Source organism: Streptomyces sp. NPDC043726, assembly GCF_056436565.1.
On record NZ_JBWKCI010000009.1, the window covers coordinates 1 to 56530 of the forward strand.

The window sequence follows — 56530 nt, forward strand, 5'->3', positions numbered from 1 at the left end:
CGGGAGGCGTGCTCGACGGCCTCCAGCTGGTCGGCGAGGACCGACTTGGAGTCGTGCAGCAGCCGTCCGACGAGCGTGGACTTGCCGTCGTCGACGGAGCCCGCGGTGGCGAACCGCAGCAGGGTCGTCTCCGAGAGCGCCTCGGAAGTGGTCGTGCTCATGCTTAGAAGTACCCCTCGCGCTTACGGTCTTCCATCGCGGCCTCGGACAGCTTGTCGTCGGCGCGGGTCGCGCCGCGCTCGGTGAGGCGGGAGGCGGCGATCTCGGCGATGACGGCGTCCAGCGTGGTCGCGTCCGAGTCGACGGCGCCGGTGCAGGACATGTCGCCGACCGTCCGGTAGCGAATCATCCGCTTCTCGACGGTCTCGCCGTCCTTCGGGCCGCCCCACTCGCCCGCCGTCAGCCACATGCCGCCCCGGGCGAACACCTCACGCTCGTGCGCGAAGTAGATCTCCGGCAGTTCGATGCCCTCGCGGGCGATGTACTGCCAGACGTCCAGCTCGGTCCAGTTGGACAGCGGGAACACGCGGACGTGCTCACCGGGGGCGTGCCGTCCGTTGTAGAGGTTCCACAGCTCGGGCCGCTGGCGGCGCGGGTCCCACTGGGAGAACTCGTCGCGCAGCGAGAAGACCCGCTCCTTGGCGCGCGCCTTCTCCTCGTCCCGGCGTCCGCCGCCGAAGACCGCGTCGAACCGCTCCTCCTGGATCTTCTCCGTCAGCGGCAGCGTCTGCAGCGGGTTACGGGTGCCGTCCGGGCGCTCCTTGAGCACCCCGCGGTCGATGTACTCCTGCACGGACGCCACATGCAGCCGCAGGCCGTGCTTGGCCACCGCGCGGTCGCGGTAGTCGAGCACCTCGGGGAAGTTGTGCCCGGTGTCGACGTGCAGCAGCGAGAACGGCACCGGCGCGGGCGCGAACGCCTTCAGCGCCAGGTGCAGCATGACGATGGAGTCCTTGCCGCCGGAGAACAGGATCACCGGCCGCTCGAACTCGCCCGCCACCTCACGGAAGATGTGGACGGCCTCGGACTCCAGCGCGTCCAGATGGGAGAGGGCGTACGGCGTCTGCGTGCCCTCCTCGACCGAGGAGACGGTCGTCGTCATGCCAGGCCCCTTTCGCTGAGCAGGGCGTACACGGCCGCCGCGGACTCACTCACGGTCTGGTTCTGGGACTCGATGCGCAGATCGGGCGACTCGGGCTCCTCGTAGGGGTCATCGACCCCGGTGAGCCCGGACAGCTCGCCCGCGGCCTGCTTGGCGTACAGGCCCTTCACATCGCGTACGGAGCACACCTCGACCGGCGTGGCCACGTGGATCTCCAGGTACGCCGCCCCGCTCTCCTGGTGGCGCTTGCGCACCGCCTCTCGGCTGTCGGCGTACGGCGCGATCACCGGCACCAGCGCCTTGACGCCGTTGCGGGCGAGCAGGTCGGCGAGGAAGCCGATGCGCTGGACGTTGGTGTGCCGGTCCTCGCGGGTGAAGCCGAGGCCCGCGGAGATGAACTCGCGGATCTCGTCGCCGTCGAGCACCTCGACACGGTGGCCCTCCTCGCGCAGCCGGCCGGCCAGCTCGTACGCGATGGTGGTCTTGCCGGCGGACGGCAGACCCGTGAGCCAGACGGTGGCTCCGGTCGTCACGTGGTTCTCCTTGTTCTCCGGCGGGGGGTCCGGAAACGGGGTCGTGGTCACAGGTGCAGCCCGCACTCGGTCTTGGCACGGCCCGCCCAGCGGCCGGCGCGCGCGTCCTCGCCCTCCAGGACGCGGCGGGTGCAGGGGGCGCAGCCGACGGAGGGGTAACCGTCCATCAGCAGCGGGTTGGTGAGGACACCGTGTTCCGCCACGTAGGCGTCCACGTCCTCCTGGGTCCACTTGGCGATGGGGGAGATCTTGATCTTCCGCCGCTTCTCGTCCCAGCCGACGACCGGGGTGTTCGCCCGGGTCGGGGACTCGTCGCGGCGCAGACCCGTCGCCCATGCCAGATAGCCCGTGAGGCCCTCCTCCAACGGCTGGACCTTGCGCAGCTTGCAGCACAGGTCCGGGTCGCGGTCGTGCAGCTTCGGGCCGTACTCCGCGTCCTGCTCGGCGACCGTCTGACGCGGGGTGAGGGTGATGACGTTGACGTCCATCACCGCCTCCACCGCATCACGTGTACCAATGGTCTCGGGAAAGTGGTAGCCGGTGTCCAGAAACACCACATCAACACCAGGCAACGCGCGGGAGGCGAGATGGGCGACGACCGCGTCCTCCATCGACGAGGTGACACAGAAGCGCCGGCCGAACGTGTCCGCCGCCCACTGGAGGATCTCCAGCGCGTCGGCGTCCTCCAGCTCGCGGCCCGCCTGCTCGGCGAGCGCCTTGAGATCCTCGGTGGTGCGGTCTTCCTTCGTGGTCGTCATATCTCGTCTCCCCCTGCGTCGGTCTGCTGAAGGCCCCGGGACAGCAGCCCGAGGAACTTCAACTGGAAAGCCCGGTTGCACGCGGCGCATTCCCAGGCACCGTGGCCCTGCTCGCTGGGGCGCAGGTCCTCGTCGCCGCAGTAGGGGCAGTAGAAGGGGGCGGCCCGCTCGCTCATGACAGGGCCTCCTCGGAAGCACGCGCGGCCCAGGTGGCGAAGCGCTCGCCGTCCTCGCGCTCCTCCTGGAACCGCTTGAGGACCCGCTCGACGTAGTCGGGCAGTTCCTCCGACGTCACCTTCAGACCGCGCACCTTGCGGCCGAAGCCGGCCTCCAGGCCGAGCGCGCCGCCCAGGTGCACCTGGAAGCCCTCCACCTGCTCACCCCGGTCGTTGAGGACCAGCTGGCCCTTGAGACCGATGTCCGCGACCTGGATACGGGCGCAGGCGTTGGGGCAGCCGTTGATGTTGATGGTGATCGGCTCGTCGAACCCGGGGATCCGGCGCTCCAGTTCGTCGATCAGCGAGGCGCCGCGCGCCTTGGTCTCGACGATGGCGAGCTTGCAGTACTCGATGCCGGTGCAGGCCATCGTGCCGCGCCGGAAGGGGGAGGGGTGGACGGTGAGGTCCAGTGCCTCCAGGCCCTCGACGAGCGAGTCGACCTGCTCCTGCTCGACGTCCAGCACGAGCATCTTCTGCTCGGCGGTGGTCCGGACCCGGCCGGAGCCGTGCGCCTCGGCCAGCTCGGCGATCTTCGTCAGGGTGGCGCCGTCCACGCGGCCCACGCGCGGGGCGAACCCGACGTAGAAACGGCCGTCCTTCTGCCGGTGCACGCCGACGTGGTCGCGCCAGCGCTCGACAGGCTGGGCCGGGGCCGGGCCGTCGACGAGCTTGCGCTGGAGGTACTCGTCCTCCAGCACCTGGCGGAACTTCTCCGGACCCCAGTCGGCGACCAGGAACTTCAGCCGGGCGCGAGTGCGCAGGCGACGGTAGCCGTAGTCGCGGAAGATCGAGATGACGCCCTCGTAGACGTCCGGGACCTCGTCCAGCGGGACCCAGGCGCCGAGGCGGACACCGATCTTGGGGTTGGTGGACAGCCCGCCGCCGACCCACAGGTCGAAGCCGGGGCCGTGCGTGGGGTGGTTCACCCCGACGAACGCGATGTCGTTGATCTCGTGCGCCACGTCCAGCAGCGGCGAGCCGGAGATCGCGGACTTGAACTTGCGCGGCAGGTTCGAGAACGCGGGGTTGCCGATGATCCGGCGCTGGATCTCGTCGATCGCCGGGGTGCCGTCGATGATCTCGTCGGCGGCGATTCCGGCGACCGGGGAGCCGAGGATCACACGCGGGGTGTCACCGCAGGCCTCGGTGGTGGACAGGCCGACCGCCTCCAGGCGGTTCCAGATCTCGGGCACGTCCTCGATCCGGATCCAGTGGTACTGGACGTTCTGCCGGTCGGTGATGTCGGCGGTGCCGCGGGCGAACTCCTGCGAGATCTCACCGACGACCCGCAGCTGCTCGGTGGTGAGCCGGCCGCCGTCGATGCGGACGCGGAGCATGAAGTACTCGTCGTCCAGCTCCTCCGGCTCCAGGATCGCGGTCTTGCCGCCGTCGATGCCCTGGCGGCGCTGGGTGTACAGGCCCCACCAGCGCATCCGGCCGCGCAGGTCGTTGGGGTCGATGGAGTCGAAGCCGCGCTTGGAGTAGATCGTCTCAATGCGTGTCCGCACATTGAGACCGTCGTCGTCCTTCTTGAACTGCTCGTTGCCGTTCAGCGGGGTGAAGTGTCCCGCGGCCCACTGGCCCTCGCCGCGGTGACGGCTCGCCTTGCGGCGGGGGGTCGCGGCGGCGGGGTTCTGCGGGGTGGCGGCCATGGTTGTTACGTCCTTCGGGACAGGCGGGAAAGCGGCTCTGACCTGCGCGTGCGCGCACGGCATACGTGCGCGTCCTTGCGCAGGAAAGCAGGCAAAGGGGATGTGCCGGGCGGTGCTGAACCAGGTGGCCGGAGGCCACTGATGGATACGCTCAGCGCGCCGGACAGATGGCGCTGGACATGCGGCCGAGGTCGACGTGCCGCCGACTCACCAAGGCAATTCCAGTTCCAGGCATGACGGAAGCCTGGCACGGCGATCTGGACACAGTCCAGCTTCGTCCAAAATGCGGACACCCTTGTCCCGTAGAGCGAGACGAGGGTGTCCTTGGTCACATGGCGGAAAAGAGCCGCCTCATGCAGGTCAGGCGGGGTACGCCCCCGGCCAGGGGCCCGGGGTGGTCACCTGCGTCTGCTCCTCGACCTTGGTGTCGAACAGCTTGAAGCCCCGGCGCTGGTAATTGTCCATGGCGTGTTCGCCGTCCAGGCTGCAGGTGTGCAGCCACACCCGCTTCGTGCGCGCCCGCCCCGGCCAGCGGTCCGCGAGGTCCCAGGCGCGGGCGGCGCCGTACGACAGCAGGTGGCCGCCGATGCGGCGGCCGCGGAAGGCGGGGATCAGCCCGAAGTACTCGATCTCCACGACCCCGTCGTCCTGCGGGCTCAGCTCCACGTATCCGGCGGGCGTGCCCCGGTCGTAGGCGACCCAGGTCTCCACGCCGGGGCGCTGAAGGTGCTCCCGCCACTGGGCGTACGTCCAGCCGAGCCGGTCGATCCAGCGGATGTCACCGCCGACGGAGGCGTAGAGGAAGCGGCTGAACTCGGGGGAGGGGACCTCGGAGCGGACGATCCGCACGTCCCCCTCGGGGGCGGCGGCCGGCAGCAGGTCGGACGGGTCCGTCTGCTCCAGGGACCAGGTGGTCACGGGAATGTTGGGCATGCCGCCCAGAGAATCACTTATCCCAGCGATCTGTCGATCGTGTTCAGCGGCAGCGAAAAGAGCGTCCGCCCCGACTGCGACCACACCTCGCCGGTCTCCTCCCAGTAGGACAGGGAGGCCGTCGCCCGGCTCCAGCAGCGGTGGCTGTCGTAGGCCCCGCACCGCGTGGTCTCGGCGCCGTCGGTGCTCTGCCGCCACAGCGAGCCGTGCTCGTCCTCGGCGGGCCGTGTCACGTACCAGCGGGAGCGGTACGACAGCACCCCGCCGAGCCCGTCCGCCTTCGTGGCGTAGGCCTCCGTCGCCGTCCCGGTGGCGAGCAGCCCCGTCCGGCCGGGGTCCGTGCTGAACGCGTACCGCCACAGCCGGTCCCCGCCGCTCGCCACCAGGCTGTCGGGCGAGGTGCTGCGGTCCAGCGAGAGGCCAACCGGGCGCTGTCCCGAGGACCGGTAGACGGCGACGGGCGCCATGAGGAATCCGGTGCCCTCGGCGCGCTGGACGCGGTGCATGTCGTAGACGTACAGCCCCTCCCCGGCGGCGACCAGCAGTTTGTCCTGGTACCAGACCATGCCGGTCACGGCCGCGCGCAGCGCCCGCTGGTCCCGGCCGTCGTCCGTGGGGACGGCGAGCCGCACCCAGGTGTAGCGCAGCAGGCCGGGGTCGTCCGCGTCGACGAACGCGACCCGGGCGGCCCGGTCGCCGGACCAGGCCGACAGCACCACGCGGTGCTCGCCCCAGCGGCCGTCGTCGTCGGCGTCCCCGGAGGTGGTCACCGGGCCGGAGCGCAGGCCGCGGGTGTCGGCGGCGTCCCAGCAGTACGCGCGCGTGGCCGCGGGCGCCACCGGCAGCGCCGCGCGCTCGGCCGGCGTGCAGTGCGCCGGGTCGCGCAGCGTGCGGTCGGCGGAGGAGAGCACGGCGGCGACGCCGACCGGGCGGCTCGGGGTCTGCTCGGGCAGCGTCTCCTCGCGCAGGCTCAGGGTGTCGATCTCCGCGCGGGAGGTGAGCGGCTTCAGGGCCCCGGGATCCTCGTCGACCGTGGCCTGCGAGGCGCTGATCATGGTGGCGGCCGCGGTGAGCGCGAGGGCGGTCCCGGCCAGCACTCCGCGCAGCGCACGGCCCCGCTTGCGCCGGCGGTGCCTGCCGCGATGCTTCGTCATGACGTCCTCCCGAGGGCGGGCCAACTGCGCCTATTGGTCCGTGCGTTGACCGAGGAGCAGGTGGGGTGGCCCGTAGGGGATGCTACGGCAGCGGGGTGGGGTCGCGGACGAAGACCCGGCAAATACGCGGAAGACGACACCGGGCGGACTTCAGCGGACACGGGTTTCGGCCACCGCGGGGGCCGTCGAGTGCGGCAACAGGTCGCGGGGATCCTCGGGGAGCAGCACTTCGACCTCCGCGCCCTCGCAGAAACGATACGGCCGATGTTCCAGCAACCCGCCCAAGTACCGCCGTACCCGCGACATCTCCGCCCGGACCGTCACCGTACGGCCCGCGTCGCCGAACATCTCCTCGGCCAGACCCGCCGCACTGCGCCCGCCCCGGTGCAGGGCCAGCAGGTACAGCAACTCCGCGTGCCGGGGACTCAGTTCATGGCTCCATGAGCCCGCCCCTCCGCTCACCGTCAGTGACCAGCGGCGCGGCTGGGACAGGTCCAGCACGATCCGGGTCCCGCCGCGCGGCATCGGCTCGTCCGCCGGACGCAGCAGCCAGCCCCCCGCCAGCGGCTCCACCGCGCACAGCCCGAGCGGGGGCAGCCACCGACGGCCCGCCGCAAGCGACTTGGGCACGGTGATCCGGCTCGTGTACGGCATCCCCGTCACCGCCGCGCACCAGCCGTCCCGGTCCACCACCAGCGCCCGCCCGGCCAGCCGGGACAGCACCGGTGCCGCGACCGCGCGCAGCCGCTCCAGCGAGGTCAGATGCGCCTCCCGCAACCGGGCCTCGGCGAGCTTGGCGACCGCGTCCACCCAGGCCAGCGTCGCCGGGTGCATGGTCTCGAGCGGCCCGCTGACATCGACCACACCGATCAGCCGGCCGTCCCGCGGATCCGTGATGGGCGCCCCCGCGCAGGTCCAGCTGGCGTGGGTGCGCACGAAGTGCTCGGCGGCGAAGACCTGCACCGGCCTGCGGACGACGGCCGGCGTGCCCACGCCGTTGGTGCCGACGACGTCCTCCCGCCAGTCCGCGCCGAGTTCGAACCCGAGCCCGTCGGCCTTGCGCAGTACCGGCGCGCTGCCCTCCCGCCACAGCACCCGGCCGTCCTCGTCGGCGACCACCATGATGTGGTGCGCGACGTCGGCGACCGACAGCAGCCCCTCCCGCAGCACGGGCAGCACATGCCGCAGCGCCGACGTCTCCCGGCGCCGCTGCACCTCCTCGCGGGAGAGCAGCCCCGAGCGGAAGTCGTGGTCGGGGTCGACCCCGCTGCGCAGCATCCGGTCCCAGGACTGCTCGATCACCGGGCGCGGCGCGACCGGCCCGCGCTGTCCGGCGAGGGTGGCGCTGCGCACGTCCTTCAGCACCCGCGCCGCGCGCGCCGTGTCGACAGCGGCGAGATGCGTCACGTCCATCGGTGACAGCGCCACGAGTCCCTCCCCCTGGGGTGTGCCGGTTCCTGAACGGCAGGTCGTCCCATAGTGCTGCCATCCTCGGCGGACGGGCACGGTCCGTCCACAGGAGTTGGCAAGTTGCAACCCCCTGCAACCCTGGTGGTACGGCTTGGCCTGATTGAAACTTGAGCGACGCCGTCCCGAGCGGCGTTCGCGGCCTCGAACGGGCCAGCGAGGGGGTGGTGCCGTGTCGGCGCAGCACCACCCCCTCCATGCGCGCCCCGCGTTCAGGCCACTGGCCTCGCCCTTGTCACGATCGACGCCAGGTCCAGGCTCGGCGGCAGCGTGCCGAACGCCGCGCCCGCGTCGCCGCCCAGGCGGGACGCGCAGAACGCGTCGGCCACCTCCGGTGGCGCGAAACGTACGAGGAGCGAGCCCTGCAGCACCAGGGCGAGACGTTCCGCCAGGCGCCGCGCCCGGCCCTCCACGGCCTCCAAGTCGGCCAGTTCCGTCAGCAGATCCTTGATCGCGCCGTCCAGGCGGTGATCGGCGCCGCGGGCCAGGCCGATCTCCTGGAGGTAGGCGTTCAGCGCGTCCGGCTCCCGGCGCAGCGCCCTCACCACGTCCAGGGCCTGGACGTTGCCCGCCCCCTCCCACACCGAGTTCAGCGGCGACTCCCGCACCAGCCGGGGCATTCCGGACTCCTCGACATAGCCGTTGCCGCCCAGGCACTCGGCCGCCTCGACCGTCAACGGCGTACAGCGCTTGGTGACCCAGTACTTGGCGGCCGGCACCGCGATCCGCAGCAGCGCCCGCTCCCGCTCTCCCCCGTTGTCGTAGGCCGCCGCCAGGCGCAGGCCCAGGGCGGTCGCGGCCTCGGACTCCAGGGCCAGGTCGGCCAGGACGTTGCGCATCAGCGGCTTGTCGGTGAGCCGGCCGCCGAAGGCCTCGCGGTGGTCGCAGTGGTGGATGGCCTGGGCGACGGCCTGCCGCATCAGGCCCGCCGAGCCCAGCACACAGTCGAGTCGGGTCGCCGCCACCATCTCGATGATGGTCCGCACCCCGCGCCCCTCGTCGCCGACCCGGCGCGCCCAGGTCCCGTCGAACTCGACCTCCGCGGAGGCGTTGGACCGGTTGCCCAGCTTGTCCTTGAGCCGCTGCAGCCGGAAGACGTTGCGGGTGCCGTCCTCCAGGACCCGGGGGACCAGCAGGCAGGTGAGGCCGCCCGGAGCCTGCGCGAGGACCAGGAAACCGTCCGACATCGGCGCCGAACAGAACCACTTGTGCCCGGTGAGCTCGTAGGACTCCCCGTCGGGCCGCGGCCGGGCGGCGGTCGTGTTCGCCCGTACGTCGCTGCCGCCCTGCTTCTCCGTCATGGCCATCCCGAACAGCGCCCCCGCCTTCTCCCGGGCGGGCCGCAGGCCACGGTCGTAGATCATGGACGTCAGCCGCGGCTCCCACTCGGCGGCCAGGTCCGGATCGGTGCGCAGCGCGGGCACGGCGGCGTGCGTCATCGACAGCGGACAGCCGTTCCCGGCCTCCACCTGGGACCACACCAGGAACCCGGCGGCCCGCCGCACATGCCCGCCCGGGCGGCTCCAGGCCGCCGTGAGACCCGCGGCGACGCCCTTGCCGAGCAGCCGGTGCCAGGACGGGTGGAAGTCGACCTCGTCGACGCGATGGCCGTAGCGGTCGTGGGTGCGCAGCCGTGGCGGGTTCTCGTTGGCCAGCGTCCCCCACTCCTGAAGCTGCTCCGACCCGGCCGAGCGCCCGAGAGCCGACAGGTCACCGCGCGCCTCGTCGAGCAGACCGGGGTCGAGGTGCCGTTCGACCGCCTCCGTCAGCGCCCGGTCGGCGGTGTAGACGTCGTACCCGGTCAGGGGCGGGGGCTGGTTCGTCACGGTGTGGGTAGTGCCGTCCATGGGGTGAACCTACCGTTCCTCTTCAGTGATCAGGAGTCGGTCTTGAACCCGTGCCTGGTCACCGCGGACATCCGAACGGTGTTGGGTGTCCTGGTCGCCCGTTTTCACGCCGCGTCCGGCGGCACGGATCGTGTCCGTGGTCCGGGGACGCGGGGGCGGGGTTCCTCGCGTCCCGGGCATACCGTGGGCCGTCGCGCGACGGCGGTTCACCGCCCCTGCGTATCGACCCGGTCACCACACCGACGTGGCCGCCCCCGGGGCGGGACGGAGGCGGGCCCGGCGGCGGATACCGTTAGGTCGTGCAGCCAGCAAGTGAACCCCCCCAGAGGCCGTCCGGCCGTCTTCATCGGGCGCGTGCCCTCTACCGGGACGTCTCCAAGCGCAGGACCGCCTGGCTGTTGCTCAAGGACACGGTCAACTCGTGCATCGAATACCGGATCCTGGGGCTCGCGGCCGAGGCGGCGTTCTTCACGCTGCTGTCCGTGCCGCCGCTGCTGCTGAGCATGATCGGACTGCTCGGCTACGTCGACGACTGGACCGGCACCGACACGATCAGCAGCCTGGAGGCCAATCTGCTGGAGGCCTCCCGTACGGTCCTGTCGGACAAGGGCGTACGGCAGATCGCCCAGCCGATCCTGGACGACGTGATGAAGGGCGGCCGTCCCGACGTCATCTCCATCGGCTTCCTGTTCGCCCTGTGGTCGGGCTCCCGCGCGGTGAACGTCTTCATCGACACCATCACCGTCATGTACGGCCTCGACGGCGTCCGGGGCATCGTCAAGACCCGGCTGGTCGCCTTCGTGCTGTTCCTGGTGGCCCTGGTGATCGGCTCGATCGCGCTGCCGCTGATGGTGGCGGGCCCGGACGCCGTGCTGAACGTGCTGCCGTGGTCGGAGACCCTCGTCCAGATGCTGTACTGGCCGGTCGTCATCCTGCTGTCCGTCGCCTTCCTCACGACGCTGTACCACGTCTCCGTGCCCGTGCGCTCGCCCTGGATCGAGGACGTCCCCGGGGCCCTGGTCGCGCTCGGCATGTGGGTCCTCGGCAGCTTCCTGCTGCGGATCTACCTCACCAACACGGTCGAGGGAGCCACGATCTACGGCTCCCTCGCGGCCGCCGTCGCCGTCCTGCTGTGGATCGGCGTCTCCGCGTTCGCGGTGCTCGTCGGCGCCGCCGTCAACGCCGCGATCGACCGGGTCTGGCCGGCCGCCGCCACGGCCGCGGCCCGCGCCGCGAACGAACGCCTGCGCGAGGCCCAGGTCGCCGAGTACGTCGCCCGCGCCGCCGCCCAGCGCGAGGCCGCCCAGGACCCGGACGACCCCGACATGCCCTCGGAGTTCCCCGAGCGCTGGTCCCGCTTCCTGCCCCCGGAGGACGTGACGTCCAGGCTCCGGACACATGTGAAGAGCACGCACCCGCCCCACAAGGACGACCCCTCCTGACCGGAGCGTGCCGTGCGAGGCTGTGCGGATGACCGAGCCGACCCCCTACGACGCGGCCCGCGCGCGGTACTCCCGCCAGGCCCTCGCCCGCCTCACCCTCAGCGACCATGCCGTGGAGGCCGCCGACAGCGCCCGCGACCTGGTGCCCACCGAGCACGACCAGTACAGCGGGCCCGGAGGCCGGGCGAGCCAGGCGCTCCGGCTCGTCGAACTCGCCGAGCGGACACTGGTCTCGGCCGTGCTCTACGAGCGTGAGCGGGGCAGCTCCTGGGCCGACATAGCCCAGTACCTCGGCATCGGCCCCGAGGCGGCGGAGGAGCGCTTCGCCCCCGCCGTGGCCGCCTGGCACACCGCCTTCGAGGTGCCGTACCGGCTCGACGAGACGGGCCTGAAGCGCGTACCGCAACTGCCCACGGCGGCCTACGACCCCGACTGCGCCTGCCGCCATCTCGACCTGTGGGCCTCTCTCCAGCGGCTCGGCGACCGGGCGGTCAGCTCCGGTCTGGCCGGGGTCGCCGAGGACTGAGCCGGTCACGTCTTCCAGGCGCCTGCCGCCGCGGCCTCCCGGGTGAAGTCCGCGAAGTCGCGGGGGCCGCGCCCGAGGACCTGCTCGACGCCGTCCGTGAGACGGGCGTTGCGGCCGTCCAGGAGGGTCTCGAAGACCTCCACCAGGAAGGCCGCCTCCTCCTCGGGGATGCCGAAGCCGACCAGGTTCCGCCCGTACGCCCGCGCCGGCACCGGCGTGTACGTCAGCTCCGCGCCCGAGGCCGCCGACACCTCCGCGACCGCCTGCCGGAAGGACAGCAGCCGCGGCCCGGTCAGTTCGAGGGTCTGCCCCGCGTACCGGTCCCCGGACGCCAGCACGGCCGCCACCACGTCCCCGATGTCCCGTGCGTCGATGAACGGCTCCTCGACCTCGCCCGCCGGGAAGACCAGCTCCCCGCCCTCGCGCAGCCCGTCCGCCAGCGGGCCCTCGCTGAAGTTCTGGGCGAACCACGCGGCCCGCAGCACCGTCCAGTCCGCGCCCGACTCCTTCAGCGCCTCCTCGGCGGGCAGCGCCTGGTCCTCGCCGCGTGCCGACAGCAGCACCAGCCGTCGTACGCCGAGGCCCACCGCCTCCCGGGCCAGCGCCGCGATCCCCTCGGCCGCCGCCGGTGAGCCGATGTCGGAGGGGTACATCAGGTACGCGGCATCCGTGCCGCGCAGCGTCTCCGCCCAGCTCGTCGGGTCCTCCCAGTCGAAGCCCCGGGACCGCGTCGCCTCCCGTACGTCCATACCGGCCGCGCGTACGGACTGAGCCACCCGGCTGCCGGTACGGCCCGAGGCGCCGGTCACCGTCACTGTCGTGTTCCGCGTGTTCGTCGTCATGCCCTCAAGTCAACGGCCGCGCGCCCCAACAACCCATCGCTGAACGGCTCATTCCCATGCGCGCGCGTCTACGCTGGCGCCATGGACGCCCTTGCAGGTCTGCTGGAGGGCCCACGCGCGCGTGGCGCCTTCATGATCCGCGCGTGCTTCGACCCGCCCTGGGCGGTGCGCGTCGAGGACCGTGCCCCGCTGACCGTCATGCTCATGGTCCGCGGCGAGGCGTGGATCATGCCGGAGCAGGGGGAGCGGGTGCGGCTGCGGCCCGGCGATCTCGCCATCGCCCGCGGCCCGGACCCCTACACCTGCGCGGACGATCCCGGGACGCCGCCGCAGGCCGTGATCCTGCCGGGCGGCGAGTGCTCCTATCCCGACGGCCGCCCCCTCAACGGCTCCATGGACCTCGGGGTGCGCGCCTGGGGCGACCGGCTCGACGGCTCGGCGGTGATGCTGATCGGCACGTATCTGTGGCAGGGCGAGGTCAGCGGGCGGCTGCTGGACGCGCTGCCGCCGCTGGTGTCGCTGCCGGCGGACGTCTGGGACTGTCCGCTCACGCCGTATCTGATGGAGGAGATCGTCCGCGAGGAGCCCGGCCAGGAGGTGGTCCTGGACCGGCTGCTGGACCTGCTGGTCATCGCGGCGCTGCGGGCCTGGTTCTCCCGCCCCGAGGCGGAGGCGCCCGGCTGGTACCGGGCGATGGCGGATCCGGTGGTGGGGCGGGTGCTGCGGCTGGTGCAGGACGATCCGGCCCACCCCTGGACGGTGGCGGCGCTGGCGGCCAAGGCCGGGGTGTCCCGGGCGGCCCTGGCCCGGCGCTTCACGGAGCTGGTCGGGGAGCCGCCGATGACGTACCTGACGGGCTGGCGGCTGACCCTGGCGGCGGACGCGCTGCGGGAGACCGAGGACACGCTGGACGCGATCGCGCGGAGGGTGGGCTACGGCAGCGCCTTCGCGCTGTCCAGCGCGTTCAAGAGGGTGTACGGGGTGAGTCCGCAGGAGCACCGGGCGAGGGGGGTCTAGAGCCGTGTACCGGGAACGGCCGTCCAGGCTCCCGGGTGCCGTCGTGTGGGCCCATACGGCGTCCGGTGGCGGACGCGTGCTGCCCGACGGGTGCATGGATCTGCTCTGGCACGAGGGGCGGCTGATCGTCGCGGGCGCCGACACCCGGGCGTACGTCACCGAACGCGAGGGAGGCGACTGGCTCGGGGTGCGGTTCTTCCCCGGCTCGGCGCCCGCCTTCCTGGGCGTGCCCGCGCACGAACTGCGGGACCGGCGCGTCGACCTCGCCGATCTGTGGCCGGCCTCGGAGGTACGGCGGCTGCGCGGCCGTGTCGGAAGCGCCACCGACGGCCTGACCGCTCTGGAGGACGTCGTACTGGAACGCGCCGAGCCGCCCGAACCCGTCCTGCGACGGCTCGTGGCCGCCCTCGACGCGGGACGGTCCGTCGGTGCCGTCGCCGACGAACTCGAACTCGGCGCCCGTCAGTTGCACCGGCGCTCGCTCGCCGCCTTCGGCTACGGACCCAAGACGCTGGCCCGCGTCCTGCGGCTGCGCAGGGCGCTCGGCCTGGCCCGCGCCGGCGTCCCGTTCGCCGACACCGCGACCCTGGCCGGCTATGCCGACCAGGCCCATCTGGCGCGGGACGTGAAGGAGTTGGCGGGAGTGCCGCTCGGGGTGCTGCTGGGCGGGTCCTAGAGGGGTGCTACCGGGCCGGTCCCAGCGGGGCGAACAGGTCGACGCCGTTTCCGTCGGGGTCCTGCACGACCGCGTACCGCTGGCCCCAGAAGGCGTCCCAGGGCTTGAGCTCGCCGTGGTACCCGGCGCCGACCAGCTCCTCGTACACCGAGTCCACCTCGGCCGGGTCGTCGCACCGCAGGGCCAGGGAGTGCCGGGCGCCGGACGGGGGCCGCCAGTCGGGGTGGAAGGAGCGGACCGTCTCCTCGGTGTCCAGCATCAGGCGCAGCCCGCCGGGAAGCCGGGCCTCCGCGTGCGGCTCGTTCCCGGCTCCCTCGGGGAAGTCGAAACCGAGGCGGCGGTAGAAGGTGACGGCGGCGGCCATGTCGGAGACCACCAGCCCGAACGCGTCGAATCGTGGAGTCATGCCACCACCGTAGGCAGGACGCGAGAAGGGGGTCTTGAAGGAAACGGACACGCTCCGGGGCCGCCTCAGTCGAAGGTCACCGGCCCGTTCGGGGTGTCCAGCGTGAAGGAGATCCCCACCGGGCCCTCGGTGAGCTCCAGATCGGTGCCCAGAACCGCCAGCAGGGGCCGGATCTCCTCCGGGTCGGGGGCGCTCGCCGACACCGACAGCAGCGGCACGGTCGGCAGACCCGACGCCGTGGGGTGCACCGACTCCCCCCAGTCGATGAGGAACGGCACGAGACCGGACGGGTGCGCGGCGGCGCCGTCGGTCAGCCGCCACCGCAGCAGGGTCCCGTCGGGCGTGCGGCGGCTCATCGGGCGCACGGGGCCCGGGTCGTAGCCGTGGGCGCGGGCCTTGGCGACGGCCGCCTCCAGGTCCGGCGGGCCGATCGCCCAGGTGACCGTGCGCGGCCCGGTCAGCCCGTCGACGCCGAAGGGGCGCGCGGCGCCGGGCGCGGACTGCTCCGGGTCCGGGCCGATGATCTCCAGATAGCCGCCGCCGCCCAGACCCACCAGGTGGTTCCGCGTCCCCAGCCCCACATGGGCGCCGCCGGGGGCGGGCCGCACACCGGTACGCCGGGTGAAGTCGGCGACCGTCGCGGCCAGATCGGGGGTGGCGAGGACCAGATGGTCCAGCAGGGCGGGAATCGTGTCCATCGGGGACGAGGCTATGCGGACCCCCGCCCCCAATGGAACAGCTGTGCGGCGGCCGTCACTCGTGGGCGATCACGCCATGCTCGTCCAGCCGCGGATGGATCGGCACGGGGCCGTACTCGTCGTGGTCCGACGGACGCGGCGGCTCGGGGCCGTCGGGGCCCGTACGGAGCATGCGGTCGACCCGGCAGAGCCGGAACCGGCGGCCCGCCACCGAGAACTCGTCCGCGCGGCCGAGCGCCCGGAACCTCTCGGCCGCCTCGGCGTACACGGCCCGCGTCGCGTCGTCGTACTGGTGCAGCACCGCCCACACCCGGGCCATCCCGTCGTACAGCTGACGCCGGGCGTCGTGCGGGTTCGCCGCGAGGGCGCCGGACGGCTCCCAGCCCGCGGCGCGCCGCTCGACCACGCCGAAGCAGGTCGGCAGCAGCACCACGTCCGGATGGGAGCGGACCGCCCGCTCGGAGTCGGCGCACACCTCGGCGGGCACGCGGGTGCCGCGGTACGCGAAGTCCCGCAGCCCCAGCCGGATCGCCCCGGCCATCGGACCGTCGTCGTGCCCGGGGTCGAGGACGAAGCCCGCGTCCGCCACCGGCCAGTGCTCGCGGGGCCGTTCCCAGGACGGTTCGGCCGGTTCCGGATCCGTGGGCCGGGGCGGCTCCAGGTGCTCGCCGTCCCCGCGCGCGAACTCGTCGGCGCGGACCACCCGGTAGCGGACCCCGCACACCGCCACCTCGTTCACCGGCTCCTCGTTCAGCAACGCCACCGCGGCCAGCAGTTCCCGCCGTACCGCCGGATCATCGGTGCCGTCCTTCGCGGTGAACCACAGATGGGAGTTGAGCCCGTCCCTCGCCACCTGCGGCATCGGGTCCACGACCGGCTTCAGCAACCGCCACAGCGGTCCCTGGGCGGGGTCCAGCACGGCGACCCCGAACGCCGGGCCGCGCAGGACGAGATGGGGAAACCGCAGCGAGGCGTCCACCGCGTCGGCCTCCCGCACCCAGGCGCCCGGGTCGTCCCGGCGCACCAACTCCTCCTGGAGCGCGTCGATCCGTTGCCGCCAGTCATCGGTCATGCACGCATTGTCGGCGCCGCCGGAAGGAGGGGAAGCGGCCGCGACACAACCACCGGCCCGGTTGAGCGCGGGCCCCTGGCTCGCCCGGCGATTCCCGGCCACCTGGGCTCTGTCCGGTGGGGTGGCGGGCTGTGCGGCGGGTTGGTCCGGTCGGCGCGGTTTCGGAACGCGCGGGACCCCAGGCCCATCCCCGCAACTCCCGGCCACCCGCAACCCGCCCCGCAACCCCCGGCCACCCGCAACCCGCCCCGCAACTCCCGGCCGCCCGCAACCCGCCCGCAACCCCCAACCACCCGGCGGCAGCCCGGCGCGCAGGGCCTAGGCTCGTCCGGCATGAGGCCGCGACTGCTCGTCTACACCCGGACCGCCGACTATCGGCACGACTCCATACCGGCCGCCGTCGCCTCCCTGTGCTCGCTCGGGGACTTCCTGGTCGACCACAGTGAGGACCCGGCCGCCCTCACCCGGCCCCTGGAGTCGTACGCCGCCGTCGTCTTCCTCTCCACCAGCGGTGAGGTGCTGACCCCGGTCGGCCGGGAGCGGCTGGCCGGGTACGTCGAGGCAGGCGGCGGTTTCGTCGGCGTGCACGCGGCGGCCTGCACCGAGTACTCATGGCCGTACTACGGAAAGCTGTTGGGCGCCCGCTTCACCCGGCACCCCGCCCTCCAGCCGGGCCGGGCCCTGGTCGAGGACCACGACCACCCGGCCACCCGTCATCTGCCGCCCGCCTGGCAGTTCACGGACGAGTGGTACGACTTCGACATCAACCCCCGCCGCACGGCACGGGTGTTGCTCTGCGCCGACGAGTCGTCGTACGAGGGCGGCGGCATGGGCGCCGACCATCCGCTCGCCTGGTGCCGCGAACAAGGCGCGGGACGGGTCTTCTACACGGCCCTCGGCCATACGGCGGAGGCCTACGACGACCCCGGCTTCCGCGCGCATCTGCGGGGCGGGATCCAATGGGCGGCGAGCGGCGCCCTACACCGGACCCACGGGGCATGACAATCGCGGTGCCGCCGTGCTCGCCCGCTCCACCAGCCGCGTCGACAGTTCCGTGCGGGTGCTCTCCGGACGGTCCCCGTCCATCATCCGCACCAGCAGCCGCAGCGCCGTCGCCGCCATCTCCGACAGCGGCTGGCGGACCGTGGTGAGCGCCGGAGTGATCCAGCGGGACTCCGGCAGATCGTCGAAGCCGACCACGCTCATGTCCTGCGGAATGCTCAACTCCCGCTCCGCCAGGGCCTCGTAGACCCCCCGGGCCAGCCGGTCCGAGCAGACGAAGACGGCCGTCGGCGGCTCCGGCAGGTCCAGCAGCTCCAGCGTGCGGCGCCGGGCGAGACCGTCGTCCGAGCCCGCGTGCCGGACGTACTCCGGCCGGTGCCGCACGCCCGCCGAGGCGAGCGCCGAGCGGTAGCCGGCCACCCTGGCGTCGCCCGCCACCGTGTGCTGATGCCCGGCCACGACGGCGATCCGCTCATGCCCGAGCGCCAGCAGATGCTCGGTCGCGGTGACCCCGCCCCGCCAGTTCGCCGCGCCCACCGACACCACCCCCGGCGGCGGTTCGAGCACCGGGTCGATCAGCACGAACGGGATGCGGTGCTGCTCCAGCCGGCCGTACTGGGCGGAGGTCAGGTCGGACAGGTTGAACAGCACCCCCGAGGACCCGCGCGCGGTGAGCCTGTCCAGCCAGTCCCGCCCCGGACGGCCGCCGCCGCCCCGGGGCAGCCCGGTCGAGACGACCACCTCCAGACCCGCGTCGTGCGCCGCCGCCTCCACCCCGTGCAGGACCGCGCCGGACGAGGAGGTGTCCAGCGAGTGCACCACGAGATCGATCAGACCCGGCGCCCGGACCGCGTCGAAGCGGGGTCTGCGGACATAGCCGAGCCGGTCCAGCGCCTCGCTGACCCGTCGCCGGGTCTCGGGGGCGACGTCCTCGCGGCCGTTGACGACCTTGGAGGCGGTGGGTACGGACACCCCCGCCTCACGGGCGACCACCGCCAGGGTCGGCCCGGTCGCCACGTTCGCACTCCCCGTACGGACCATCGGGAACCGCCTCTCCGGCCCGCCCGAGGGCCATCGAAAGTTTCCGGGATAGTAAGCGCTTCCTACCCTAGGTTCGCGGCAGGGCGGCGGGAAGGGGCGGGCGTTCGCGGGGGAGCGGGCCCGAGCTGTCCGTCACGCCACCCGTCACGCCATCCGTCAGGCCACCCGGGTCAGGTCCGTCCGCCGTACCTCGTGGGCGAGGGGGAGGCCCGTGGTGAGGCGCTCCAGTTCCTCCACGACCGTTCGGCCCAGACGTTGCAGTTCGTTGCCCAGGGACCCGGCGATGTGCGGGGTGAGGAAGACGTTGGGGAGGTGGAACAGGGGGGAGCCGGGCGGGAGGGGTTCGGGCTCCGTCACGTCCAGGATCGCGGACAGGCGGCCGGAGACGAGTTCGGCCGTGAGGGCGTCCGGGTCGATCAGGGCTCCTCTGGACGTGTTGATCAGGACCGCGCCGTCCCGCATGAGGGCCAGGCGGCGGCCGTCGAGCATGCGGTAGGTGTCGGGGAGGTCGGGGGCGTGCAGCGTGACGATGTCGCTGCGGCGGAGGAGGTCTTCCAGGGGGAGCGGTTCGGCGCCGAGCGCGGCGGCTTCCGCCCGGCCGACGTACGGGTCGTGGAGGTACGTCGTGAAGTCGAACGGGGTCAGCAGGTCCAGCAGGCGTCTGCCCACCCGGGAGGCCCCGATCACGCCGATGCGGCGGCCCACGTTGCCCGTGTTCGCCGTTTCCGCGTGGGTGGGGGCCGTGTGGGTGGAGCGGTAGCGGTCGCGGTGGGCGAAGGCGTCCTTGCCCGCCAGGAGGATCATCGCGAGGGTGTACTCGGCCACGGGCACGGCGTTCGCCGCCACCGCGCTGGAGACCGCGATCTTCCGCTGCCACACGTCCTCGCCGACGAGGTCGCGCACCGAGCCTGCCGCGTGGAGCACGATCTGGAGCTCGGGGGCCGCCCTCAGGAGCGTGGCGTCCAGCCGCGGGCAGCCCCAGCCGGTGATCAGGATCCCGGTCCCGGCGAGGGCCGCCGTGGTGGCGGGGCTGGTGAAGTCCGTCGCCACCAAGGTGGGTTCGATGTCGCACGCCTGCCGCAGCCTGGCCATCAGCGGGGGCGGGAAGAGCCGGGGGACGTGGATCGGGTCCATCGCGAACACGGCCCTCGGTGGCTGCTCGGAGCGGCTGGGCATGGCTCTCCCGATCGGCTGACGGAAACAGTGTCAGAAAGCGCCTTCTACCGTAGGTCGGCCGAGAAACCATGGTCAATGAGGCAGCCGGTCGCGGGCTGCAGGGGAGTAGGGGTGCAGGGGTGCATAGGTGTAGGGGTCCAGGGCTGCCGGGGCGTCGGGGTGCATCGGGCGTGCCGCCGTCCCACCTCGGCCGGGACACACCGACGTACGCCAAGTGGCCGAGTCCTTCCACCCGCACCGGAATACATCCGGGCGATGTGGTGCTCTGATGTGAACGGTGCAGGAGCCTGGCGAAGGGCTGGTGGGCGCATGGCGGCGGACCGGACGAACCCCGTGGTCAGCACCCCTTACGGGGCTGTACGTGGCCGGTACGAGCAGGGTGTCGCGGTGTTCCGTGGCATCCCGTACGCGGCACCCCCCTTCGGCCCCCGCCGGTTCCGGCCGCCGCTGCCGCCGGAGCCCTGGGACGGCGAGCGGGACGCCGGCGCCTTCGGGCCCACGGCGCCGAAACCGCCGTACTCCGAGGCCTTCGCGCAGTATCTGTCCGACCCGGTGGTGGCGGGCGAGGACTGTCTCAACCTGAACGTCTGGACGCCCGAGCCCGGTCCCGGGGCGCGGCTGCCCGTGCTGGTGTGGCTGCACGGGGGCGCTCTGACCCGCGGCTCCTCCGGGGTGCCGGTCTACGACGGGCGGCACTTCGCGCGGGACGGGGTCGTGCTCGTCTCCGTCAACTACCGGCTCGGCGTCGAGGGGTACGGGCTGTTCCCGGACGCCCCCGCCAACCCCGGTCTGCGCGACCAGCTCGCCGCCCTCCAGTGGGTGCACGCCTCGATCGGGGCCTTCGGCGGCGACCCCGGGCGGATCACCCTGGCCGGGCAGTCCGCCGGAGCCATGAGCACGGGCGCGCTCCTGGCCGCCCCGCAGGCCCAGGGCCTGGTCAGGCGCGCGATTCTGCAGAGCGGGTCGCCCGAGGCCGCCGAGCGGGACAAGGTACGCCGGATGGTGCGCCGTATGGCCACCCGGCTGAGGATCCCCGCCACGGCCGCCGCCTTCGCCGAGGTCGACCGGGAGCTGCTGCTGCGCACCCAGGCGGAGGCCGGCAGGCTCAGCAGCCCGGTGCTCGGCGGGCCCGCCTTCGGGATCGTCGTCGACGGCGACCTCGTACCGCGTGACCCCCAGGAGGCCCTGGTCGACGGCTCGGCGGCGCGGGGCGTTCAGCTGATGACGGGCTGGACGCGGGACGAGTACCGGCTGTGGCTGGTGCCCGGCGGACTGCTGGAGCGCGTCGACCGGCTCGGGCCGGTCGCGCTGGCCGGCGCCATGGCCCGCTGCCGGTGCGGGCACGAGGTGCCGCGCGGCTATCGCATCCTGCACCCCGAGGCCGGCACCGCCGAGATCGTCGGCCAGATGGTCACCGACCACCTGCTGCGGATCCCGCTGCACCGGCTGGCCGACGCCCGCCCGGACAGCTCGTACGTCTACGAGTTCGCCTGGCCGTCCAACCGGCCGGGACTCGGCTCCTGCCACGCCCTCGAGCTGGGCTTCGTCTTCGGTACCGGCGACACCCCCGAGTCCGCGAAACTCGCCGGTGCGGGCGCCCCGCCCGAACTGTCCGACGTGATGCACCGGGCCTGGGTGCGGTTCGCCGAGGACGGCGACCCCGGCTGGCGGCACTGGGACAACACCCACCCCGTGCGCGTCTTCGGCGAGGGCGAGCCGCACACCGCGTACGGCCCACGGGACCGCGAGCTGGCCCTGTGGGCCGCCGACGTCACGCCAGAGGAACCCACACCCGCATCGGCCCCGGCCGACGGTTCGCCCATGCGTGGTACGGAACTGCACTCAGTCGTACGGCGGCTCCGGCTCCCCGGCGCCGTCCGACGGCACTGACCACGCTCACTCCGCCCAGCAGTCCGGGCTCGTGCCGCACGGACAGCTCGGCGTCCCCGGGCAGCGTCAGCTCGTCGAAGGGCACGCCCGGCTCCTGGTCCACGCCCTCCAGACAGTGGACCAGCGGGCCGCGCTCGATCGCCACGCAACCCCGTGCGGCGTCCACGCGCGGGTCGGGGCGGGTCAGGCGGGGGCTCAGGTCCAGGCCAAGGGTGAGGGTGTCTCCGGGCGTCCAGCGGCGGCGCAGCCGCAGCCAGCCCTCGTCGGACGCGGTGGGCGCCTCGCCGTCGGGCGCCGTGGCCGTGAAGTCCTCGCACCAGGACGGGATCCGCACCGAGAGGGTCCAGTCTGCGAGCGGTGCCTCCTCCACCGTGATCGCGATCCGGCCGTCCCAGGGATAGTCGGTGGCGACCCGGACCCGGCCGCCGCCCGCCTCGTACACGCCGGTCGCGTACTGGTGCACCTGGAGGCCCTCCGGATCCCCGCTGACCAGGTAGTGGGGGAGCGAGGCCAGCAGTCGCATCGCGTTCGGCGGGCAGCAGGCGCAGCGGAACCACGGGGTGCGCCGGGCGGCCTTGTCGGCCTCGTTCGCCCCCTCGTACTCCTCGCGGACCTGGAGCGGGTTCACGTACAGCCAGCTGTCCCCGTCCAGGCCGACGCCGGACAGGAAGCCGTTGTACAGGGTGCGCTCGATCAGGTCCGAGTACTTCGCCTCACCGGTCAGCAGGGCCATCCGCCACGACCACTGCACCGAGGCGATGGCCGCGCAGGTCTCCGCGTACGCCCGGTCCGGCGGCAGCTCGTACGGTTCACCGAACGCCTCGCCCTCGTGCCGCGCCCCGATCCCGCCGGTTAGATACGTCTTCGTCGCCACCATGTGCTCCCACAGCCGCTCGGCCGTCGCGCGCAGCTCCAAGTCCCCTGTCTCGGCGGCCAGATCGGCGACGCCCGCGAGCAGATACAGCTGTCGTACGGCGTGCCCGGCGACCGTCGTCGCCTCGCGCACCGGGGTGTGGTCCTGCCAATAGGCGCGGCCCAGATGCGGGTTGAGGTCGGCGTCGAGGAGGCCGTGTCCGCGCCGGTCCACGAACCGGGCGGCCAGCTCCAGCCAGCGGCGCTCGTCGGTCTCCCGGTACAGCTCCACGAGCGCGGTCTCGATCTCGGGGTGGCCGCAGACGCCCTGGTTCTTCCGGTCGAAGACCTCGTGGATGTGTACGGCGAACCGCTCGGCCACGTCCAGGAGCCGGCGGTCGCCGGTGGCGCGGTGGAGGGCGACGGCCGCCTGGATCAGATGGCCCGCGCAGTACAGCTCGTGGCCCCAGCCCAGCTCCTGCCAGCGCCGGTCCGGGTGGGCGACCTGGTAGTACGTCTGGAGGTAGCCGTCGGCGGCCTGGGCGGCGGCGAGGAGAGCGGTGAACTCCTCGACGTGGGCGGTGAGTCGGGCGTCGTCCGGTCGCTCAGCGAGCTGCCAGGCCGCCGCCTCCAGCCACTTGTGCACGTCCGAGTCCTGGAAGGGGAAGTCCCCGGCGAACTCCCCCGAACCGGCCGCCGCGGCACGGAGGTTGGCGAGGTTCCCGGCGGCCTCCAGCCGGTCCGGCCCCTGCGGGACGCTCACCTCGGCGTTGGTCCGGCGCCGGGCGGCCCAGAAGCCGCCGGTGATCCGGGCGGTCGTGGCCGGGCGCAGGGCGGTGCGGGCGCGGTCGGTGGGGCGGAGGGGGCCGGTGCGCATGGGGGACACTCCCGAGGGGGAACCACTTGGGGGAATCAGCAAGGGCAAACTGCCCGGAGGAAACCGCTTACTGCCCGGCGAGCATAGGTAAGGGACCGGGCCGCCACAACATCGGGGCACCGGCACCAGGCCGAGATGTGCCGAGCCCCGCGCCACGGCGTGTGTCGCGCCGGAGGGCTCACGCTACGGCGTGTGTCGCGTCTGGAGGCCTCGCGCCGCCGCGTGCGTTGCTTCCGGATGCCTGTCGCCAGCGCGTGCCGCCGCTCGGAGGCTCCGCGCCACCGCGTGCCCCCGCTCGGAGGTCCCGCGCCACCTCGTGCCCCGCTCGGAGGCCCCGCCCGCTACCCCCGCAGTGCCCCCGAGATCCCCGAGATCGCCTCCGGGCCCACTCGGCAGCATCCGCCGATCAGGCGGGCGCCGTGGTCCCGCCAGGTGCGGACCTGGGGCGGGGTGAAGGTGGAACGGCCTTGCCAGCTGCGGGAGTCGGCGTTCCAGGACTCGCCGCTGTTGGGGTAGACGACGACCGGCTTGCCGGTGACACGGGCCGCCGTCGCGATCGCCGCGTCCACGTCCTCGGGGGCGCAGCAGTTGACGCCGACCGCGACCACCTCGTCCGCGTCGGCGGCGGGGGCGAAGGCCTCCTCCAGCGGCTGGCCCGCACGGGTGCGGTCGCCGGCCACGGAGTACGACAGCCAGGCAGGGACTCCGAGTCCGCGCACCGCCCGCAGCAGCGCCCGCGCCTCGTCGGCGTCCGGGACGGTCTCCAGGGCGAGGACGTCGGGCGCGGCGGCGGCCAGCACCTCCAGGCGGGGGCGGTGGAAGCGCTCCAGTTCGGCCACGGAGAGGCCGTACCGGCCCCGGTACTCGGAGCCGTCGGCCAGCATCGCGCCGTACGGGCCGACCGACGCGGCCACCCACAGTGGCCGCGTCACGCCCTTCGCCCGGCCCCGCCGTACCGCCTCGCGGGCCAGCTCCACGCTCAGGGCGAGCAGCTCGGCCGCCCGCTCCGGGGAGATCCCGCGCTGCGCGAACCCCTCGAAGGTGGCCTGGTAGCTGGAGGTGATCGCCACGTCCGCGCCGGCCTCGAAGTACGCGAGGTGCGCCTCGGTGATCGCCTCCGGCCGCTCCGCGAGCAGCCGTGCCGACCACAGCTCGTCGCTCAGGTCGTGCCCGGCGGACTCCAGCTGGTTGGACATCCCGCCGTCCAGGACGACGGGACCGGCGGCGAGGGCTTGGGCGAGGGTGGTGTCGCTGGTCATGTCATGACGTTAGTCCAGCACCCGGTCAGCGGCCCGCCCTGTCCAAGGGGTGGGCCGGACGTCCACCATGTGGTCAGGTTCCGTTGATCGCCGTCAGGGCCTCCGTCAGCGCCGAGTCCCGCGGCGGGCCGTCGGGCCAGCGGGCGGCGACATGGCCGTCGGGCCGGACGAGCACCGCTCCGCGCGGGCCGAGACCGCAGGCGTCGGTGTGCTCCTTGGGCAGGTTCTCGATCCGCAGTGGCCAGGGCGGCGCGGTGTGCCCTGCCCAGACGGCCGGGTCGGGGGTGAGCAGGGTGAACCACTCGCCGAGGGTGTCGAGCGTGGAGTGGCCCGGGGTCAGCCAGAAGTGCGGCATGCGGTGACCGGGCCGTGCCGAGGGCACGTACTCGGTGGTGGAGTCGGTCTGCTCGGGCGGGGCGGTCCCGTCGGGGAGTACGGCGGAGGAGTCGTAGGCCATGCCGAGTACCAGCCCGAGCGTGGCGAAGTACCGCTCCGACCACGGGAGTTCGATCTGGTCCGTGCTCGCCGCCCCGGCCTCCAGCAGGCTGCGGCGCCGGGCCTGGACCTGGAACATCAGCTCGGCGTTGGCCACGGCCTGCCGCAGTGTCCGGTGGGCGACGGGGTGCCGTTCCCGCTCGTAGCTGTCCAGCACACTCGGCGCGGCCCACCCCTGGATGACGCCCGCCAGCTTCCAGCAGACGTTGTGCGCGTCGGCGACCCCGGCGTTCATGCCCAGACCGCCGACGACCGGCACCGCGTGCGCCGCGTCACCGGCCAGCAGGACCCGGCCGTGCCGGAAGCGCTCGGCGACGAACGCCTTCATCGTCCAGTGCTGGGCCCGCAGCAGCTGAAGGGGTACGTCGGCCGCGGTGCCGAGGGTGTGGGCGATCAAACCGGTCCAGTCGGCGCGGTCGATGTCCTCCGGAGTGGGACCGAACCAGGCCCAGCCGCCCTCCGGGTAGAGCGGGATGATCGTGCCGTTCGGGGTGACGTAGACGCCGGCGGGGTGCCGGGCGCTCCAGGGGGTGAGGTCGGCGTCGAACACCAGGGTGCTGATGTTTCCGACCGCCCCGGGCCCTTCGGTGGCGATGTCGAGGAGCCCGCGCACGGTGGAGTTGGCGCCGTCGGCGGCGAGCACGTACTGGGCGCGGACCCGCGGGGACGTTCCGTGCTCGTGGTCGACGAGCCGGGCCACCACTCCGTCGGCCTCCTCGGTCAGGTCGACCAGCTCGACCCCGAACCGCACCGGCGTGGCCGCGGCGGCCAGCAGATGGGGTTCGAGCCGGTCCTGCGAGGTGAGCACGCCGACCGAGGGGCTCTCGTCCACCGGCCCGTCGACCCCGACCATCGCCGCCGACGCGAAATCTGGTCCGGTCAGGGACTCCCGGAAGCGGATACGGCCGAACTCCGGGGTGAACCCGGCCGCCGTGATCCTGTCGTCGACCCCGAGCTGCCGGAAGATCTCCATCGACCGCACGTTGACCAGCCGCGACCGGGGGAACGGGGACAGCTCGCGGTACTTCTCCACCAGCAGGACGCGTACGCCCCAGCGCTCCAGCAGCGCCCGCGCGGTGAGCCCGACGGGCCCGCCGCCGACGACCAACACCTCGACCTCGTCGTCCACGACGACGCTCTGATCCATCATGAGATAAATTTCATCATTCGTTGAGTTAGGTCGCAATGGGTTGCCGGGGGCAACCTGATTCGCCCAACGTCCCGAGGCCCGGCGTGCTTTGTCTCGTCCGACCCGTTGACCTCCCCGTAACGCCCCCTTACCTTTTCGGCGTTCGTCATGTCAGATGCCGTTCGTGATACCGAACATCCGTGAGCGTCCCGAGGTACCCCCACCCCCGAGAGGCAGTCCGTATGAGCCGCGAAGACGACGACCTGCCCCAGATCCCGAGTCGCCGACTGATGCTGAAGGGCGCCGTGGCCGCGGGCGCCCTGGCCGCGACGCCCACCGTGGCCAGTGCCGCCCCGAGTCCGAAGAAGGCAGCCCCGTACGTGAATCCGCTCGTCCCCCACCGCGCCGACCCGCACATCCACCGCCACTCCGACGGCTTCTACTACTTCACCGCCACCGCCCCGGAGTACGACCGCATCGTCCTGCGCCGCTCGCGCACCCTGGGCGGCCTCACCACCGCCGCCGAGTCCGTGATCTGGCGCAAGCACCCGAGCGGGGACATGGGCGCCCACATCTGGGCGCCGGAGATCCACCGCATCGGCGGCAAGTGGTACATCTACTTCGCCGCGGCGCCCGCCGAGGACGTCTGGGCGATCCGCATCTGGGTACTGGAGAACGCCAACGCCAACCCGCTCCAGGGCACTTGGGTGGAGCGCGGGCAGCTCAAGACGCAGTGGGAGACCTTCTCCCTGGACGCCACCACCTTCACCCACCGCGGCACCCGCTATCTCGCCTGGGCCCAGCACGAGCCCGGCATGGCCAACAACACCGCGCTGTGGCTGTCGAGGATGGCCGACCCGTGGACCCTGACGGGCCCTCAAGTCAGGCTCTCCACACCCGAGTACGACTGGGAGTGCGTCGGCTACAAGGTCAACGAGGGCCCCTCGGTCATCGCCCGCAACGGACGGCTCTTCATGTCGTACTCCGCCAGCGCCACGGACTGGAACTACTGCGTGGGCCTGCTCACGATCGACGCCGGCGCCGACCTCATGAACCCCGCCCACTGGACCAAGTCCCCGACGCCCGTCTTCACCAGCAACGACACCACCCGGCAGTACGGCCCGGGCCACAACTGCTTCACCGTCGCCGAGGACGGCCGTACCGACGTCCTCGTCTACCACGCCCGCCAGTACAAGGAGATCGTCGGCGACCCGCTCGACGACCCCAACCGGCACACCCGGATCCAGACCCTCGGCTGGAAGGCCGACGGCAGCCCGGACTTCGGCATCCCCGTGGCCGACACGGCAGAGGAGAGTGCGTGAGATGAGACGTGTGCACGCGGTCCTGCTCGCCCTCGCTCTGGCCCTCGCCGGAGCCCTGGTCACCGCCGCGCCCGCGCAGGCCGCGCCCCAGACGGTCACCAACGGCACCCAGTTCACCGACACTTCGGGCAACCCCGTGCACGCGCACGGCGGGGGAGTCCTCAAGGTTGGCGCGTACTACTACTGGTTCGGCGAGAACCGCAACGCCGACAACACCTTCCGCTACGTCGACGCCTACCGCTCCACCGACCTGAAGAACTGGGAGTTCCGGGGCCACGTCCTCACCGAGGCGAGCGACCCCGAGCTGGCCACCGCCAACATCGAGCGGCCCAAGGTCATGTACAACGCGGCCACCGGCAAGTTCGTGATGTGGATGCACAAGGAGAACGGCACCGACTACAGCGAGGCACGCGCCGCCGTCGCCGTCTCCGACACGGTGGACGGCAACTACACCTGGCAGGGCAGCTTCCGCCCGCTCGGCCAGCACATGTCCCGGGACATCACGGTCTTCGTCGACACCGACGGCACCGGCTACATGGTCTCGGCCGCCCGCGAGAACCACGACCTGCACATCTACCGGCTCACCAGCGACTACACCGGTGTCGCCGCCCTGGTCGCCGACCCCTGGCACGGCGGCCACCGCGAGGCGCCCGCGCTGTTCAAGCGGGGCGGGGTCTACTTCATGCTCACCTCGGGCGCCACCGGCTGGAACCCCAATCAGCAGCAGTACGCCACCGCGACCTCCCTCGCCGGACCGTGGACCGCCATGACGAACATCGGCGACTCCACGACGTACGGCTCCCAGACCGCGTACGTCCTTGCCGTGCAGGGGAGTTCGGCCACCTCGTACCTGTACCTGGGCGACCGCTGGGGCAACTCCTTCGGCGGGACCGTCAACGACTCCCGCCATGTGTGGCTCCCGCTGACCTTCCCGAGCTCCACCACGATGTCGATGTCCTGGACGCCGGAGGTCACCGTGGACACGGCCACCGGCACGGTCAGCGGCACGAGCGCCACGTACAACACGCTGATCGCCCGGCACTCCGGCCGGTGCGCCGACGTGACCAGCCAGTCGCAGTGGCAGGGTGCCCAGATCAAGCAGTACGACTGCAACGGCGGCACCAACCAGAGGTACTGGTTCAAGTCCGTCGGCGGCGGCCACTACCAGCTGATGACCCGGCACAGCTCCCTGTGCGTGCAGGAGAACGCGAGCACGGTCACCCAGGAGAACTGCGACGCGACCGCGACCGACCAGCAGTGGGCGGTGACCACGACCGGCTCCTACGTGACCGTCACCTCCCGCGCGACGGGGGAGTGCCTGGACGTGAACGGCGCGTCCACCGCCAACTCCGCCGCGATCATCACGTACACCTGCAACGGAGGGACGAACCAGCAGTGGACGCGCGGGAGTTAGGCCTCCCGCGGTCCGGGCTCAGGCCAGCAGGTCGATCGCGTCGATCGCGGTGCCTGCGCTGAGGTAGGACGTCGTCCCCGAACCGCTCACCACGTTGATCCGCAGCGTGTTGTAGGCGCCGGTGTCCGTCAGCCAGGCGGACGCCGGGACGCTGTAGGTGAAGGTGTGGTTGTTGCCGCGGTACGAGCCGTTGGTCAGGGACCGGGTGCCCGGCTGGGTGGGCGGGGAGGGGATGGCGGACGTCCAGGTGTCGTTGACGACGACCTGCGGGCGTCCGTTGGCGTAGGCGGTCGTCACGCCGATGCGCAGGGTGTGGGCGGCGGTGGCCTGCGCTGCGGTGAGTTTGAAGTACACGACGATCCCGCTGTTGACGTCCTTCCACAGGTAGCAGGGGAAGCCGGAGGTCTCGGCCCCGCTGCCGATCACCACGTTGCCGGTCCAGGCGGCGGCGCGGACGTCCGAGGGATGCGCGTACGTCATCAGCTCGGCGTTCTTGAAGCCCTTGGGCGTGCCGGTCCAGTCCCCGATCCGCCAGATCGCGGAGGCGTTCGCCGGGTCGTTCGAGGACGGGATCGCGATCGTGTTGAGGGTGGTGGTCGCGCCCGCGCCGACCGTCACCGAGCCGGTGTGCACCGCGAGTTCGTCCTTGAAGACGGTGAGCGTGTACGTCCCCGGCAGCACGCCCGTGATGGAGAAGTAGCCGTCCGAGGCGCGCGCCGAACCCCAGTACTGAGCCGCCGCGTTGGCGAGGCCGACGGTGTAGGCGTGGGCCGTGTTCCGCCCGGTGATGCCGACCCCGGCCACCCGGCCGCGGCCGCCCGCGCCGACGTAGCCGGACATGCCGAGGGAGTCCGCCCAGGACGTGGTGAGGGTGCCCGGGAAGAGGGCGGCGGAGGGCGTGCCGCCGTCGGTGAGGGCGATGACGTACGGGCCCTGGAGACCGAAGCGCTCGGCCTCGGTCTGGTTCTGGCCGTAGTACAGGATCTCGTACAGGCCGCCGCCGTCCGCGCTCTGGTGGCGCAGCAGCGAGCGGTAGAAGGGGCCGCCGGAGGCCTTCTCGTGGTTGCTGCGCACGATCCACAGACCGACGCTTCCGGTCGACCAGCCGACGTAGTCGTAGTCCATCACCCGCAGCCGGGAGTAGTGCTTGGAACGGGTCTGGCCGTCGGACTTGGCGAAGACGTCGGAGGCCTCGATGGCGGTGGGTGCGTAAGTGTAGGAATCGGGCGCGTCGTTGAGGAACAGGCCCGCCTTGACGCGCAGGATGAAGCGGGTCGCGGAGACGGACGTGTCGGCCTTGTCGGTCCACACGTAGATGTTGTTCTCGCCGCTGCGGGCCGCGTAGTAGTGCCGGAGCGTGCCGTAGGTGACGGAGACCAGGATGGTCGAACCGGACTGGCTGATCGTCACGGTGGAGGAGCCGAGGCCGGACTCGATGTGCGAGTTCTTGCCGTCGTAGCCCTGGTACTCCACGCCCCGGTAGACGAGCCAGGACAGGTCGCCGTTGGACTTGGCGACCTTGAAGACCAGGTGGGCGCCGGTGTCGACGACGTAGTTCGAGCCGTCGTCGCTCCAGCCGAAGGCGGCGGCGGAGGCGGTGCCGCCGAGGGCGGCGCTGCCCGCGGCGGCGGCCGTGCCGAGGACGAAGGCGCGCCGGCCGACGGATCGGGACGCGGGCCCGGGGGATGTGGGCGTGGGGGATGCGGGCATGGGGGTGCCTCCTTCGGGAGGTGTGGGGGTTGCGGGTGTGAGCGAGGGTGACAGTTGAATCGATTTCGCAAAAGGGCTTTCGCGGCGCCGGTGTTGGGGATTGCGCGAATTCAAACCGAGGTCTAGAAAGCGCTTGCGGCTAGCGGTACGGTCCAGCGCCAGGACTCGTTCACCGTGACGGAGGAGCCGCGTGAGACGTTTCAAAATCGCCGTGCTGGTGGGGCTGACACTGGGCACCGCGCTGACCGCCGTACCGGCGCACGCCAAGGGGTTCGCTCCCGTTGCGGGCGACTGCACCGCCACCGCGTGCCACTTCGACGTCCCGCCCGGCACGTACGACGTGAAGGTGCTCCTGGGCGGCGCGGCGGAGTCGAGTACGAGCGTGGCCGGGGAGACCCGGCGGGCCCTGCTGCCCGAGACGGCCGTCCCGGCCGGAGAGCGTGTCGCCCGCAGCTTCACCGTGGACGTGCGCACCCCCGAGGGCGAGCCGACCGGCGCCGACGGAACCCCCGGCCTGGATCTGACCTTCGGCGGCTCGGCCCCCGCGCTCGCCGACATCAGGGTGACCCCGGCCCGGCACGTCCGCCAGATCTTCCTCGTCGGCGACTCCACGGTCTGCGACCAGCCCGGGGACCCCTACCACGGCTGGGGCCAGCAGCTCCCGCAGTACCTCCGCAAGGGCGTGTCCGTCGCCAACTACGCCGATTCCGGCGAGAGTACGGTCACCTACCTGGGGAACCCGCGGCTGTGGGCCACCGTGCAGCCCCGGATCCGGCGCGGCGACCTCGTCCTGATCCAGCTCGCGCACAACGACAAGACCACGGACGAGGCGTCGTACCGCGCCAATCTGGAGACGCTGGTGGCCGGAGTGCGGGAGCGCGGCGGCGAGCCCGTGCTCGTCACACCGATCGTGCGCCGCTGGTTCAACTCCGACGGCACGCTGAACAACGGCACGGCCCTGCTGGTGAACGGCCTGGGCGTGGACCATCCCGCGGTCGTCCGCTCGGTCGCCGCCGCCGAGGGCGTGGCGCTGATCGACCTGACGGCGAGGACCAAGGCGCTCGTGGAATCGCTCGGGGTCGAGGGCTCGAAGGCGCTGTACCTGTACAACGAGAAACGGGACAACACCCACACCTCGGTGCGGGGAGCCACCGCCTACGCCGAACTGGTCCGTGACGAACTCCTGGTCCAGGGTCTGGTGCCCGAGGGCCGAGTGAGGGTGGGATGAACTCCTGGGGCGTCCCGACCGGAACCGGGGCGCCCCAGGCCTGTAGCCGGAAGGAACCGCCGCCGATGGAACTGCCCCCCGACGACCGCGTCCTCAGCCCGTACACCGGGTACACCCGCGCCCACTGGGAGGCGGCCGCCGACGCCCTGCTCGCCGCGGTGGAGCCGTACGCCACCGCCGACCGTGCCCTCTACCACCTCCCCGGCGACCGGCAGAGCTTCTCCGGCCGCCTCTCCGACGGCCTGGAGGGCTACGCCCGTACGCTGCTGCTGGCTGCCTTCCGCCGGGACGAGACGGCGCTGGAACGGTACGCCGAGGGCCTCGCGGCCGGCACCGCGGGCGTCTGGCCCGAGGTCGGGCACCGCAGCCAGCCGCTGGTGGAGGCCGCGTCGATCGCCCTGGCCCTGCGTCTGACCCGCCCGCTGCTGTGGGACCGCCTGGACGAGAGCGTGCGGCAACGGGCGGCGCGGTGGCTGGGCGACGCGCTGTCGGCCGAACCCTGGCCGTGCAACTGGGAGTTGTTCCCGGTGACGGTGGGCGGCTTTCTCGAGTCGGTGGGACACGAGCCGGAGGCGTCCCGCAAGGCGATCGACCGCGGCCTGGAACGCATCGAGCGCTGGTACCTCGGGGACGGCTGGTACACCGACGGCGACGGCCGCAAGTTCGACTACTACAACGGCTGGGCGATGCACCTCTACCCGGTGCTGCACGCGTGGCTGGCGCAGGACGCGGACCTGCTGACCCTGTACGGCGGCAGACTCTCCCGCCACCTGGAGGACTACGCCCACCTGTTCGCCGCCGACGGCGCCCCCCTGCACCAGGGCCGCTCCCTGACGTACCGCTTCGCGACGACGGCCCCCCTGTGGCTGGGCGCCCTGACCGGGCACACCCCGCTGCCCCCGGGCCGGACCCGGCGCCTGGCCTCCGGCGCCCTGCGCCACTTCCTGGAGAGAGGTGCGACGGACGACCGCGACCTGCTCACTCTGGGCTGGCACGGCCCGAACCCCGCCGTCCTGCAGGACTACTCGGGCCCGGCCTCGCCGTACTGGGCGAGCAAGGCCTTCCTGTGCCTGCTCCTGCCGCCGGAGCACGAGGCGTGGACGGCACCGGAGGAACCGGGCCCGTCGGAGGCCCCGGACGCCTCGCACCCGATCGCCCCACCCAACTGGCTGCTCCAGTCCACGACTTCGGACGGCCTGGTCCGCCTCCACAACCACGGCAGCGAGCACCCCGACTACGACCCCTACTATTCGCGGCTCGCGTACTCGACGGCGACGGAGCCCTCACCGTCGTACGACAACAGCGTCTTCGTCGCCGACGACCCCACCCGCACGGCGATCGAGCCGCTGGGCGTGGGCGCCGGCTGGGCGGCCTCCCGGCACACGACGACCTCGGGCGCCCGGGTGACCAGTGTGGTGCTGGTGCGGGGAGCCGTGGAGGTGCGGGCGTATCTGGTGGCGGGGACGGAAGCCGGGACGGCGGTCCGGATCACCGGCTGGGCGGCAGGGGACGGCGTACGAACGGAACTGGCCCCGCTGACCGCCCTGGACGACGACCTCAGCGGCACGACCGGCGCCGGACCCACCCTGTTCGCCGCCCTGGCCCGACTCACGTCAGAACCGAACCCCGACCCACTGCCGGGGACGGCCGCCGTGCGGGTGGTGAACTCCGGTGTGTTCGTGGTGCGTTGGGCGGAGGGTGGCGAGTCCCTGGTCGGGATCGGGGACGGGTGGGTCGAGGTGAGCTGAACACGCCGTAGGGCACGTGCGGGCGCGCGCTTCGCGGTGCACGGGTACACAGGGCTACCGCGCCGCTACAGTCGTGACCAAAGGCTGCCGGGGGACGGGGTGGGCTGTTCGTGGGTCGAAGATTCTTCGTGGCGCTGGGCATCGGCCGTTACCGCAACCTGTCGGCGGACGAACAGCTCCGGAAGGTGCCGTCCGATGTCCGGGCGACACGGGAACTCTTCGAGGGCTTCGGGTACCGGTCGGTTCTGCCCGGGCTCGGCGAGTACGACGGGGCGGAGCAGGTCCGCCAGAAACTGCGTCACTGGTCGGCGGACACCGGTCTGACGCGCGACGACGTGGTTGCCGTCTACTTCGCCGGGCACGGTCTCGTCGAGGACCGCGACCGGCACTACCTGCTCTGCTGGGACTCGCACGACGAGGACGCGGCCACGACCGCACTGGCGACCGAGGACCTGGTACGCATCCTCTGCCGGGGCGAGTTACGCCATCTGCTGCTGATCCTGGACACCTGCTCCGGTGGCGCGGGCAGCGCTGAGGCCGCCGGACTCGCCCTGCAGTCGATCGCCCACCGGCACGGCGGCAGGGGCGCTTCCTCCGGCCTGTGGTTCCTGGCCTCCGCCCGGCGCAAGGACGTGGCCGAGGACGGCCGGTTCGTCGGCGCACTGCGCAGGGCCGTGGACGTGACGACGGAACGCACCGGGCAGCGACAGCAGTTCCTGGACCTCACCGAACTGGTGAAGGCGATCAACGAGACGTTCGAGGCGGACGGCCTCGGTCAGCGAGCGGAACTGGCCAGCGGACTGGTCACGGGCCTCGCGCCCTTCCTCCCCAACTCCGGTTTCCGGGAGGCCTTACCGCCCATCGGGACGGACCTCGAGGTTCAGCGCCGCGTCGCCGCGCAGGATCTCGCCGACCACTTCGGACCGCGAGCCCGCGGTGTGGAGTTCGAGTCCGAGCACGGCCTGTACTTCAGCGGGCGTACCCGAGTCCTGGCCGAACTCACCCGATGGCTGACCGCGGATGAGGGTGACGGCATGGGACGGGTCGTCACGGGCCGGCCCGGCTGCGGAAAATCGGCGGTGCTCGGCCGGGTGGTGGCGCTGTCGGACCCCGGCTACCGGTCCCGGTTCGACCTCACGAGCCTCGATCCCGTGACCGTCGTACCGCAAGGGTGCGTCACGGCTGCGGTGCACGCACGCCACAAGCGCCTGGACGACATCGTCGAGCGGATCGCCGACCACCTCGGTGTGGCGGTCGACGGCGCCGCGGCCTTGCTGCAGGAACTGACCCGGAGGGGGCGCAAGGGGCCGCCGGTCGTCATAGTCGTGGACGCGGTCGACGAGGCCGGATCCGACACGGCCGCCGACGCCGGCGGGCACGGCGAACCACGGCGGATCACCAGGGAGCTGCTCCGGCCGATGTCCGAGATCCAGGGTGTCCGGCTGTTGGTGGGCACGCGTCACGAACTCGTCACCCCGCTCGGGCCCACCTTCGTCTGTGTGGACCTCGACCGACCCGGCTACCGGGCGGAGCCGGAGGACGTCGCCGGGTACGTCGGCAAGATGCTCCTCGCCACGGAGGAACCCGAGGTCAAGAGCCCGTATCGCGGGCGGCCCGGACTCGCCGAGGCGGTCGCGAAAGGCGTCGCCTCACGTGCTGCCGGGGTGTATCTGTACGCCAGGACCACGGCCCGCACCCTGCGCTCGGACCGGAAGGCGGTCGACATCCGCCGCCCTGGCTGGGCCGACGACCTGCCCAGCGAGATCGGCGAGGCCTTCGACGACTACCTGGCCCGCTTCGGCCCGGACGAGCCCCGGGTACAACGCATGCTCCTCGCTCTCGCTTTCTCCGAGGGCACGGGCCTGCCACGGGGGCGGATCTGGACCACCCTGAGCACGGTGCTGTCCGGGACCGAGTGCACCGAAGCCGATGTGTCCTGGGTTCTGGACGTCGCCGAGGCGTATGTTGCGGAGGTGGTCGACGACGACCGGCGCTCGGTGTACCGGCTCTACCACAAGGCCCTCGCCGAGCATCTGCGGAAGACGGCAGGGCGGGCGACGTCGGAGATCCACAGTGCCGTGGTCGACGCGCTGATCTCCGTCGTTCCGGCCGTACGGGACTGGTTCGGGGCGCCGCCGTACGTACGACAGCACTTGGCCACGCACGCCGCCGCCGCGGGGCGGCTGGGAGAGCTGATCGAGGACCCCGGATTCCTGCTGGCCGGCGAACCACTGGGGCTGCTGCGGGCGTTGTCCTCAGTCGACGGCGACGCGTCTCGGCACATTCGTACCGCGTACGAGCAGGTGGCGCACCGGTTGACCATCGACCGGCCACTCGGCACCCGCGCCGCCGACCTGCAACTGTCGGCCCGCCGCTGTGACGCTAATGAACTCGCGGACCGCATCGAGAAGTTGGCCGTCTCACGGCCCTGGACGGCACTGTGGGCATGGTGGTCGGCCAGTGGCGCACACCGTCTGCTCAGCGGCCATGAGCGGCGCGTGGACTGCGTAGCCGTGGGGGACCTCGACGAGCGCGCCGTCGCCGTGACCGGAAGCCTGGACGCGACGGTGCGTGTGTGGGACCTCACGACACAGCGGCAGATCGGCAAGCCGCTGGCGATGGAGGTCGCGGTGAGCGCTGTCGCCATCGGCGAGCTCGAGGACTACACCGTGGCGTTGGCCGGCGGCGTCGACGGGACGGTCCGGGTGTGGGACCTGTCGGCGGGACAGGAGTACGGCAAGCCGCTGACCGGCCACACCAACCAGATCAGGGCGATCAGGATCGGCACCTTGGCCGGGCGGCCGGTCGTACTCACGGCGAGCGACGACGGCACAGCACGGCTGTGGGACCTGCTGGAACGCCGGCAACTCGGGGCCGCGCTGTCCGGGCACCGGCGGTCGGTACAGGACGCGGCCCTGTGCGACATCGACGGCAGGACGATGGCGGTCACCGGGGGGTTCGACAAGGCCGTGCGGATCTGGGACCTCAGCGAGGTGTCCGGGGGTGGTGACGCGCGGATGGACGACGCGCCCATCGTGGGGCCTGCGGGTGCCGTGACGGCGCTGTGCGTGGCTCGGACCAACACGGGGGTGACGGCCCTGCTGGTCGGTGACGGCACCGGAATGCTGAGCCTTTGGGACCTGGAGACTCGACGGCAGATCGGAGAACCAGTTGTCGCGCATCGGTACCACACCCGCAGCGGGGTGTGGTCGGCGGTCGTCGGACGGTACCGAGACCGTGTGGTAGCCCTCACGACCGGCCGCCAGGAAGCTCGGTTGTGGGAACTCGAGCCGCTGCGACAGCTTCGACCCCCGTTGCGCGGGCACGCCGACGAAATCAACGCTGCCGCGCTCACGAGCCGAGGGGACACGTCACTCGCAGTCACGGTGAGTGATGACCGAACGGCTCGTATCTGGGATCTCTCCGCCGATCAGCCGGCCGAGGCGCACAGCGGGCAGGTCCAGTGCGTCGCCGTCCACGCGGGCCGACCTCTGGCGATCACAGGTGGCGCGGATGGCACGGCGCGCATGTGGGACCTACGGACACGGACACAGGCAGGCCCTCCGATGGAAGGGCATCGCGGGCGGGTGACGGCGGTGGCCCTGGGGTCGGTCAGGGGGCGGACCTTCGCGGTCACAGGCGGCGATGACACGGACCTTTTCTGTTGGGATCCGGTCAGTGGCTTTCCGCTCGGGCCGCCGATGACTGGGCACACCAATGTGGTGCGGTGCGTCGCGTTCGGCTCGCTCGCCTCAACGGCGGTCCTCGTCAGCGGCAGCGAGGACGGAACGGTCCGAATCTGGGACCACGCCACACGCAGGTCGGTGCATGAACCCCTGTCGGGGCACATCGGCGGGGTCCGTTTCCTTGCTGTGCGCAAGGTGGGGCATGAACTGGAGATCGCCCTTGCGACGGTCTTGGACCACGCCTATCTGTGGCGTGTCGGCGCAGGGAAGACTAGTGGTCCTGACGCGCACTTCGACCTCAGCGATCTCTCGCTGAACGCGGAGGCACTGGGGGTGGCTTTCCTGGGTGAGAGCCCGGTCGTGCTTTCCTCACGGGAAGACAATGGCGTGCACGTGCACGACATAGTGACGCGCGCCCCGGTCGGCGACCCACTAGTGGGCCACACCAACGGGGTTCTGGCTGCCACCCTCGGTCGGGCGGGCAGGTCGACCTTGGTGGCTTCGGTCTCGTACGACGACTCCGTGCGCGTCTGGGACGTAGCCACGGGCGCGGCTCTGGGACAGCCGCTGGAGGGACTCGTCAATGACTCGGCAGAGGGCCTGCAGCCGTGTCCGGCCCCTGCTTTGGGCACGGTGGACGGGACGCCGGTGGCGGTGACCGCGTTCACCCGTGAGGTGCGCCTTTGGGACCTCACCACAATGGCTCCTCTGGGTGAACCACTGTGCGGTGTGGATCGAAGCCTCGCGTCGGTGGACATCGTGCCCGACGCCGATGGCCGGCCCACGGTGGTCACGAGCAGTCGGCACAACGGCATACGGGTGCACGCGCTGCATGACGGTCGACAGGTCGCGCCGCACATCACGTCGACGAACTACGCGCTCTACGGCGCGGTGAGCGCTCGGCTGCACGGTGAAACAGTCGTCGTGACCAGCAGTTGGACGGAGGCGGACGTCTGGGCGGTGGACACACGTCGACGTCTGGGTCGCCGGTTCGGTACCTGCTGGAAAGCCTTGTTGCACTCGATCGACGGCAAGGCCTTCGCTGTGACCGTCGCTGACGACTACAGCCTGCATGCCTGGGAACTGAGCACGCAGACCCCAGTGTGCCCACCGATGACCGGTCACACGGGTCAGGTGATGGCGCTGCGCTCCGGGCCGCCCGGTGCCGAACACCTGCTGGCCAGCGCGGCCCTCGACGGCACCGTGCGGCTCTGGGATCTGCGGGCCGGTGACAGGGTCGGTGAGCCGCTCACCGGCCATGTCAGAGGCGCGTTCAGCCTGGACTTCCTTCGCCTGGACCGGGATGTGGTCGTCTCGGGCTCGGGCGACGGACGACTCCGCTTCTGGGATCTGGCGACGGGTGCGGTCACGGGCCCCGAACTCCAGCCGTTCGCCGCCCCGGTCCGTGCCATCAGGGCATCCTCCGTCCGCGGAACACCGATCCTCATCGCGGGGGACGACCTCGGAGTCCTGCGGGTCTGGGACACGCGGTTTCCCCACTGGACCGCCGAAGTCGATGTGGGCAGCGGTATCAACGCCGTGGACGCCGCGTCCTCCGGACACGTCTGCCTGGCCGCTGAGATGGGCGTCGTCGTGCTCACCCTCTCCGATCCACAGGAGTCCGCAGGAGGTCTTCCATGACCCGAGTGGTCCTGGTCCACGGCATAGCCCAGCAGTACAAGGGTGCCGAGACACTGCTCACCGACTGGTTTCCGGCCCTCCGCGACGGCATGGCCCCGGTCGGCATCGCACACGAAGACGTGACCATGGCGTTCTACGGTGACCTGTTCCGCCCTGCCGGCCATCGCGCCTCCGGTGATCCCGAACTGGACGCCACCGACGTCCGGGAAGGCATGGAGCGGGAGCTCCTGCTGGCCTGGTGGCAGGCCGCGGCCGAGGCGGAGAGCCGGGTCGCCGGACCGGGTGTGGCGGCCCGCGGGCGTACGCCGTACGTCGTGCAACGCGCTCTGGACGCGCTCAGCCACTCCAGCTTCTTCAGCGGAGCAGGAGAACGGCTGCTGATCCGCGACGCCCGTCACGTGAGCCGCTACTTCACCGAGCCGACCCTGCGCGCAGCCGTCCAGGACCGCTTCCTGCGTGCCCTCACCGACCGCACCGAGGTCGTCGTGGCGCACTCCCTCGGCACGGTCGTCGCCTACGAGGCGCTGTGCGCCCAACCGGAGTTGCCCGACCTGACGCTGATCACCTTGGGGTCACCGCTGGGTGTGCGGGGACTGGTACTGGACCGGCTGATCCCGAGTCATGTGGGCGGGCGCGGGCGTTGGCCGGCCCCCGTGAAACGGTGGACCAACGTCGCGGACCGCGGTGATGTCGTGGCTCTCGCCAAGGAACTGGCACCCGTCTTCGGGGACCGGATCACCGACGTTCTGGTGCACAACGGAGCCAAGGCCCATGACGTACGGCCGTATCTGACGGCGAAGGAGACCGGGCAGGCGGTCTGCGGGGGACTGAGGCGGCCGGGCGGGGAATGATCCGCGAGATCGGCGGGTGTCTGGCAGAGCGGGGAGGACGAGCGTGCCGTTGGAATTTGGGCTGTGGCGAGTTGACGGGGCCGAGCCGGTGCGGGTGGCGGCGCCGGGGATGCCGTTGGAGTCGAAGCTGGAGGAGCTGATCGAGGCCGAACCCGGCATTCTCGGGCGGCCTTTGTTGTTGATCGGGCGGCAAGTTCCGACCGATCACGGCAAGTTCGTCGACCTGCTCGGGCTCGATGCCGAGGGCGGACTGCATGTGCTGGAGCTGAAGCGGGACCGTACGCCCCGGGAAGTGGTGGCGCAGGTTCTCGATTACGGGTCGTGGGTGCAGCACCTCACCAACGAACAGGTGCGGGAGATCTACGCGACGTATGCCCGTCGGCGTGGACTGCCCGAGGAACTGGACGAGGTCTTCGCGCGCGAGTTCGGGGGGAGTCCGCCCGAGACCCTGAACGGCGCGCACACGCTGACCGTCGTCGCCGGTGAGGTGGACGCGGCGACCGAGCGGATCGTGACGTATCTGGCCTCGGGCTATGACGTGCCGATCAACGTCCTGTTCTTCCGGTACTTCGAGGACGACGGACGGTCCTACCTGGCGCGGACCTGGCTCATCGAGGACGCCGAGCCGGCCGCCCCCGCCGGTGGCTCCAAGGGCCGGCGGGAGCCCTGGAACGGAACGGACTGGTACGTCTCCTTCGGGGACGACGACTCCGGGGACCGCAGCTGGGAGGACGCCGTGCGGTACGGGTTCGTCTCCGCCGGTGGGGGTGACTGGTTCTCGCGGACCCTGCGCTCCCTTCCGCTCGGCGCGCGGGTCTTCACCCACATCCCGAAGTCGGGCTACGTCGGCGTGGGCACGGTCTCCGGTGAGCCGCAGCCGTTCGAGGAGGCTTTGGTCACAGTCGAAGGCGAGCCGCGGCGGTTGGCGGAGCTGCCGGTCAAGGGACGGTATGGGGCGGCAGGTTCGCAGGAGAGTGCCGCGGAACTCCGGGAGTGGATCGTGCCGGTGTCGTGGCAGCGGACCCTGCCGCGACGGGAGGCGTTCTGGCGGGCCGGCTTGTTCGCCAACCAGAACTCCGCTTGCAAGCTACGGGCCAGGTTCACCATCGAGGAGGTGTCGCGGCACTTCGAGGTCGAGTGATCTCAGGGTGTTACGCGGGCGATGCGGAGCGTCTTCGTCGTCGGTGACGCTCCTGTCAGGGGTGTGGTGTACGACGGGGTCACCGGGGTGTAGGCCCACGTCCGGTCATCCGTCCGGCGACCGTTCGGCGGGTGCCGAACCGATCCGCGTCTACCGTCGCCGTATGACCCACACCGCCTTCGCCCGCCTCCACCATCAGGACGAGCCCCTGCTGCTGCCCAACGCCTGGGACTACGCCTCCGCCGCGGCGCTCGCGGCGGAGGGGTTCGCGGCCGTCGGGACGACGAGTCTCGGGGTCGCCGCGGGCATGGGGGTGCCCGACGGGGCCGCGGTGACCCGGGACGAGACGCTGCGGCTGGCGCTCGCGCTGGGGCGTGGGCCGTTCCTGCTCTCCGTCGACGCGGAGGGCGGGTTCGGCCAGGACCCTGACGCGGTGGGGGAGTTCGCCCGGCAGCTGGCGGCGGTCGGGGCCGTCGGGATCAACCTGGAGGACGGGGCGGTGTCCGTCGCCCTCCATGCCGCGAAGATCGCCGCCGTGAAGAAGGCGGCGCCAGGGCTCTTCGTCAACGCGCGCACCGACACCCACTGGCTGGGTGAGGGCGACGAGCGGGACACGCTGCGTCGCCTCGACGCCTACCAACAGGCGGGCGCCGACGGCGTGTTCGTGCCGGGCCTGTCCGACCCGGCACGGATCGCCGCGCTCGTACGGTGGCTCGACGCCCCACTGAACATCCTGTACTCACCCACGGGCCCCACCCTCCAGCACCTGACGGACCTGGGCGTACGTCGTGTCAGCCTCGGTTCGCTGCTGTACCGGAGGGCGCTGGGCGCGGCCCTGGAGGCGGTCGCCGACATCCGCGCGGGCCGTGCACCGCGCGGCTCTGCACCGGCGTACGGCGAGGTGCAGTCCCTAGTCCGCTGATCGAAGCAAGGTCGTCGCGAGGCGGTCGGCGAACTCCGTGGGGTGTTCCAGAGGGCCCACGTGGCCGCCGGGGAACTCCACGAAGCCGGCGTTCGCGTGGGCGGCGACGGACTGGGCCGTACGGTGGAGGAGTTGACCCCGGGCGTCGGTCCCGGCGGCGACGGTGAGGGGCGCTCCGGGGTCGGGGTCGGGGGTGTAGGACGTGAACGGGAGCAGGACGCGGCTGAAGAACAGTGCCATCGGCTCGGTCAACTCCTGTTCCTCGGTGAGGGGTTGCAGTTCGCGGAGGGGGTCCGGCGCGCGTTCCTCCAGGGCCGCGGTGAGCCGGGCCCCCGGCGGCCGCGAGGCCCGCGGCGCGGTAGACGTCGTACACCTCCCGGAACTCGGCGTGGTGCCGGGCGCCGTCGGGCAGCACGGTCACGCACGGCGGCTCGTGCGCGACCACGTGCCGCAGGCGCCGCGGATGCCGGGCGAGCAGGTCGAGGGCGGCGATGCCGCCGGCGCTGGTGCCGAAGACGTACGCCGACTCGCCCTCGGGGAGCACCTCGTCGAGCACCTGCCGCGCGCCCTCGCTCCAGTCCCGCACCCGCTGTTCGGCCACGGGCAGCCCGAGCCGGCCGTGCGCCAGGCCGAGGGGGTCGTGGGTGACGACGGTGAAGCGCTCGGCGAGCGCGTCCGCCAAACGGTCCAGGCCCATCGGGTGGCCCGCGCCGCCGGGGACGATCAGCAGTACGGGGCCGTTGCCCCGTACGTCGTAGTCAGTCATGCGTCCTCTCCTGGTTCGGCCAGTGCTCCAGTGCGACGTGCAGGGCGTCGACCGCGCGCTCCCAGGACCGGCGTACGTCCCTCGGCGCGCCGAAGGCCCCCGCGGACTCCAGGGCGCAGTAGCCGTGGAAGGTGCTGCGCAACAGGCGTACCGCGTCGGTGAGATCGGGTTCCTCCAGGCCGTAGGCGCGGAGCATGCCGTAGGTGATCTCGGCGGTGCGGCGCAGGGCGGGGGAGTCCGCCACAAAAGCCTGGTCCACCCGGATCTGGGTCGCCGCGTACCGGCCCGGGTGTTCCAGGGCGTACGCCCGGTAGGCGTCCGCGAAGGCCGCCAGCGCGTCCTTCCCCGCCCGCCCCGCGACCGCCAGGGCGATCCGGTCGATCATCTCGGCGCCCGCGAGCAGCGCCAGCCGGGTCCGCAGGTCCTGGAGGTTCCTGACATGCGAGTACAGGCTCGCGTCCTTCACCCCGAACTGCCGGGCCAGCGCGGACAACGACACCTTCTCGAACCCGACCTCGTCGGCCAGCTCGGCGGCGGCCGCGGTGATGCGATCGGCGGTGAGACCTGCGCGGGGCATGAGGGACCTCCGGATTCCTGGTGGCACTAGCCTACAAGCTAGAGCATCTAGGCACCGGGTTTCACCAACCCCGTCTCGTACGCCAGCACCACCGCCTGTGCCCGGTCGCGGAGGGTCAGCTTGGCGAAGATCCGGGCCACATGGGACTTCACCGTGGCCTCGCTCAGAGTGAGGTGGGCGGCGAGTTCGGTGTTGGACAGTCCTCGGCCCAGGAGGGTCAGCACCTCCAGTTCGCGGGGGGTGAGGGCGGACAGGGAAGTAGGTGCGGCCGTGGGGGCGGAAGGGGTCGCGAAGCGTTCCACCAGGCGGCGGGTGATCGACGGGGCGAGCAGCGCGTCGCCCGTGGTCACCAGGCGTACCGCCGCCGCCAGGTGTTCCGGCGTGACGTCCTTCAGCAGGAAGCCGCTCGCGCCGATCGACAGGGCCGTGTAGACGTACTCGTCCAGGTCGAACGTGGTCAGCATCAGCACCCGGCAGTCCGGGGACCGGCTCAGGATGCGGCGGGTGGCCTCCAGGCCGTCCATCGTCGGCATGCGGATGTCCATCAGGACCACGTCCGGGGCCAGTTCGCGGGCGAGCGACACCGCCTCCGTGCCGTCCGCCGCCTCGCCCACCACCTCGATGCCGCGCGCGGTCAGGATCAGCCGGAACCCGGTGCGGATCAGCGTCTGGTCGTCGACGACCAGCACCCGGGGCGCCGTCACGCGCGGTCCAGCGGAATGCGCGCCCGGACCCGGTAACCGCCGCCGAGCCGCCGGCGGGCGTCCAGGTCACCGCCGTACACCGCGACCCGCTCGCGCAGCCCCAGCAGCCCGCGTCCCGCCCCCTGCCCGGCCGTGCGCGGCGGGGTGCCGCCGGTCAGGACGCTCGGTCCGGTGCTCAGCACCTCGACGCGCAGCGCGTGTTCCGCGTACCGCACGGTGACCTCGGCCCTGCCGCCCTCACCGTGCCGCAGGGCGTTGGTCAGGGCCTCCTGGACGATCCGGTACGCCGTCACCTCCACCCCCTGCGGCAGCGGGCGCGGCTCGCCGGAGATCCGCACCTCGACCGGCAGCCCGGCGAAGGAGATCCGGTCGACGAGGGTGCCGAGACGGTCCAGGCCGGGCTGGGGGGCGAGGGCCGCGGTGTCGTCCGCGCCGTCCGGCGACGGAGCCAGGACGCCGAGCAGATGCCGTAGGTCCGTCATCGCCCCGCGCCCCGCGTCCTCCACCGCGCGCAGCGCCGTCGCCGCCTCGTCCGGCATGGTGCCCAGCACCTCCCGGGCCGCCCCGGCCTGCACCACCATCAGGCTGACGGTGTGGCTCACGATGTCGTGCAACTCGCGGGCGATGCGCTCCCGTTCGGCCGCGACCGCGGCCCGCGCCGCGTTCTCCCGCTCCCGCTCCAGCAGCCAGCCCTGTCGCCCCACGGCCGCCTGCCACCGCCGCCGCGTCCGTATCAGCGCCACCGTCAGACACACCACGGCCACGCCCGCCCCCGCCAACATCACCGACTCGTACACGAGTTCACCTTGGCAGACGGTCAACTCGCGCGCATCGGCCGGGAGGTGCAGTGCCTGCATCCCCAGGATGAGACCGCCGCGCGGTTGCCATCCCCGGAGGGATGTCCGCGCCCGCCGGCCGCCGTAGCGTCCTGGCCATGGTCACTGAGGAGAGCGGGGCCGTCGTACGGCTCGACGGTGTGCGCAAGGAGTACGGCGAGACCACCGCGTTGGACGGGGTGTCGCTGCGGATCGGGGCGGGGGAGGCGGTGGCGGTGATGGGGCCCTCGGGGTGCGGAAAGTCGACCCTGCTGAACATGATCGCGGGGCTCGACCGGCCGTCGGAGGGGACGGTCCTGGTGCACGGTGAGGACGTTGGGGAGCTGTCCGAGAAGGGCCTCGCCCTGTACCGGCGGCGCCGGATCGGCATGGTGTTCCAGTTCTTCAACCTCATCGACGACCTCTCCGCGCTGGACAACGTGGCCCTGGCCGCCCAGTTGACCGGCACCCCGGCCCGGCAGGCCCGCCGCCGGGCCCTGGAGCTCTTCGACGAACTCGGCATCGCCGACCGCCGTAACGCCTACCCGGCGGTGCTCAGCGGCGGCGAGCGGCAACGCGTCGCCGTGGCCCGGGCGCTGATGAACCGGCCCGCCCTGCTGCTGGCCGACGAACCGACCGGTGCCCTCGACAGCCGCTCCGGGGAGCAGGTGATGGACCTGCTCATCGACCTCAACCAGATCGGCCAGACCCTGATCCTGGTCACCCACGACGACCACCTCGCCCGGCGCTGCGCGAGCCGGATCGTCGAACTGGCCGACGGCCGGGTCACCGGCGAGCACACCCTGGAGCCGTCCGCATGAGGGCGGTGTGGCGCACAGCCCGCGCGGCGGTGCGGCGGCGCAGGCTCCAGACGGTCGTCATCGCCCTGGTGACGCTGACCTCGACGGCGGCGCTGGTGGTGGCGCTCGGCCTGGTCGACGCCGCGTCCGGGCCGTTCGACAAGGCCTTCGGCGAGCAGCGCGGCCCGCATGTCGTGGCCGCTTTCGATCCCGGGGCGGTGCCGGACGCCGAACTGGCGCGCGCGGCACGGCAGAGCGGGGTGGAGGCCGTCGCCGGTCCCTTCCCGCAGGCCACCGTCGAACTGCCGGAGGACTCCATCAGGTTCGGTGTCCGGGGGGAGATCACGGTGGTGGGCCGGGCCGGCCCCGACGCCCCGGTGGACCGCCTGGACGTATGGGCGGGCCGCTGGGCCACCGGGCCCGGCGAGATCGTCCTCAACCGGGACCCGGACTGGGCCCCGGACGATCTCGGCCGGACGATCCGGGTGCCCTCGGGCCCCACGCTCACGGTCGTCGGATTCGCCTTCGACCTCAGCCGCACCGCCGACGCCTGGGTCACCCCCGAACAGGTCCGCGAACTGCGCCCCACGACCACCCAGATGCTGTTCCGCTTCACCGACGCCTCCTCCGAGGAGCGGCTGCGCGGCCACCTCGCCACGGTGACCGACGCGCTCCCCGCCGGCGCGCTGACCGCGTCCCGGTCGTATCTCACCCTCAAGGACCAGGTGAGCGCCGCGGCCCGCGCGTACACCCCGTATCTGATGGCCTTCGGGATCCTCGGGATCGCGGTCGCCGTGCTCATCATCGGCAACGTCGTGAGCGGTGCCGTGATCTCCGGGTTCCGGCACATCGGCGTGCTCAAGGCGATCGGGTTCACGCCGGGGCAGGTGGTCGCCGTCTACCTCGTGATGATCTCCGTCCCGGCGGTCCTGGGCTGCGCGCTGGGCACCGCGGTCGGGAATCTGCTGGCGCGGCCCTTCTTCGAGTTCGTGTTCTCCGGGCCCGACGCCGGGGTGTTCCACGGCAGCGTGTCCATCGCCGGCTGGGTCAACCTCGTCGCCCTGCTCGGCATGCCCGCCGTGTGCGCGCTCGCCGCGCTCGCCCCGGCCTTGCGCGCCCACCGCATGTCGGCGGCGAGGGCGATCAGCGCCGGCAGTGCGCCGCGTGCCGGGCGGGCGCTCGGCATCCAGCGGCGGCTCGCGGGCAGCGGGCTGCCACGGTCGGTGAGCCTCGGGCTGGGGCTGCCGTTCGCCCGGCCCGGACGCAGCGCGCTCACCCTGGCCGCCGTGGTCCTCGGCGCGGCGACCGTGACCTTCGCGACCGGCCTCGCCACCACGATGGACCGGTTCGGCAACGCGGGGCGGGACGCGTACCAAGTCACCGTGTACGTCGGGAACTTCAAGGACGGCCGAGAGGTCCGGCCCGAGCGCGGCGACCGTGAACTGCACGCCCTGCTCGGCCGGTTGGCCGGGGCGCGGGAGGTCACCGCGCGGGCCGACGTGGACGTACGCATGGCGGGGTCCGCGCACGAGGTGATCCTCGAAGGGCGCCGGGGCGACCGGCCGCGGCTCGACACCGTGCTGACCGACGGCCGCTGGACGCGGGCGAGCGGTGAGATCGTCGCCGGGTCCGCCTTCCTGCGCCAGAACGGGCTGCGGGTCGGCGACCACCTGCGCCTGGAGCGCGGGGGCCGCGGCGAGCGGGTGCTGATCGTCGGGGAGGCGATGCAGAACAACCCCCGCCTGGTCATCGCCGACTGGCCGACGCTCAAGGCCCTGGCCCCCGCCGAGGAGCCCATCGCCTACCACGTCGGGCTGCGCGACGGATCCGACCCGGACGCCTACGCGCGCGCGGTGCGGAACGCCGACCCGGGCCTCTCCCCGTCGCCGGGCGGCAACGACTCCGTCACCCAGACCATCGTCGGCTCCGCCGCCGTCCTCACCCTGATGCTCGCCCTGGTGGCCGGGCTCGGTGTCTTCAACACGGTCGTCCTCAACACCCGTGACCGGCGGCGGGACCTGGGGATGCTGAAGTCCATCGGGATGACCCCGGCCCAGGTCACGCTGATGACGGTGACCTCGATGGCGGTGCTCGGGGCGCTCGGCTCGCTGCTCGGGGTCCCGCTGGGCATCGCGGGGCACCACTGGGTGGTGCCGAGGATGGCGGACGCGGTCGACATCAGCCTGCCCGCCTACATGACGGACGTGTGGCACGCCCCGGCGCTGGCCGGACTGGCCCTCGCCGGGGTCGCCATCGCGGTCCTCGGCGCGGTGGTACCGGCGCGGCGCGCCGGGCGCCTGACGATCGCCGAGGTGCTGCGGAGCGAGTGAGAGCGAATCCGGGCCGCACCGCGTGATCGTCCGGGACTGGGGTTCCCGCCCCCGCGCTGAGTCCGGTGCCCCGCGTCGGTCGTACACGCGAAGGAGTCGAACCGCCCGGCGCCCCCGGCGCCCCGGACGGCGGCACGGCACCGATGAGGCGGCGGTGGCCCCGCGGGGGGCCGGGCTCAGCCGATCGGCGCGTAGACGACGCCCAGCTTGTCGATCTCGGCCCCGGACCGCCCGGTGAACCCGACGATCTGCCATCCCGACGGCGCCGTGAAGGTCTTCGCGTCCGACGTCGCCGTACCGGCGGCCAGCGTGCGGCCCCGGTCCGTCGAGAAGGACGCCGAGAAGATCCTTGTACGGCCGTCCTTCTGACTCTGCGTCAGCTTTACCGAGGTGAGGTGCTCACCGGCGGCGAGGGTCAGCGAGGCGGCCGTACCGCCGGACCCGCCGTGGCTCAGCGTCGTACCGCCGTCGTGCGTGAGGGCGACGGCGTCCAGGCGGGAGCCGCCGCGGAGGGTGAGCGTGCGGGGCGAGACGGTGACCGGGAGGTCGTCGGCGTCGTTGAAGGCCGTCCCGTGCGGGCCGCCGAAGAAGTCGCTCGCCGTCAGGGACGGGTTGAGGGTGTAGGAGAAGCCGACGGTGTGCGGGAAGTGGTCGGAGAGGTGCTCGCCGTCCTCGCGCAGGAAGGACGCCCACTCGTTGTGGTAGCGGGTGGCGTTGAGCGACAGCAGGTCGCTGCCCCGGTAGAGGACCTTGTCGACGACCTCGCAGTCGTTCGTCGGCGCGGCGGCGTCGCAGACCAGCGCGTCGCTTCCCTGCGCGGGCGCGCTGCCGCCCTTGACCAGGTCGACCCACGGGTCCTTCAGGCCGTTCTCCGCCAGCAGGGTGCGGATGTTGTCGCCCGCGCGCGTGTACCGCGTGTTGGTGTCGCCCATCACGATCACGGCGTTGCCGGAGGAGTTGGCCTGGATGAAGTCCGACAGCTGCTCGATGTTGGCGCGGCGGGCGGCGAGGGCGGCGTCGTCGGAGTCGGCGTTGGTGTGTACGTTGTAGAGGTCGACGAAGGCGCCCTCGGCCAGCCGGACGCGGGCCAGCGTGAAGCCCTTCGGGGTGAGGCAGTTGGTGCCGGTGCAGTCGTTCCACCTCACCCGCTCGAAGTCCTCGAAGGCGTAGTCGGAGAGGGTGTTGAGGCCGTCGCCGACAGCCGCTCCGCCGCTGGTCGCCGTGCGGTACGGGTGGGTGTCGTTGGCGTACAGGGAGGCGTGGTAGTTGAAGTCCTCCTGCACGTTGACGATGGCGTACGGGCCGAGGCGCTGACCGATCAGCGGGGTGTTCGTCTCCGGGTCGCTGTCGCCGAGGCCGAGGGGGAGGCCCGCGATGTTGTAGGTCAGCACATTGAAGGAGCCGGTGGTGGCGGCCGTGGCGGGTCCGGCGCCGGTGGTGGTGAGGCCGGTGAGGGCCAGCGCGGCGGCCGCGAGGGTGCCGAGGACTCGTCTCATGGTGGGGGCGTCTCTCATCCGGAGGGGTCAGCGGGTGGGCTCAATACGTGGGGGAAAGGCGAACAGCGCTCAGGTTCGGTGTCAACTGCTGTGCCTTGCAAGGGTCGTTGGGGAAGCTGTGAGAGGCGTGGTGATCTGCCGTGTGCGGGGCACTCGCCGTCCACGCGTCGCTCGTTCAACGTTCATGTTTCGGTTCGATCCTCCACACGCGGCGTGGTCGTGCGCCGCAGAAGGCAGCCGCGACAGGCAGCGGCATCCGGGAGGCGTCATGGGACACGGGCATCACCACCATCACGGGCATGAGCACGGGCACAGCCACGAGTCGGGTCCGGCGCTGCCCGCCGCCTTCGACGTGAACGTCCCCGACGAGGCGCTCACCCCCGAGCAGCGCTCGCGCCGCTCGCTGCTGCGCCGCGCGGGTCTGCTGGGCGCGGGCCTGGCCGCCGGCAGCGTGCTCGCCTCCCCGGCGACGCCGGCCGCGGCCGCTTCCGCCGCCGCCCCCGCGGGCCGCAGAACGAAGGGCTTCCTGTGGCTGGCCGGCGACCACCACATCCACACCCAGTACAGCAGCGACGGCAAGTACCGGGTCGTCGACCAGGTCCGCCAGGGCGCCAAGCACGGCATGGACTGGCTGGTCATCACCGACCACGGCAGCGTCACCCACGCCAAGATCGGCGTGGACAAGGTCAACCCGGACATCCTCGACGCCCGTGACGCCTACGAGGACACCCTGGTCTTCCAGGGGCTCGAATGGAACATCCCGGGCGCCGAGCACGGCACGGTCTTCGTGCACCCCGGCAAGAACGAGGTCTCCGTCCTCAAGCAGTTCGAGACGGACTACGACGGCAGCGTCAAGGGCGCCTCGGACTCCACGCCCGCCAACGAGGCCCTGGCCGTCGCGGGCCTGAACTTCCTCGCCGAGCAGGTGCAGCGCCGCAAGGTCAGGGACGCGCTGATGCTCGCCAACCACCCGGCGCGGCGCGGTGTCGACTCCCCGCACGAGATCCGCGGCTGGCGTGACGCGACCGGCGGGAACCGCCAGATCGCCATCGGCTTCGAGGGCGCCCCGGGCCACCAGGCCGCGGGTCTCCCGGCGCCGCTCGGCATGGCCCGCGCCCGCGGCATCTACGACAACAACCCCAGCGCCAACTCCTTCGCCGGCTACCCGCCGGAGAGCTACCGCACCTGGGGCGGTTTCGACTGGATGACCGCGACGGTCGGCGGCCTGTGGGACAGCCTCCTCGCCGAGGGCAAGCCCTGGTGGATCACCGCCAACTCCGACTCCCACCAGGTGTACGGCGACACGGCGGCACGCGGTGGCGGTGGCTTCAACGCCAACGGCAGGTACGACGACCCGGTGTACGCCGGCAAGATCGACGTCACGCAGGGCGACTACTGGCCCGGCCAGTACAGCCGTACGCACGTCGGCGCCGACGGCTTCTCCTACGCCGCCGTGATGGACGGCATCCGGGCCGGCCGGATCTGGGTCGACCACGGCCAGCTGATCGACGGCCTCGACGTCCGGGTCTCCGGCGGCAGCCGCTGGGCCACGCTGGGCGGCGCCCTCCAGGTGAAGAAGGGCACGAAGGTCACGCTGAGCGTGGACATCGCGCTGGCCGGCGGCCCCAACTGGGCGGGCTTCCTGCCCAAGCTGGCGCGCGTCGACGTCATCCAGGGCGATGTGACGGGCACGCCGTCCGACAAGGACACCTTCACCGCACCGACGGCCAAGGTCGTCAAGTCGTACGAGGTGGACAAGGCGTCCGGCACCGTGCGCCTGACCTACGAACTCGGCCGGGTGGACCGGCCGTTGTACGTCCGGCTGCGCGGCACCGACGGCAACCGGTCCGCCGTGGGCGCGATGGGCGCGGCGCTCGACCCGGCGGGCCCGGCCATCGACGTCGTCGGTGACGCCGACCCCTGGGTGGACCTGTGGTTCTACTCCAACCCGGTGTGGATCCTGCCGTCGTGAACCCCGGGTACGCCCTCACGGTGGACCCGGATCTGAGGGATCTGCGCGCGGCCGATCACCTGCTCCTGGGGCTGATGGTCGAACTCGCCCTCCCCGAGGACGTGTTCGGCTGCACGCACCTGCTGCGCGGCGACCGGCCCCGCGTGGCGCTCTCCCTCACCCTGCCGGACGAGCCCCTCCTGCGCACCGCCCGGGAGGCGCTCGTCGGCCAGGGTCACGAGGTGACGCCCGGCCTGCCGGACGCCGTCGGCCGCGCGGTGGCGTACCCCGGATCCGCGGCGCTCACCGGCACCCTGACGATCGCGGAGCTGCTCGCCGGCTCCGCGATCGACCGGGTGACGGTCCTCGGCACCCCGGATCCCCCACTCCCGGCATCCCGCCTCATGACCCGCTCCCACGTCCGCCCGCACTTCCAGTCCGGCGAACTCGTCCTCGCCGCGATGCCCGCGGTGGGCGGCGTCCTGGTCCCCTTCGAGGTACCGGACCCCACGCCGTGCTGTGCGGATCACTGAGCCGGTTCGACCGCCGCCCCTGACATGCGCTGCCGTCAGGGGCGGCGGTGTGCTAGGCGGCGAGGGGCAAACGTGATCTGTGACACACCGTCAAAGTCATGGCCCCGGTGTCGCGTTCGTGCAGACGGCCTTCTGGGTTCTTCGGTGCCGGTGGAAGCCCAGCTCGGCGGGGGTGTGGAGGTGAGCGGGAGCAAAGGTGTGGCTACCGATGGGTAGGCGGAGGGCTACCTTCCGTCAGCAAGATCTGTTCGCGGGGCTGCACGTTCGGCGGGTGGGATCCGCTTATCTGTTTTCCAGAGCAACGAGGCTCTAGGTGTCCGGCCCGCAACGACACGGGGGGCGGAGCGGTACGGCACCGTCGGAAAGAGAAGGAAAACAGCCACTGTGAACTACGACGTAGCCGGCCTCGTGCTGGCCATCGCCGCCGCGGCGCGGTCCTACGCGCCCGACGTGTGGTTCTTAGTGCGACGCCTCCTCGGCGCCGGAGTACGCATCGGGGCCGCCGCCCTCGGCGACGAGCCCCAGTCCCCCGCCCCATCCGCCCCTACGGCCACCCGCACCCTGGGAGGCCGCCGATGACCAGTCACACCCCCGACCCCGCGGGACCCGTGATCCGTACCCATCGCTCCGGCATGCCCCCCGAGTTCTGGGCCTTCCAGGCCCGCTACGACCGGGCCTGTCTGGAGTACGGCCGGATCCACCTCGGCAACGCCACGGCGGCCCGCCGCCTGGTGGACAGCACCTTCGTCTATCTGGCCACCATCTGGGGGCGCCTGGAGACCATGGACAACCCGGGAGGGTACGCCTGGGCCCTGTTCAAGCAGCGGGTGCACGGTGAACTCGCCGCGCAGGGCCGCAGCCCCGCCACCACCGAGACCCTGGCCTTCGCCCGCGCCATCAGCGCCGCCAGCGCACCCCTGCTCGGCGCCTTCCGCTCGACCTTCCACGCCGAGTACGGCAGGGAGATCGCCGAGCTGGAGGAGGGCATGGGCCTGTACCGGGGGATGACCCGACTCAGTGAGCGGCAGTTCGACGTGCTCGTCCTGCGGGACGCGCTCGGCTTCGACACCCATGAGACCGCGCTGATCATGGGCATCAGCGAGGCCACCGTCCGCTCCACCCGCCGTACCGCCAAACACCGGCTGGCCGCCGCCATGGGCTACCGGACCGACGCCACCGCCGACGACGACAAGGAGTGATCCACGCATGAACCGCACCCCGCGCAGCGTCGAGGAGGCCTTGCGCCGCGCGCGTGTCTTCCGGGACGAGTACACCGACGCCGACCTGGAGTCCGCCCGGCACGGCCTCGCCCGGCAACTGCACGAGCTGCGCTGGGTGCGGTTCTTCTCCGCTCTGCCTCACGGCTCCGGTCCGCCTCACGGCTCCGGTCCGCCTCACGGCTCCGCTCCGCCCCACGGCGCCGGGCGTGCCCACCCCCTGCCCGCCGCGCTGCACGAACAGGCGGCGCACGACCTGCGCCTGCTGTGCCGCGGCACCGTCCACCACGACGGTGCCGCCCACCGCATCACCGCCTTCGAGGCCGGCCGCGACCCCGACGGCGCCCTGCCCTTCGCCTGTCTGCTCCATCTCGCCGGCCAGGAGGAGGGCGCCCAGTTCTGGTGGCAGTACGCCGCGGGCGCGGGCAGTGTCACCGCCGCGCTCTGTCTGTACCTGCTCCACCTGCGCCACGGCGAACTGCGCGACGCCCAGCACTGGGCCGACCAGATCCACCGCCTCAACGGCATCGACTGGAACGGCTACACCCCCGTCCCGCACCACGCGGTCACCGACGGCGGCCCCACCGTCCACTACTCCCTGCCCGCACCGCCCCCCGACGTCTCCGAACGCGCCGTCCGGCACGCCGTCGACGAACTGGAGGCGCCCTACGACGGTGAACTCGGCCCCGTCCATCAGCCCGCCCCCGCCCTCGCCGACCACTGGGCCGACCTGGTGATGACCTGAGCCCGGTCACCCCGGCGGGTGGAGTCCGCACCCCAACCGGGCCCACCGCGTGACCGGTCGGCGCCCGGCGGCGGTCCGGATCCGGAAGCTGGGCGCATGTCCACACTCCTGACCCGGCTGCGCCGTGCGGCCGTGGGTGCCTGTGCGCTGGTGGTCGCCGTACCCGGGCCCGCGCTCGCCGCGCCCGGTGACCTCGACCCCGCCTTCGGTGACGGCGGCAAGGTCCACGTCCACAACGGCCTCGGCTCGGCGGGGTACGACCTCGCCGTCCAGCCCGACGGCGGAATCCTCACCGTCGGCTTCAGCCAGGACGCCGGCTGGCTGTCCACCGACTTCTCCCTGACGCGGCACCATGCCGACGGCAGCATCGACACCTCATTCGGCGACGGCGGCGAGGTGCGCACCGACTTCGACGGCGCCGAGGACTACGCGCACGCCGTCGCCCTCCAGCCGGACGGAAAGATCGTCGTGGCGGGCCGCACCGAAGTGCCCGGCGAGGGCTGGTACTTCACCCTCGCCCGCTACCACTCCGACGGCACCCTCGACACCGGCTTCGGCGACGGCGGCCGGGTCCGCCCCGAGTTCGGCGGCGCCGCCGACGCCCGGGCCGTCGCGGTGCAGGACGACGGGAAGATCGTCGCCGCCGGAGAGACCGGCGGGCGGTTCGCCCTCGTCCGCCACCTCTCCGACGGAACCCCCGACCCCGCCTTCGGGGACGCGGGCCGCGTGACGACCCCGTTCGGGGCGGGCACGGCGACCGGCCACGACCTCGCCCTCCAGCCCGACGGCCGTATCGTCGTCGCCGGCAGCGCGGGCTCCGGCGGCGCCGACTTCGCGCTCGCCCGCTACCACCCCGACGGCGGCCTGGACACCGGGTTCGGCGGCGACGGCCGGGTCACCACCGCGTTCGCGGGCGAGGACCTGGCCTTCGGCGTACGCGTGCAGCCCGACGGCCGGGTCGTCGCCGCCGGGCGCACCGGCTTCGACGTGGCGCTCGCCCGGTACGACACCGACGGCAGCCTGGACCCCGGCTTCGGCAGCGGCGGCCGGGTCGTCACCGACTTCGGCGGCACCCTGGAAGCGGCCCACGACCTCGTGCTCCAGCCGGACGGGAAGATCGTCACGGGCGGGGTGCGCGGCACCGACTTCACCGCCGTCCGCTACCACCCCGACGGAAGCCTCGACACCGGCTTCGGCACCGGCGGCCGCGCGAGCGCCGACTTCACCTTCTACGACGAGGCCCACGCCGTCGCCCTCCAGGCGGACGGGAGCATCGTCACCTTCGGCAGCAGCGGCGCCGACCGCGCCCTGGTCCGCTTCCTCGGCGGCTCCACGCCCCCGCCGCCCACCGGAGTCGACCTGTCGGTCACCAGGACCGGCCCGTGAACCTCACCCGCGGCCGCACCCGGATCGGCTCCTACGGCAACGACAGCCTGAACTCCGTCGACGGCGTCTCCGGCAACGACACTGCACCCGGCTCGGCCGTCCATAGGCACCACCGGGGTCGGCCGGAGGGCCGGCCGACCCCGGGGACCGTCAGCGAGTCGCCGAGAACACGAACGTGAACTCGGCCGGCTCCGCCCGCAGGAAGTACCGGGGGAGCGGACCCGGGCCGCAGGACTGGGAGCCGATGCCGTGCAGGCCGTGGTCGAGATGGACCCAGACCCTGTTCTCCGGGGTCAGATCGGTCAGGTGCCGGGCAGCATCCAGGTGCTCGCTCGTCCAGCGGCGCGCGCCGAACCAGAACTCCGGGTCGCCCTCGATCCGCAGCCCGCCGAGTTCCACCCAGCGGACGTCGGCGCGGGCGCCGTTCTCCTGCGGGCGGACGTACGGCGTCTGGAGCCCGTCCACGGTCGAGTGCCAGCGGCCCACCCTGGACGCCGACCTGGAGTCCGGGTACGCCTCACCCGGGCCGCCCCCGAACCAGCTCACCGCGTCCGCCTCGGCGAGCCCGAGCCGGATCCCGAGCCGGGGCAGCGGGACCGTCCAGTCGCCCTCCGGGGTCACCGACACCGTCAGCCGCAGCCGTTCGCCGTCGGCGCTCCAGCGGTACACCGTGTCCAGGCCGATCTCCCGGGCGGCGGGCGCCACCCGGGTCCGTACCGTCAGCGCGTCGGGCCCCGACTCGACGCCGTCCAGCCGGTGCCGCATCCGGTGCAGGCCGAACTTCCGCCACAGCGGCCCGTACCGGAGGTCCGACTGCCACTCGGCGCCGTCGTCGTTGTCGGTGGGCGCCCGCCACACGTCGAGGCGCGGCGCGCTCACCTCGACCCCGCCGATCCGCAGCAGCGCGCCGGTGCGGGCGTCGAAGGACGCCGGACCGAGATGGATCAGACCCTCGGCCGAGGAGGGGCGCGCGCTCGCCGCGAAGGACGGCCGCAGCCGCTCGGTCACGGCGAGCTGGGCCCACGCCACCTCATGGCCCTTCGGAGCCCATGCCGTGTCCTCGGCCAGCACCGCCCGCAGGGTCCACCGCGCCTCGCCGCCCCGGGCCTCGGCGGGCGGCTCGGGCAGCTTCACATCGGCCGAGGCGCCCGGCGCCAGCCGGGGCACGGACAGTTCGCCCGCGTCCACGACCGCGCCGTCCACCTCGTAGGACCACTCCAGCGCGAGCCCCGACAGGTCGGCGAAGTCGTACCGATTGACCACGCGTACGGTGCCGTCGGCGCCGTCACCCTCGAACCGGACCGGCTCGATGACCTTCTTGTACTCGACGAGCCCCGGTGACGGCGTCCGGTCCGGGAAGAGCAGACCGTCGCAGACGAAGTTCCCGTCGTGCAGTTCCTCGCCGAAGTCGCCGCCGTAGGCGTAGCCCAGCTCGGGGTGCTCGATGCCGTGGTCGATCCATTCCCAGACGAAGGCGCCCTGG

49 protein-coding genes and 1 pseudogene (1 of these 50 cut by a window edge) are annotated in these 56530 nt (G+C 72.3%); 23 read left to right on the top strand and 27 right to left on the bottom strand.

Translation table 11 applies throughout. The annotated features are described in order from the left end of the window. Window positions 1-163: 163 nt before the first annotated feature. From cysD to AC068Z_RS25585, 10 genes are all read right to left on the bottom strand, one after another. Complete coding sequence (gene cysD / locus AC068Z_RS25540; protein ID WP_478559924.1) at window positions 164-1102, bottom strand: sulfate adenylyltransferase subunit CysD; 939 nt, start codon at window positions 1100-1102, stop codon at window positions 164-166. Continuing rightward, complete coding sequence (cysC, locus tag AC068Z_RS25545; RefSeq protein ID WP_478559927.1) at window positions 1099-1635, bottom strand: adenylyl-sulfate kinase; 537 nt, start codon at window positions 1633-1635, stop codon at window positions 1099-1101. Before cysC ends, cysD begins: the two co-directional genes overlap by 4 nt. A 47-nt stretch (window positions 1636-1682) precedes the next feature. Then, a complete protein-coding gene (locus AC068Z_RS25550) occupies window positions 1683-2393 on the bottom strand; it encodes a phosphoadenylyl-sulfate reductase (RefSeq protein WP_478559930.1) in 711 nt (236 codons plus the stop codon). Then, window positions 2390-2569 (bottom strand): hypothetical protein, encoded by a 180-nt coding sequence (locus tag AC068Z_RS25555; protein ID WP_478559933.1) that lies wholly within the window; start codon window positions 2567-2569, stop codon window positions 2390-2392. Before AC068Z_RS25555 ends, AC068Z_RS25550 begins: the two co-directional genes overlap by 4 nt. Next, window positions 2566-4263 carry a nitrite/sulfite reductase gene (locus AC068Z_RS25560; RefSeq protein WP_478559936.1) on the bottom strand — a complete coding sequence of 566 codons (1698 nt, stop codon included), beginning with the start codon at window positions 4261-4263 and terminating at the stop codon, window positions 2566-2568. The genes AC068Z_RS25555 and AC068Z_RS25560 overlap by 4 nt, the downstream gene beginning before the upstream one ends. A 151-nt stretch (window positions 4264-4414) precedes the next feature. Further along, entirely contained in the window at window positions 4415-4498 is an 84-nt protein-coding gene (locus tag AC068Z_RS25565) for a putative leader peptide (RefSeq protein WP_310887545.1), read from the bottom strand. Window positions 4499-4623: 125 nt separating this feature from the next. Continuing rightward, window positions 4624-5196, bottom strand: a complete 573-nt coding sequence (locus AC068Z_RS25570; RefSeq protein ID WP_478559939.1) for a GNAT family N-acetyltransferase — start codon at window positions 5194-5196, stop codon at window positions 4624-4626. Between the two features lie 17 nt (window positions 5197-5213). After that, on the bottom strand, window positions 5214-6350 hold the full coding sequence (locus AC068Z_RS25575; protein ID WP_478559942.1) for a hypothetical protein: 1137 nt from the start codon (window positions 6348-6350) through the stop codon (window positions 5214-5216). Window positions 6351-6500: 150 nt separating this feature from the next. Then, window positions 6501-7763: a GAF domain-containing protein gene (locus AC068Z_RS25580; protein WP_478560973.1), complete on the bottom strand. Its 1263-nt coding sequence runs from the start codon at window positions 7761-7763 to the stop codon at window positions 6501-6503. Window positions 7764-8029: 266 nt separating this feature from the next. Beyond that, a complete protein-coding gene (locus tag AC068Z_RS25585) occupies window positions 8030-9664 on the bottom strand; it encodes an acyl-CoA dehydrogenase family protein (protein WP_478559945.1) in 1635 nt (544 codons plus the stop codon). Between the two features lie 299 nt (window positions 9665-9963). Between AC068Z_RS25585 and AC068Z_RS25590 the strand changes: the two genes are divergently transcribed. Then, entirely contained in the window at window positions 9964-11106 is a 1143-nt protein-coding gene (locus tag AC068Z_RS25590; protein WP_478559948.1) for a YihY/virulence factor BrkB family protein, read from the top strand. 28 nt (window positions 11107-11134) lie between these two features. Continuing rightward, window positions 11135-11632, top strand: coding sequence for a hypothetical protein (locus tag AC068Z_RS25595; RefSeq protein ID WP_478559951.1), 498 nt, complete (start codon window positions 11135-11137; stop codon window positions 11630-11632). Window positions 11633-11637: 5 nt separating this feature from the next. Here the strand turns inward: AC068Z_RS25595 and AC068Z_RS25600 are convergent, their stop codons facing one another. Then, window positions 11638-12474 carry an NmrA family NAD(P)-binding protein gene (locus AC068Z_RS25600; protein WP_478559954.1) on the bottom strand — a complete coding sequence of 279 codons (837 nt, stop codon included), beginning with the start codon at window positions 12472-12474 and terminating at the stop codon, window positions 11638-11640. A gap of 81 nt (window positions 12475-12555) precedes the next feature. Here AC068Z_RS25600 and AC068Z_RS25605 point away from each other — a divergent pair, with 81 nt between their 5' ends. Next, entirely contained in the window at window positions 12556-13491 is a 936-nt protein-coding gene (locus tag AC068Z_RS25605) for an AraC family transcriptional regulator (RefSeq protein WP_478559957.1), read from the top strand. A 4-nt stretch (window positions 13492-13495) separates the two neighbouring features. Then, window positions 13496-14167 carry a DUF6597 domain-containing transcriptional factor gene (locus AC068Z_RS25610; RefSeq protein ID WP_478559960.1) on the top strand — a complete coding sequence of 224 codons (672 nt, stop codon included), beginning with the start codon at window positions 13496-13498 and terminating at the stop codon, window positions 14165-14167. 7 nt (window positions 14168-14174) lie between these two features. On the opposite strand, the gene AC068Z_RS25615 is transcribed toward AC068Z_RS25610, so the two are convergent. The 3 genes from AC068Z_RS25615 to AC068Z_RS25625 form a co-directional block, all read right to left on the bottom strand. Further along, window positions 14175-14573: a VOC family protein gene (locus tag AC068Z_RS25615; RefSeq protein WP_478559963.1), complete on the bottom strand. Its 399-nt coding sequence runs from the start codon at window positions 14571-14573 to the stop codon at window positions 14175-14177. A gap of 65 nt (window positions 14574-14638) precedes the next feature. Continuing rightward, window positions 14639-15271, bottom strand: coding sequence for a VOC family protein (locus AC068Z_RS25620; RefSeq protein WP_478559966.1), 633 nt, complete (start codon window positions 15269-15271; stop codon window positions 14639-14641). 55 nt (window positions 15272-15326) lie between these two features. Next, window positions 15327-16343, bottom strand: a complete 1017-nt coding sequence (locus tag AC068Z_RS25625) for a DUF5954 family protein (protein ID WP_478559969.1) — start codon at window positions 16341-16343, stop codon at window positions 15327-15329. A 333-nt stretch (window positions 16344-16676) separates the two neighbouring features. Here AC068Z_RS25625 and AC068Z_RS25630 point away from each other — a divergent pair, with 333 nt between their 5' ends. Further along, window positions 16677-17345 (top strand): ThuA domain-containing protein, encoded by a 669-nt coding sequence (locus AC068Z_RS25630; protein ID WP_478559972.1) that lies wholly within the window; start codon window positions 16677-16679, stop codon window positions 17343-17345. Here AC068Z_RS25630 and AC068Z_RS25635 read toward each other — a convergent pair. Continuing rightward, the gene (locus AC068Z_RS25635) at window positions 17322-18386 is read right to left on the bottom strand and encodes a LacI family DNA-binding transcriptional regulator (RefSeq protein ID WP_478559975.1); all 1065 of its coding nucleotides are present in this window, start codon (window positions 18384-18386) and stop codon (window positions 17322-17324) included. The two genes, AC068Z_RS25630 and AC068Z_RS25635, sit on opposite strands and share 24 nt — an antisense overlap. A 156-nt stretch (window positions 18387-18542) precedes the next feature. Beyond that, window positions 18543-19562: a hydroxyacid dehydrogenase gene (locus tag AC068Z_RS25640; RefSeq protein ID WP_478559978.1), complete on the bottom strand. Its 1020-nt coding sequence runs from the start codon at window positions 19560-19562 to the stop codon at window positions 18543-18545. 309 nt (window positions 19563-19871) lie between these two features. Here AC068Z_RS25640 and AC068Z_RS25645 point away from each other — a divergent pair, with 309 nt between their 5' ends. Then, a complete protein-coding gene (locus AC068Z_RS25645) occupies window positions 19872-21452 on the top strand; it encodes a carboxylesterase/lipase family protein (RefSeq protein WP_478559981.1) in 1581 nt (526 codons plus the stop codon). Here AC068Z_RS25645 and AC068Z_RS25650 read toward each other — a convergent pair. The 3 genes from AC068Z_RS25650 to AC068Z_RS25660 all read right to left on the bottom strand — a co-directional run bounded on the left by AC068Z_RS25650 (window position 21334) and on the right by AC068Z_RS25660 (window position 26085). Next, entirely contained in the window at window positions 21334-23181 is a 1848-nt protein-coding gene (locus AC068Z_RS25650; protein WP_478559984.1) for a glycoside hydrolase family 127 protein, read from the bottom strand. The genes AC068Z_RS25645 and AC068Z_RS25650 overlap by 119 nt on opposite strands. 341 nt (window positions 23182-23522) lie before the next feature. Further along, entirely contained in the window at window positions 23523-24440 is a 918-nt protein-coding gene (gene mmuM / locus AC068Z_RS25655) for a homocysteine S-methyltransferase (RefSeq protein ID WP_478559987.1), read from the bottom strand. Between the two features lie 73 nt (window positions 24441-24513). Continuing rightward, window positions 24514-26085 (bottom strand): FAD-dependent monooxygenase, encoded by a 1572-nt coding sequence (locus tag AC068Z_RS25660; RefSeq protein WP_478559990.1) that lies wholly within the window; start codon window positions 26083-26085, stop codon window positions 24514-24516. A gap of 221 nt (window positions 26086-26306) precedes the next feature. On the opposite strand from AC068Z_RS25660, the gene AC068Z_RS25665 reads away from it, so the two are divergent. Both AC068Z_RS25665 and AC068Z_RS25670 read left to right on the top strand, forming a co-directional pair. Beyond that, window positions 26307-27386, top strand: a complete 1080-nt coding sequence (locus AC068Z_RS25665; RefSeq protein WP_478559993.1) for a glycoside hydrolase family 43 protein — start codon at window positions 26307-26309, stop codon at window positions 27384-27386. 1 nt (window position 27387) lies between these two features. After that, window positions 27388-28800, top strand: a complete 1413-nt coding sequence (locus AC068Z_RS25670) for a family 43 glycosylhydrolase (RefSeq protein WP_478559996.1) — start codon at window positions 27388-27390, stop codon at window positions 28798-28800. Window positions 28801-28818: 18 nt separating this feature from the next. Here AC068Z_RS25670 and AC068Z_RS25675 read toward each other — a convergent pair whose 3' ends face one another. Then, window positions 28819-30510 (bottom strand): rhamnogalacturonan lyase B N-terminal domain-containing protein, encoded by a 1692-nt coding sequence (locus tag AC068Z_RS25675; RefSeq protein ID WP_478559999.1) that lies wholly within the window; start codon window positions 30508-30510, stop codon window positions 28819-28821. 190 nt (window positions 30511-30700) lie between these two features. Between AC068Z_RS25675 and AC068Z_RS25680 the strand changes: the two genes are divergently transcribed. The 6 genes from AC068Z_RS25680 (at window position 30701) to AC068Z_RS25705 (ending at window position 41727) form a co-directional block, all read left to right on the top strand. Next, the gene (locus tag AC068Z_RS25680) at window positions 30701-31738 is read left to right on the top strand and encodes a rhamnogalacturonan acetylesterase (RefSeq protein ID WP_478560002.1); all 1038 of its coding nucleotides are present in this window, start codon (window positions 30701-30703) and stop codon (window positions 31736-31738) included. A 65-nt stretch (window positions 31739-31803) separates the two neighbouring features. Continuing rightward, window positions 31804-33486: a DUF2264 domain-containing protein gene (locus tag AC068Z_RS25685; RefSeq protein WP_478560005.1), complete on the top strand. Its 1683-nt coding sequence runs from the start codon at window positions 31804-31806 to the stop codon at window positions 33484-33486. A 110-nt stretch (window positions 33487-33596) separates the two neighbouring features. Next, on the top strand, window positions 33597-38813 hold the full coding sequence (locus AC068Z_RS25690; protein ID WP_478560008.1) for an AAA family ATPase: 5217 nt from the start codon (window positions 33597-33599) through the stop codon (window positions 38811-38813). After that, on the top strand, window positions 38810-39664 hold the full coding sequence (locus AC068Z_RS25695; RefSeq protein WP_478560011.1) for a hypothetical protein: 855 nt from the start codon (window positions 38810-38812) through the stop codon (window positions 39662-39664). The genes AC068Z_RS25690 and AC068Z_RS25695 overlap by 4 nt, the downstream gene beginning before the upstream one ends. Window positions 39665-39707: 43 nt before the next feature. Next, window positions 39708-40805: an endonuclease NucS domain-containing protein gene (locus tag AC068Z_RS25700; protein ID WP_478560014.1), complete on the top strand. Its 1098-nt coding sequence runs from the start codon at window positions 39708-39710 to the stop codon at window positions 40803-40805. 163 nt (window positions 40806-40968) lie between these two features. Further along, complete coding sequence (locus AC068Z_RS25705) at window positions 40969-41727, top strand: isocitrate lyase/PEP mutase family protein (protein ID WP_478560017.1); 759 nt, start codon at window positions 40969-40971, stop codon at window positions 41725-41727. On the opposite strand, the gene AC068Z_RS25710 is transcribed toward AC068Z_RS25705, so the two are convergent. The 5 genes and pseudogenes from AC068Z_RS25710 to AC068Z_RS25730 all read right to left on the bottom strand — a co-directional run bounded on the left by AC068Z_RS25710 (window position 41716) and on the right by AC068Z_RS25730 (window position 44631). After that, window positions 41716-41979 carry a hypothetical protein gene (locus AC068Z_RS25710; protein WP_478561026.1) on the bottom strand — a complete coding sequence of 88 codons (264 nt, stop codon included), beginning with the start codon at window positions 41977-41979 and terminating at the stop codon, window positions 41716-41718. The genes AC068Z_RS25705 and AC068Z_RS25710 overlap by 12 nt on opposite strands. A 145-nt stretch (window positions 41980-42124) precedes the next feature. Next, window positions 42125-42493, bottom strand: a pseudogene (locus tag AC068Z_RS25715) (alpha/beta fold hydrolase); the annotation flags it as partial. After that, window positions 42486-43070, bottom strand: coding sequence for a TetR/AcrR family transcriptional regulator (locus AC068Z_RS25720; protein ID WP_478560020.1), 585 nt, complete (start codon window positions 43068-43070; stop codon window positions 42486-42488). The gene AC068Z_RS25720 and the pseudogene AC068Z_RS25715, both read right to left, overlap by 8 nt. Before the next feature lie 47 nt (window positions 43071-43117). Continuing rightward, window positions 43118-43774 (bottom strand): response regulator, encoded by a 657-nt coding sequence (locus AC068Z_RS25725; RefSeq protein WP_478560023.1) that lies wholly within the window; start codon window positions 43772-43774, stop codon window positions 43118-43120. Further along, the gene (locus AC068Z_RS25730) at window positions 43771-44631 is read right to left on the bottom strand and encodes a sensor histidine kinase (RefSeq protein WP_478560026.1); all 861 of its coding nucleotides are present in this window, start codon (window positions 44629-44631) and stop codon (window positions 43771-43773) included. The genes AC068Z_RS25725 and AC068Z_RS25730 overlap by 4 nt, the downstream gene beginning before the upstream one ends. 77 nt (window positions 44632-44708) lie before the next feature. Between AC068Z_RS25730 and AC068Z_RS25735 the strand changes: the two genes are divergently transcribed. Next, complete coding sequence (locus tag AC068Z_RS25735; protein WP_478560029.1) at window positions 44709-45410, top strand: ABC transporter ATP-binding protein; 702 nt, start codon at window positions 44709-44711, stop codon at window positions 45408-45410. Then, window positions 45407-47719 (top strand): ABC transporter permease, encoded by a 2313-nt coding sequence (locus AC068Z_RS25740; protein ID WP_478560032.1) that lies wholly within the window; start codon window positions 45407-45409, stop codon window positions 47717-47719. Before AC068Z_RS25735 ends, AC068Z_RS25740 begins: the two co-directional genes overlap by 4 nt. Window positions 47720-47895: 176 nt before the next feature. Here the strand turns inward: AC068Z_RS25740 and AC068Z_RS25745 are convergent, their stop codons facing one another. Then, window positions 47896-49215: a jacalin-like lectin gene (locus AC068Z_RS25745; RefSeq protein ID WP_478560035.1), complete on the bottom strand. Its 1320-nt coding sequence runs from the start codon at window positions 49213-49215 to the stop codon at window positions 47896-47898. A 268-nt stretch (window positions 49216-49483) separates the two neighbouring features. Here AC068Z_RS25745 and AC068Z_RS25750 point away from each other — a divergent pair, with 268 nt between their 5' ends. The 7 genes from AC068Z_RS25750 (at window position 49484) to AC068Z_RS25780 (ending at window position 55226) form a co-directional block, all read left to right on the top strand. Beyond that, entirely contained in the window at window positions 49484-51187 is a 1704-nt protein-coding gene (locus tag AC068Z_RS25750) for a PHP domain-containing protein (RefSeq protein WP_478560038.1), read from the top strand. Further along, on the top strand, window positions 51184-51699 hold the full coding sequence (locus AC068Z_RS25755) for a hypothetical protein (protein ID WP_478560041.1): 516 nt from the start codon (window positions 51184-51186) through the stop codon (window positions 51697-51699). The genes AC068Z_RS25750 and AC068Z_RS25755 overlap by 4 nt, the downstream gene beginning before the upstream one ends. A 384-nt stretch (window positions 51700-52083) precedes the next feature. Beyond that, entirely contained in the window at window positions 52084-52278 is a 195-nt protein-coding gene (locus AC068Z_RS25760) for a hypothetical protein (protein WP_451727424.1), read from the top strand. Continuing rightward, complete coding sequence (locus AC068Z_RS25765) at window positions 52275-52898, top strand: sigma-70 family RNA polymerase sigma factor (RefSeq protein WP_478560045.1); 624 nt, start codon at window positions 52275-52277, stop codon at window positions 52896-52898. The genes AC068Z_RS25760 and AC068Z_RS25765 overlap by 4 nt, the downstream gene beginning before the upstream one ends. Before the next feature lie 7 nt (window positions 52899-52905). Continuing rightward, complete coding sequence (locus AC068Z_RS25770) at window positions 52906-53661, top strand: hypothetical protein (protein WP_478560048.1); 756 nt, start codon at window positions 52906-52908, stop codon at window positions 53659-53661. Window positions 53662-53757: 96 nt separating this feature from the next. After that, window positions 53758-55047, top strand: a complete 1290-nt coding sequence (locus AC068Z_RS25775; protein WP_478560051.1) for a hypothetical protein — start codon at window positions 53758-53760, stop codon at window positions 55045-55047. Then, the gene (locus tag AC068Z_RS25780; RefSeq protein ID WP_478560053.1) at window positions 55044-55226 is read left to right on the top strand and encodes a hypothetical protein; all 183 of its coding nucleotides are present in this window, start codon (window positions 55044-55046) and stop codon (window positions 55224-55226) included. The genes AC068Z_RS25775 and AC068Z_RS25780 overlap by 4 nt, the downstream gene beginning before the upstream one ends. Here the strand turns inward: AC068Z_RS25780 and AC068Z_RS25785 are convergent. After that, window positions 55198-56530: the 3' end of a glycoside hydrolase family 2 TIM barrel-domain containing protein gene (locus AC068Z_RS25785; RefSeq protein WP_478560055.1), read on the bottom strand. The gene runs 1523 nt beyond the window's last position; only the last 1333 of its 2856 coding nucleotides appear in the window; its start codon lies beyond the right edge, outside the window — the gene reads right to left on this strand; its stop codon occupies window positions 55198-55200. The genes AC068Z_RS25780 and AC068Z_RS25785 overlap by 29 nt on opposite strands.

Excerpts from the sequence above, each read along its gene's own strand:
- AC068Z_RS25745 (WP_478560035.1), bottom strand. The coding sequence starts at position 49,215 with ATGAGACGAGTCCTCGGCACCCTCGCGGCCGCCGCGCTGGCCCTCACC.
- AC068Z_RS25615 (WP_478559963.1), bottom strand. The coding sequence starts at position 14,573 with ATGACTCCACGATTCGACGCGTTCGGGCTGGTGGTCTCCGACATGGCC.
- AC068Z_RS25585 (WP_478559945.1), bottom strand. The coding sequence starts at position 9,664 with ATGGACGGCACTACCCACACCGTGACGAACCAGCCCCCGCCCCTGACC.
- AC068Z_RS25705 (WP_478560017.1), top strand. The coding sequence starts at position 40,969 with ATGACCCACACCGCCTTCGCCCGCCTCCACCATCAGGACGAGCCCCTG.
- AC068Z_RS25730 (WP_478560026.1), bottom strand. The coding sequence starts at position 44,631 with ATGCAGGCACTGCACCTCCCGGCCGATGCGCGCGAGTTGACCGTCTGC.
- AC068Z_RS25750 (WP_478560038.1), top strand. The coding sequence starts at position 49,484 with ATGGGACACGGGCATCACCACCATCACGGGCATGAGCACGGGCACAGC.
- AC068Z_RS25620 (WP_478559966.1), bottom strand. The coding sequence starts at position 15,271 with ATGGACACGATTCCCGCCCTGCTGGACCATCTGGTCCTCGCCACCCCC.
- AC068Z_RS25645 (WP_478559981.1), top strand. The coding sequence starts at position 19,872 with ATGGCGGCGGACCGGACGAACCCCGTGGTCAGCACCCCTTACGGGGCT.
- AC068Z_RS25640 (WP_478559978.1), bottom strand. The coding sequence starts at position 19,562 with ATGCCCAGCCGCTCCGAGCAGCCACCGAGGGCCGTGTTCGCGATGGAC.
- AC068Z_RS25575 (WP_478559942.1), bottom strand. The coding sequence starts at position 6,350 with ATGACGAAGCATCGCGGCAGGCACCGCCGGCGCAAGCGGGGCCGTGCG.
- AC068Z_RS25650 (WP_478559984.1), bottom strand. The coding sequence starts at position 23,181 with ATGCGCACCGGCCCCCTCCGCCCCACCGACCGCGCCCGCACCGCCCTG.
- AC068Z_RS25550 (WP_478559930.1), bottom strand. The coding sequence starts at position 2,393 with ATGACGACCACGAAGGAAGACCGCACCACCGAGGATCTCAAGGCGCTC.
- AC068Z_RS25685 (WP_478560005.1), top strand. The coding sequence starts at position 31,804 with ATGGAACTGCCCCCCGACGACCGCGTCCTCAGCCCGTACACCGGGTAC.
- cysD (WP_478559924.1), bottom strand. The coding sequence starts at position 1,102 with ATGACGACGACCGTCTCCTCGGTCGAGGAGGGCACGCAGACGCCGTAC.
- AC068Z_RS25630 (WP_478559972.1), top strand. The coding sequence starts at position 16,677 with ATGAGGCCGCGACTGCTCGTCTACACCCGGACCGCCGACTATCGGCAC.
- AC068Z_RS25720 (WP_478560020.1), bottom strand. The coding sequence starts at position 43,070 with ATGCCCCGCGCAGGTCTCACCGCCGATCGCATCACCGCGGCCGCCGCC.
- AC068Z_RS25580 (WP_478560973.1), bottom strand. The coding sequence starts at position 7,763 with ATGGACGTGACGCATCTCGCCGCTGTCGACACGGCGCGCGCGGCGCGG.
- AC068Z_RS25695 (WP_478560011.1), top strand. The coding sequence starts at position 38,810 with ATGACCCGAGTGGTCCTGGTCCACGGCATAGCCCAGCAGTACAAGGGT.
- AC068Z_RS25605 (WP_478559957.1), top strand. The coding sequence starts at position 12,556 with ATGGACGCCCTTGCAGGTCTGCTGGAGGGCCCACGCGCGCGTGGCGCC.
- mmuM (WP_478559987.1), bottom strand. The coding sequence starts at position 24,440 with ATGACCAGCGACACCACCCTCGCCCAAGCCCTCGCCGCCGGTCCCGTC.
- AC068Z_RS25570 (WP_478559939.1), bottom strand. The coding sequence starts at position 5,196 with ATGCCCAACATTCCCGTGACCACCTGGTCCCTGGAGCAGACGGACCCG.
- AC068Z_RS25660 (WP_478559990.1), bottom strand. The coding sequence starts at position 26,085 with ATGATGGATCAGAGCGTCGTCGTGGACGACGAGGTCGAGGTGTTGGTC.
- AC068Z_RS25670 (WP_478559996.1), top strand. The coding sequence starts at position 27,388 with ATGAGACGTGTGCACGCGGTCCTGCTCGCCCTCGCTCTGGCCCTCGCC.
- AC068Z_RS25635 (WP_478559975.1), bottom strand. The coding sequence starts at position 18,386 with ATGGTCCGTACGGGGAGTGCGAACGTGGCGACCGGGCCGACCCTGGCG.
- AC068Z_RS25770 (WP_478560048.1), top strand. The coding sequence starts at position 52,906 with ATGAACCGCACCCCGCGCAGCGTCGAGGAGGCCTTGCGCCGCGCGCGT.
- AC068Z_RS25600 (WP_478559954.1), bottom strand. The coding sequence starts at position 12,474 with ATGACGACGAACACGCGGAACACGACAGTGACGGTGACCGGCGCCTCG.
- AC068Z_RS25740 (WP_478560032.1), top strand. The coding sequence starts at position 45,407 with ATGAGGGCGGTGTGGCGCACAGCCCGCGCGGCGGTGCGGCGGCGCAGG.
- AC068Z_RS25625 (WP_478559969.1), bottom strand. The coding sequence starts at position 16,343 with ATGACCGATGACTGGCGGCAACGGATCGACGCGCTCCAGGAGGAGTTG.
- AC068Z_RS25775 (WP_478560051.1), top strand. The coding sequence starts at position 53,758 with ATGTCCACACTCCTGACCCGGCTGCGCCGTGCGGCCGTGGGTGCCTGT.
- AC068Z_RS25595 (WP_478559951.1), top strand. The coding sequence starts at position 11,135 with ATGACCGAGCCGACCCCCTACGACGCGGCCCGCGCGCGGTACTCCCGC.
- AC068Z_RS25565 (WP_310887545.1), bottom strand. The coding sequence starts at position 4,498 with ATGCCTGGAACTGGAATTGCCTTGGTGAGTCGGCGGCACGTCGACCTC.
- AC068Z_RS25665 (WP_478559993.1), top strand. The coding sequence starts at position 26,307 with ATGAGCCGCGAAGACGACGACCTGCCCCAGATCCCGAGTCGCCGACTG.
- AC068Z_RS25555 (WP_478559933.1), bottom strand. The coding sequence starts at position 2,569 with ATGAGCGAGCGGGCCGCCCCCTTCTACTGCCCCTACTGCGGCGACGAG.
- AC068Z_RS25560 (WP_478559936.1), bottom strand. The coding sequence starts at position 4,263 with ATGGCCGCCACCCCGCAGAACCCCGCCGCCGCGACCCCCCGCCGCAAG.
- AC068Z_RS25675 (WP_478559999.1), bottom strand. The coding sequence starts at position 30,510 with ATGCCCGCATCCCCCACGCCCACATCCCCCGGGCCCGCGTCCCGATCC.
- AC068Z_RS25735 (WP_478560029.1), top strand. The coding sequence starts at position 44,709 with ATGGTCACTGAGGAGAGCGGGGCCGTCGTACGGCTCGACGGTGTGCGC.
- AC068Z_RS25765 (WP_478560045.1), top strand. The coding sequence starts at position 52,275 with ATGACCAGTCACACCCCCGACCCCGCGGGACCCGTGATCCGTACCCAT.